59 protein-coding genes, 1 tRNA gene and 1 other RNA gene (2 of these 61 cut by a window edge) are annotated in these 55,120 nt (G+C 56.0%); 23 read left to right on the top strand and 38 right to left on the bottom strand.

Going from position 1 to position 55,120, the window contains the following annotated elements:
• Positions 1-169, bottom strand: the start of a protein-coding gene (locus Z948_RS0109585; RefSeq protein WP_025059348.1) for a class I SAM-dependent methyltransferase. Its footprint begins 824 nt before the window's first position; 169 of the gene's 993 nt are visible here — the first part of the coding sequence; it begins with the start codon at positions 167-169; its stop codon lies off the left edge, out of view.
• A 3-nt stretch (positions 170-172) separates the two neighbouring features.
• Complete coding sequence (clpS, locus tag Z948_RS0109580) at positions 173-511, bottom strand: ATP-dependent Clp protease adapter ClpS (RefSeq protein ID WP_025059347.1); 339 nt, start codon at positions 509-511, stop codon at positions 173-175.
• Positions 512-618: 107 nt separating this feature from the next.
• Here clpS and Z948_RS0109575 point away from each other — a divergent pair, with 107 nt between their 5' ends.
• The 3 genes from Z948_RS0109575 (at position 619) to Z948_RS0109565 (ending at position 3,405) form a co-directional block, all read left to right on the top strand.
• Positions 619-1,314 carry an HAD family hydrolase gene (locus tag Z948_RS0109575; protein WP_025059346.1) on the top strand — a complete coding sequence of 232 codons (696 nt, stop codon included), beginning with the start codon at positions 619-621 and terminating at the stop codon, positions 1,312-1,314.
• A gap of 13 nt (positions 1,315-1,327) precedes the next feature.
• Positions 1,328-1,651 (top strand): hypothetical protein, encoded by a 324-nt coding sequence (locus Z948_RS0109570; protein ID WP_025059345.1) that lies wholly within the window; start codon positions 1,328-1,330, stop codon positions 1,649-1,651.
• Positions 1,652-1,890: 239 nt separating this feature from the next.
• Entirely contained in the window at positions 1,891-3,405 is a 1,515-nt protein-coding gene (locus tag Z948_RS0109565) for a D-alanyl-D-alanine carboxypeptidase family protein (RefSeq protein WP_025059344.1), read from the top strand.
• A gap of 19 nt (positions 3,406-3,424) precedes the next feature.
• On the opposite strand, the gene Z948_RS0109560 is transcribed toward Z948_RS0109565, so the two are convergent.
• The 5 genes from Z948_RS0109560 to Z948_RS0109540 form a co-directional block, all read right to left on the bottom strand.
• Entirely contained in the window at positions 3,425-5,005 is a 1,581-nt protein-coding gene (locus Z948_RS0109560; RefSeq protein WP_025059343.1) for an ABC transporter ATP-binding protein, read from the bottom strand.
• The gene (locus Z948_RS0109555; RefSeq protein WP_025059342.1) at positions 5,005-6,111 is read right to left on the bottom strand and encodes an ABC transporter permease; all 1,107 of its coding nucleotides are present in this window, start codon (positions 6,109-6,111) and stop codon (positions 5,005-5,007) included. Before Z948_RS0109555 ends, Z948_RS0109560 begins: the two co-directional genes overlap by 1 nt.
• Positions 6,111-7,256: a microcin C ABC transporter permease YejB gene (locus Z948_RS0109550; RefSeq protein WP_025059341.1), complete on the bottom strand. Its 1,146-nt coding sequence runs from the start codon at positions 7,254-7,256 to the stop codon at positions 6,111-6,113. Before Z948_RS0109550 ends, Z948_RS0109555 begins: the two co-directional genes overlap by 1 nt.
• Before the next feature lie 3 nt (positions 7,257-7,259).
• Positions 7,260-9,191, bottom strand: a complete 1,932-nt coding sequence (locus Z948_RS0109545) for an extracellular solute-binding protein (protein ID WP_025059340.1) — start codon at positions 9,189-9,191, stop codon at positions 7,260-7,262.
• Between the two features lie 172 nt (positions 9,192-9,363).
• On the bottom strand, positions 9,364-9,867 hold the full coding sequence (locus Z948_RS0109540; protein ID WP_025059339.1) for a c-type cytochrome: 504 nt from the start codon (positions 9,865-9,867) through the stop codon (positions 9,364-9,366).
• 129 nt (positions 9,868-9,996) lie between these two features.
• Between Z948_RS0109540 and Z948_RS0109535 the strand changes: the two genes are divergently transcribed.
• Positions 9,997-10,854, top strand: a complete 858-nt coding sequence (locus tag Z948_RS0109535; protein ID WP_025059338.1) for a prephenate dehydratase — start codon at positions 9,997-9,999, stop codon at positions 10,852-10,854.
• A gap of 4 nt (positions 10,855-10,858) precedes the next feature.
• On the opposite strand, the gene Z948_RS0109530 is transcribed toward Z948_RS0109535, so the two are convergent.
• Together Z948_RS0109530 and nudC are read right to left on the bottom strand one after the other, a co-directional pair.
• Positions 10,859-11,323: an SRPBCC family protein gene (locus Z948_RS0109530; RefSeq protein WP_025059337.1), complete on the bottom strand. Its 465-nt coding sequence runs from the start codon at positions 11,321-11,323 to the stop codon at positions 10,859-10,861.
• A gap of 106 nt (positions 11,324-11,429) precedes the next feature.
• A complete protein-coding gene (nudC, locus tag Z948_RS0109525; protein WP_025059336.1) occupies positions 11,430-12,398 on the bottom strand; it encodes an NAD(+) diphosphatase in 969 nt (322 codons plus the stop codon).
• 177 nt (positions 12,399-12,575) lie between these two features.
• On the opposite strand from nudC, the gene ffs reads away from it, so the two are divergent.
• An RNA gene (gene ffs / locus Z948_RS18740) (signal recognition particle sRNA small type) lies at positions 12,576-12,673 on the top strand.
• 34 nt (positions 12,674-12,707) lie between these two features.
• Here ffs and ypfJ read toward each other — a convergent pair.
• Positions 12,708-13,547, bottom strand: a complete 840-nt coding sequence (gene ypfJ, locus Z948_RS0109515; protein ID WP_025059334.1) for a KPN_02809 family neutral zinc metallopeptidase — start codon at positions 13,545-13,547, stop codon at positions 12,708-12,710.
• Positions 13,548-13,812: 265 nt separating this feature from the next.
• On the opposite strand from ypfJ, the gene Z948_RS0109510 reads away from it, so the two are divergent.
• The 3 genes from Z948_RS0109510 to recR all read left to right on the top strand — a co-directional run bounded on the left by Z948_RS0109510 (position 13,813) and on the right by recR (position 16,623).
• Positions 13,813-15,573 carry a DNA polymerase III subunit gamma/tau gene (locus Z948_RS0109510; protein ID WP_025059333.1) on the top strand — a complete coding sequence of 587 codons (1,761 nt, stop codon included), beginning with the start codon at positions 13,813-13,815 and terminating at the stop codon, positions 15,571-15,573.
• Between the two features lie 64 nt (positions 15,574-15,637).
• Positions 15,638-15,982, top strand: coding sequence for a YbaB/EbfC family nucleoid-associated protein (locus Z948_RS0109505; RefSeq protein WP_025059332.1), 345 nt, complete (start codon positions 15,638-15,640; stop codon positions 15,980-15,982).
• Between the two features lie 47 nt (positions 15,983-16,029).
• Complete coding sequence (gene recR, locus Z948_RS0109500) at positions 16,030-16,623, top strand: recombination mediator RecR (protein ID WP_025059331.1); 594 nt, start codon at positions 16,030-16,032, stop codon at positions 16,621-16,623.
• Positions 16,624-16,694: 71 nt separating this feature from the next.
• Here recR and Z948_RS0109495 read toward each other — a convergent pair whose 3' ends face one another.
• Positions 16,695-17,456, bottom strand: a complete 762-nt coding sequence (locus tag Z948_RS0109495; RefSeq protein WP_025059330.1) for a DUF1013 domain-containing protein — start codon at positions 17,454-17,456, stop codon at positions 16,695-16,697.
• 127 nt (positions 17,457-17,583) lie between these two features.
• Here Z948_RS0109495 and Z948_RS0109490 point away from each other — a divergent pair, with 127 nt between their 5' ends.
• Complete coding sequence (locus tag Z948_RS0109490; RefSeq protein ID WP_025059329.1) at positions 17,584-18,222, top strand: ribonuclease T2 family protein; 639 nt, start codon at positions 17,584-17,586, stop codon at positions 18,220-18,222.
• A gap of 48 nt (positions 18,223-18,270) precedes the next feature.
• On the opposite strand, the gene Z948_RS0109485 is transcribed toward Z948_RS0109490, so the two are convergent.
• Positions 18,271-19,257 (bottom strand): NAD(P)H-quinone oxidoreductase, encoded by a 987-nt coding sequence (locus tag Z948_RS0109485; RefSeq protein ID WP_025059328.1) that lies wholly within the window; start codon positions 19,255-19,257, stop codon positions 18,271-18,273.
• A gap of 136 nt (positions 19,258-19,393) precedes the next feature.
• Here Z948_RS0109485 and Z948_RS0109480 point away from each other — a divergent pair, with 136 nt between their 5' ends.
• Both Z948_RS0109480 and Z948_RS0109475 read left to right on the top strand, forming a co-directional pair.
• A complete protein-coding gene (locus Z948_RS0109480) occupies positions 19,394-20,593 on the top strand; it encodes an AMP-binding protein (protein WP_025059327.1) in 1,200 nt (399 codons plus the stop codon).
• Positions 20,590-21,690 (top strand): thiolase family protein, encoded by a 1,101-nt coding sequence (locus Z948_RS0109475; RefSeq protein ID WP_025059326.1) that lies wholly within the window; start codon positions 20,590-20,592, stop codon positions 21,688-21,690. Before Z948_RS0109480 ends, Z948_RS0109475 begins: the two co-directional genes overlap by 4 nt.
• Here the strand turns inward: Z948_RS0109475 and Z948_RS0109470 are convergent.
• From Z948_RS0109470 to Z948_RS0109455, 4 genes are all read right to left on the bottom strand, one after another.
• Positions 21,679-22,224, bottom strand: coding sequence for a biotin transporter BioY (locus Z948_RS0109470; protein ID WP_025059325.1), 546 nt, complete (start codon positions 22,222-22,224; stop codon positions 21,679-21,681). The genes Z948_RS0109475 and Z948_RS0109470 overlap by 12 nt on opposite strands.
• Entirely contained in the window at positions 22,224-22,841 is a 618-nt protein-coding gene (locus Z948_RS0109465) for an energy-coupling factor transporter transmembrane component T family protein (RefSeq protein WP_025059324.1), read from the bottom strand. The genes Z948_RS0109470 and Z948_RS0109465 overlap by 1 nt, the downstream gene beginning before the upstream one ends.
• Complete coding sequence (locus Z948_RS0109460; protein WP_025059323.1) at positions 22,816-23,547, bottom strand: energy-coupling factor ABC transporter ATP-binding protein; 732 nt, start codon at positions 23,545-23,547, stop codon at positions 22,816-22,818. The genes Z948_RS0109465 and Z948_RS0109460 overlap by 26 nt, the downstream gene beginning before the upstream one ends.
• 69 nt (positions 23,548-23,616) lie before the next feature.
• Positions 23,617-24,309, bottom strand: coding sequence for a COQ9 family protein (locus Z948_RS0109455; protein WP_025059322.1), 693 nt, complete (start codon positions 24,307-24,309; stop codon positions 23,617-23,619).
• Between the two features lie 107 nt (positions 24,310-24,416).
• On the opposite strand from Z948_RS0109455, the gene rpsU reads away from it, so the two are divergent.
• Together rpsU and Z948_RS17990 are read left to right on the top strand one after the other, a co-directional pair.
• Positions 24,417-24,623 (top strand): 30S ribosomal protein S21, encoded by a 207-nt coding sequence (rpsU, locus tag Z948_RS0109450; protein WP_007118112.1) that lies wholly within the window; start codon positions 24,417-24,419, stop codon positions 24,621-24,623.
• A 240-nt stretch (positions 24,624-24,863) separates the two neighbouring features.
• Complete coding sequence (locus Z948_RS17990; RefSeq protein ID WP_025059321.1) at positions 24,864-25,817, top strand: Hint domain-containing protein; 954 nt, start codon at positions 24,864-24,866, stop codon at positions 25,815-25,817.
• A gap of 16 nt (positions 25,818-25,833) precedes the next feature.
• On the opposite strand, the gene Z948_RS0109440 is transcribed toward Z948_RS17990, so the two are convergent.
• Positions 25,834-26,289 (bottom strand): Lrp/AsnC family transcriptional regulator, encoded by a 456-nt coding sequence (locus Z948_RS0109440; protein WP_025059320.1) that lies wholly within the window; start codon positions 26,287-26,289, stop codon positions 25,834-25,836.
• Positions 26,290-26,425: 136 nt separating this feature from the next.
• Between Z948_RS0109440 and ald the strand changes: the two genes are divergently transcribed.
• On the top strand, positions 26,426-27,544 hold the full coding sequence (gene ald, locus Z948_RS0109435; RefSeq protein WP_025059319.1) for an alanine dehydrogenase: 1,119 nt from the start codon (positions 26,426-26,428) through the stop codon (positions 27,542-27,544).
• A gap of 54 nt (positions 27,545-27,598) precedes the next feature.
• On the opposite strand, the gene mscL is transcribed toward ald, so the two are convergent.
• The 8 genes from mscL to pyk all read right to left on the bottom strand — a co-directional run bounded on the left by mscL (position 27,599) and on the right by pyk (position 35,039).
• Complete coding sequence (mscL, locus tag Z948_RS0109430) at positions 27,599-27,967, bottom strand: large-conductance mechanosensitive channel protein MscL (protein ID WP_025059318.1); 369 nt, start codon at positions 27,965-27,967, stop codon at positions 27,599-27,601.
• Between the two features lie 196 nt (positions 27,968-28,163).
• The gene (locus Z948_RS0109425) at positions 28,164-28,607 is read right to left on the bottom strand and encodes a YtoQ family protein (protein WP_025059317.1); all 444 of its coding nucleotides are present in this window, start codon (positions 28,605-28,607) and stop codon (positions 28,164-28,166) included.
• Between the two features lie 16 nt (positions 28,608-28,623).
• Positions 28,624-31,023: a phenylalanine--tRNA ligase subunit beta gene (gene pheT, locus Z948_RS0109420; RefSeq protein WP_025059316.1), complete on the bottom strand. Its 2,400-nt coding sequence runs from the start codon at positions 31,021-31,023 to the stop codon at positions 28,624-28,626.
• Positions 31,024-31,319: 296 nt separating this feature from the next.
• Positions 31,320-32,393 (bottom strand): phenylalanine--tRNA ligase subunit alpha, encoded by a 1,074-nt coding sequence (pheS, locus tag Z948_RS0109410; protein ID WP_025059314.1) that lies wholly within the window; start codon positions 32,391-32,393, stop codon positions 31,320-31,322.
• A 230-nt stretch (positions 32,394-32,623) separates the two neighbouring features.
• Positions 32,624-32,989, bottom strand: coding sequence for a 50S ribosomal protein L20 (gene rplT, locus Z948_RS0109405; RefSeq protein WP_025059313.1), 366 nt, complete (start codon positions 32,987-32,989; stop codon positions 32,624-32,626).
• Positions 32,990-33,004: 15 nt separating this feature from the next.
• Positions 33,005-33,205 (bottom strand): 50S ribosomal protein L35, encoded by a 201-nt coding sequence (rpmI, locus tag Z948_RS0109400; RefSeq protein ID WP_025059312.1) that lies wholly within the window; start codon positions 33,203-33,205, stop codon positions 33,005-33,007.
• A 130-nt stretch (positions 33,206-33,335) separates the two neighbouring features.
• Positions 33,336-33,560, bottom strand: coding sequence for a hypothetical protein (locus Z948_RS0109395; RefSeq protein ID WP_025059311.1), 225 nt, complete (start codon positions 33,558-33,560; stop codon positions 33,336-33,338).
• 33 nt (positions 33,561-33,593) lie between these two features.
• Positions 33,594-35,039: a pyruvate kinase gene (pyk, locus tag Z948_RS0109390; protein WP_025059310.1), complete on the bottom strand. Its 1,446-nt coding sequence runs from the start codon at positions 35,037-35,039 to the stop codon at positions 33,594-33,596.
• Between the two features lie 178 nt (positions 35,040-35,217).
• Between pyk and Z948_RS0109385 the strand changes: the two genes are divergently transcribed.
• Positions 35,218-35,535, top strand: a complete 318-nt coding sequence (locus Z948_RS0109385; protein WP_025059309.1) for a DUF1244 domain-containing protein — start codon at positions 35,218-35,220, stop codon at positions 35,533-35,535.
• A 17-nt stretch (positions 35,536-35,552) separates the two neighbouring features.
• On the opposite strand, the gene Z948_RS0109380 is transcribed toward Z948_RS0109385, so the two are convergent.
• Complete coding sequence (locus tag Z948_RS0109380; RefSeq protein WP_025059308.1) at positions 35,553-36,128, bottom strand: hypothetical protein; 576 nt, start codon at positions 36,126-36,128, stop codon at positions 35,553-35,555.
• A gap of 74 nt (positions 36,129-36,202) precedes the next feature.
• Here Z948_RS0109380 and Z948_RS0109375 point away from each other — a divergent pair, with 74 nt between their 5' ends.
• Positions 36,203-36,661 (top strand): MarR family winged helix-turn-helix transcriptional regulator, encoded by a 459-nt coding sequence (locus Z948_RS0109375; protein WP_025059307.1) that lies wholly within the window; start codon positions 36,203-36,205, stop codon positions 36,659-36,661.
• Between the two features lie 107 nt (positions 36,662-36,768).
• Here Z948_RS0109375 and Z948_RS0109370 read toward each other — a convergent pair whose 3' ends face one another.
• From Z948_RS0109370 to dgcN, 3 genes are all read right to left on the bottom strand, one after another.
• Complete coding sequence (locus Z948_RS0109370) at positions 36,769-37,629, bottom strand: D-amino-acid transaminase (RefSeq protein WP_025059306.1); 861 nt, start codon at positions 37,627-37,629, stop codon at positions 36,769-36,771.
• A 4-nt stretch (positions 37,630-37,633) separates the two neighbouring features.
• Positions 37,634-38,599, bottom strand: coding sequence for an N-acetyl-D-Glu racemase DgcA (gene dgcA, locus Z948_RS0109365; protein WP_025059305.1), 966 nt, complete (start codon positions 38,597-38,599; stop codon positions 37,634-37,636).
• A gap of 86 nt (positions 38,600-38,685) precedes the next feature.
• Positions 38,686-39,687, bottom strand: a complete 1,002-nt coding sequence (gene dgcN, locus Z948_RS0109360; RefSeq protein ID WP_025059304.1) for an N-acetyltransferase DgcN — start codon at positions 39,685-39,687, stop codon at positions 38,686-38,688.
• Positions 39,688-39,932: 245 nt separating this feature from the next.
• On the opposite strand from dgcN, the gene Z948_RS0109355 reads away from it, so the two are divergent.
• Positions 39,933-40,889, top strand: a complete 957-nt coding sequence (locus Z948_RS0109355) for an L-malyl-CoA/beta-methylmalyl-CoA lyase (protein WP_025059303.1) — start codon at positions 39,933-39,935, stop codon at positions 40,887-40,889.
• A 50-nt stretch (positions 40,890-40,939) separates the two neighbouring features.
• Here Z948_RS0109355 and Z948_RS0109350 read toward each other — a convergent pair whose 3' ends face one another.
• Positions 40,940-41,392, bottom strand: coding sequence for an Lrp/AsnC family transcriptional regulator (locus Z948_RS0109350; RefSeq protein WP_025059302.1), 453 nt, complete (start codon positions 41,390-41,392; stop codon positions 40,940-40,942).
• Between the two features lie 73 nt (positions 41,393-41,465).
• Between Z948_RS0109350 and Z948_RS0109345 the strand changes: the two genes are divergently transcribed.
• The 3 genes from Z948_RS0109345 to Z948_RS0109330 all read left to right on the top strand — a co-directional run bounded on the left by Z948_RS0109345 (position 41,466) and on the right by Z948_RS0109330 (position 43,676).
• Positions 41,466-42,059, top strand: coding sequence for a LysE family translocator (locus tag Z948_RS0109345; protein WP_025059301.1), 594 nt, complete (start codon positions 41,466-41,468; stop codon positions 42,057-42,059).
• Between the two features lie 169 nt (positions 42,060-42,228).
• On the top strand, positions 42,229-43,191 hold the full coding sequence (locus Z948_RS0109335) for an acetyl-CoA carboxylase carboxyltransferase subunit alpha (RefSeq protein ID WP_025059300.1): 963 nt from the start codon (positions 42,229-42,231) through the stop codon (positions 43,189-43,191).
• 2 nt (positions 43,192-43,193) lie between these two features.
• Positions 43,194-43,676: a protein-tyrosine phosphatase family protein gene (locus Z948_RS0109330; protein WP_425427126.1), complete on the top strand. Its 483-nt coding sequence runs from the start codon at positions 43,194-43,196 to the stop codon at positions 43,674-43,676.
• Here Z948_RS0109330 and Z948_RS0109325 read toward each other — a convergent pair.
• The 3 genes from Z948_RS0109325 to Z948_RS0109315 all read right to left on the bottom strand — a co-directional run bounded on the left by Z948_RS0109325 (position 43,660) and on the right by Z948_RS0109315 (position 45,654).
• On the bottom strand, positions 43,660-44,094 hold the full coding sequence (locus Z948_RS0109325; protein WP_025059298.1) for a GNAT family N-acetyltransferase: 435 nt from the start codon (positions 44,092-44,094) through the stop codon (positions 43,660-43,662). The genes Z948_RS0109330 and Z948_RS0109325 overlap by 17 nt on opposite strands.
• 181 nt (positions 44,095-44,275) lie before the next feature.
• A complete protein-coding gene (locus tag Z948_RS0109320; protein ID WP_025059297.1) occupies positions 44,276-44,926 on the bottom strand; it encodes a GntR family transcriptional regulator in 651 nt (216 codons plus the stop codon).
• Positions 44,927-44,967: 41 nt separating this feature from the next.
• A complete protein-coding gene (locus Z948_RS0109315; protein WP_025059296.1) occupies positions 44,968-45,654 on the bottom strand; it encodes a M48 family metallopeptidase in 687 nt (228 codons plus the stop codon).
• A gap of 111 nt (positions 45,655-45,765) precedes the next feature.
• Here Z948_RS0109315 and Z948_RS0109310 point away from each other — a divergent pair, with 111 nt between their 5' ends.
• Both Z948_RS0109310 and Z948_RS0109305 read left to right on the top strand, forming a co-directional pair.
• Complete coding sequence (locus Z948_RS0109310) at positions 45,766-46,095, top strand: TIGR02300 family protein (RefSeq protein WP_025059295.1); 330 nt, start codon at positions 45,766-45,768, stop codon at positions 46,093-46,095.
• A gap of 130 nt (positions 46,096-46,225) precedes the next feature.
• A tRNA-Ala gene (locus tag Z948_RS0109305) sits at positions 46,226-46,301 on the top strand.
• A 137-nt stretch (positions 46,302-46,438) separates the two neighbouring features.
• On the opposite strand, the gene Z948_RS0109300 is transcribed toward Z948_RS0109305, so the two are convergent.
• The 5 genes from Z948_RS0109300 to Z948_RS0109280 all read right to left on the bottom strand — a co-directional run bounded on the left by Z948_RS0109300 (position 46,439) and on the right by Z948_RS0109280 (position 54,734).
• Entirely contained in the window at positions 46,439-47,698 is a 1,260-nt protein-coding gene (locus Z948_RS0109300; RefSeq protein ID WP_025059294.1) for a glycerate kinase type-2 family protein, read from the bottom strand.
• Positions 47,695-49,191, bottom strand: a complete 1,497-nt coding sequence (locus tag Z948_RS0109295) for a malonate--CoA ligase (protein WP_025059293.1) — start codon at positions 49,189-49,191, stop codon at positions 47,695-47,697. The genes Z948_RS0109300 and Z948_RS0109295 overlap by 4 nt, the downstream gene beginning before the upstream one ends.
• 45 nt (positions 49,192-49,236) lie before the next feature.
• Positions 49,237-52,536 (bottom strand): error-prone DNA polymerase, encoded by a 3,300-nt coding sequence (locus tag Z948_RS0109290; protein ID WP_025059292.1) that lies wholly within the window; start codon positions 52,534-52,536, stop codon positions 49,237-49,239.
• A 64-nt stretch (positions 52,537-52,600) separates the two neighbouring features.
• Positions 52,601-54,136 (bottom strand): Y-family DNA polymerase, encoded by a 1,536-nt coding sequence (locus tag Z948_RS0109285; protein WP_037951430.1) that lies wholly within the window; start codon positions 54,134-54,136, stop codon positions 52,601-52,603.
• The gene (locus tag Z948_RS0109280; RefSeq protein WP_037951555.1) at positions 54,036-54,734 is read right to left on the bottom strand and encodes an ImuA family protein; all 699 of its coding nucleotides are present in this window, start codon (positions 54,732-54,734) and stop codon (positions 54,036-54,038) included. The genes Z948_RS0109285 and Z948_RS0109280 overlap by 101 nt, the downstream gene beginning before the upstream one ends.
• 202 nt (positions 54,735-54,936) lie before the next feature.
• Between Z948_RS0109280 and Z948_RS0109275 the strand changes: the two genes are divergently transcribed.
• Positions 54,937-55,120 carry the 5' end (the start) of a DEAD/DEAH box helicase gene (locus Z948_RS0109275; RefSeq protein ID WP_025059289.1) on the top strand. It continues 1,922 nt past the right edge of the window, so 184 of the gene's 2,106 nt are visible here — the first part of the coding sequence; it begins with the start codon at positions 54,937-54,939; its stop codon lies off the right edge, out of view.

Here is a 55,120-nt window from a genome sequence, read left to right as displayed (position 1 = left end):
CCTGCCAAGCTGCGTTAGCTGGATAGAAATCTTGGATAATTTCGGCACGGTCTTTTGGAATCCCGTCCAGATCGGCATCCGCAGGGGGGCCAAACACGGCAATCAAACCCTCGGCAGGCCATTCAAGGCCGCCACCATCCAGTGCCAGCGGCAATCGCGAATCGAGCATCGCTTATTCTTCTTTTTCCATAGTGCACTGTAACGGGTGCTGATTGCGGCGCGCAAAATCCATGACTTGGGCCACTTTTGTCTCGGCAATCTCGTGGCTAAAGACGCCAACAACGGCCAGACCTTTTTTGTGAACGGTCAGCATGATTTCAAACGCTTGTGCATGGTTGAGGCCAAAAAAGCGTTCCAAAACATGCACTACGAATTCCATCGGCGTGAAATCATCGTTCAGCAACATCACCTTATACATCGGCGGCCGCTTTGTTTTGGGCTTCTCTTTGGTCAGCAGTTCGGTATCGTCACCGTCTTGCGGGTCTGCCATTGTGATCGGGTCAAGGTGCATTGCTGCTCCTGCGATAATTGCGTGTTCATCGGGGTGTTGCCCCGTCTATATAACGTTCACGCCCCTTTAGAAAAGAGGCGCATTCCAGAAAGGGAAACCTAGGCGATATGACGAGCATTTTGACCACCATTGGTTTCGACGCGGATGACACTCTTTGGCACAATGAACGTTTCTTTGCCCTTACTCAGGATCATTTTGCCGATCTTTTGGCAGATTTCACCGAGAGAGAGACCCTGATGGCCCGACTGCTTGACGCTGAGCGGCGCAATTTGCCCCATTACGGGTTCGGTATCAAAGGGTTCACGCTTTCTATGATCGAAACCGCGATTGAAGTGACGGACGGCCGCGTCCCTGCTGCGGTCATCACCCAATTGCTGGATGCGGGGCGCGATATGCTTAGCCATCCTGTTGAGCTGCTGCCCCACGCCGCCGACACCATCGACGCGCTGCGTCACAGTCACAAAGTATTGGTTGTGACAAAAGGTGACCTGTTGGATCAGGAACGAAAGCTGGCTCAATCCGGCCTACGCGACCTGTTTGACGGCATCGAGATTGTTTCGGCAAAGACGGCCGACACCTACACGCGTATCTTTAACCAACACGGCACCGGACCAGATCAAGGGCTGATGATCGGGAACTCGATGGCGTCAGATGTCATCCCCATGATCCAAGCAGGGGGTTGGGGCGTTTACGTGCCCCACGGTCTGACTTGGGCGATCGAACATGCCACCGCGCCCGATCACCCCAAATTCCACGAAATCAAAGATCTCGGCGCCTTGCCCGACCTTTTGCAATCCCTTTGAAACGGAGATTTTCATGCCACAAGCAGACTTTTCATATTCTTCCCAGCTGACCCTCGATGCTTCGGCTATTCTGGCAACGATCGAGACTGTTGTTAGCGCGATCGATTCAGGCGCAGGGCAATGCAAGGGGCGCGCGCATCCGATCAAGGACACACATCATACCCATGCCCTGTTGCGATTGCGGATGCTTAACAAACCGCACCGCGATGATGCCTTTATGCAGGCTCTTTTGGCTGAGTTACAAACCGCACTTACCCCCCTCATCCCCTCCCCTTGCATTCTGGGGATCGAGCTTGGCTTTCTTGAGCCGCACTATGCCTCAACCACATTGGATTGAATCGGCGTTTTGAAATGGGGCGAAACCCGCCCAAATGCTGCCACATTCCCGCCACATTGGCGGGTGTTGTGGTTTAACGCTTTGCTGCCCCTATATCTGCTATGCCGCAGCGCAGAATATGTCCTAAATCCGTGAAAAATATGGGTTATCAGAGGCACCAATTTGTGCTAGATTTTAGCTAACAAACAATAAGGTCACTCGAAAAATCGAGGGCCAGAGGCAAAATTAGGCAGGTTACCATGAAGGTTCGGCGCGTGCAGCCGGCTCGTTTAGGGCTATTCGTTTTAGCGGCAATTTGGATGCTTGTGCTCGTTCCGATGAGCGCGATGGCAGCCCCCTATGCCGCCTATGTCATTGATGCGCGGACTGGCAAAGTTCTGCATGCGCGCAATGCCAACACGCGCCTGCACCCTGCCTCCCTCACCAAGATGATGACGCTTTATATCGCGTTTCAGGCCATCGAACGCGGCGAGATTTCATTGGACACCAAAGTCCGCATTTCCAAAAATGCCGCTGCCGAGCCGCCCAGCAAATTGGGTCTAAAGACGGGTCAACGTATTGCCTTGCGTTACCTCATCCGTGGCGCAGCGGTGAAATCAGCCAATGACGCGGCGACAGCCATCGGCGAAGCGATCTCGGGCTCCGAGGCGCGATTTGCCCGCCGTATGAACCGCACGGCCAAACAGTTGGGCATGACCCGTACAACATTCAAAAACGCCCATGGCCTGACCGAAGCAGGGCACCAATCAACCGCGCACGATATGACAATCATGGGCCGTCACCTGCTGTATGATTACCCGCAGTATTATAACCTCTTTTCGCGGATCACCGCAGATGCTGGCGTTCGTAAGGTAAACCATACGAACCGCCGCTTCCTGAACTCATACAAAGGAGCGGACGGGATCAAAACGGGGTACACACGCGCGGCTGGCTTTAACCTAACCGCCTCTGCCGAGCGCGGAAACGAGCGGATCATCGTGACCGTTTTTGGTGGCAAATCCACCACATCCCGTAACGCGAAAGTTGCCGAGTTGATGGACCTTGGGTTCCGCCGCGCGCCATCACGTGCCCGCCTGCGCAAGCCAGCGCTGCCCGATTACATCGCCGAGGGCAAACCACAGCAAGACACCCCTGCGGATAAACCTGCGGCAGGTGCAAAAGGTAAAACAATTCGTCTCATCCGCGCGGTAAAAACCTCTCCGCGGCCCAAACTACGACCTGGATCTAACGCTCCGGTGCTTGTTGCTGATACCCCAAGCGATGGCGGCATCAGCGATGTCCTAAGCTCTGCAATTGCCGACGCAGTAGCGGAAGCCGTCAAAACGCCTCCGAAACAACGGGTAAGACTGGAACCCGACGCACAGGTCACAACCCAGCCCAACGTTGTTTTAGCAGCCGCAACAACCACTGTCAGGCCGGCCCTAAGGCCAAAAGGTCTGGTCGTGATCGGCGCACAACCAAAAGCCAAGAAACCAGCGGCCCCGCAGGAAGTTGTAACACGGGTTTCGACCTCGGGTGGGCGTCATTGGGGTGTAAACGTCGGGCGTTTTGGTAGCCGCTATGCCGCTGAAAAAGTACTAATCAAAACGGCCCTTGCAGAAATGGCGACATTGGATGGCTCCCTGCGCAAGGTCATTCGCAAACCACAGGGGTTTGACGCGAATTTCCTCGGGATGACCCGCGAAACCGCCGATCTTGCCTGTCAGCGCCTAAAGGCACGCAATGTCAGCTGCCTTATGATCGGACCTGGCTAACGCGGCTGCCGCTATCTTTTTAGGTAGCGGCCTGCAACAGGCTGCGGGTGTATTCCGTTTGGGGGTTATCATACAGCGCATCTACGTCGCCATATTCCACCACATCGCCACGTTTCATCACCAGCACACGATGAGACATCGCCCGAACGACCTTTAGGTCGTGGCTGATGAATAGATAGGCCAGCCCGTATTTCACCTGTAGATCGCGCAGCAGATCAACGATTTGCACCTGTACGGTCATATCCAGCGCACTGGTCGGTTCATCCAACACCAACAGACGCGGACGCAGCACCATGGCACGCGCAATCGCGATGCGCTGGCGTTGGCCACCGGAAAATTCATGTGGGTAGCGATCCATCGTAGCTGGGTCTAGGCCGACCTCGATCATCACGTCATGGACCAGCTCACGTTTGTTGCGCTCTGGATCGATGTTGTGGATCCCCAGCCCTTCGGCGATGATCTGCATGCAGGTCATACGTGGTGACAGGCTGCCAAAGGGGTCTTGGAACACGATCTGCATGTCTTTGCGCAAATGCCGCAACTCTTTCGTAGACCATTTACGCACATCATTGCCCATAAAGGTGATCCCCCCCTCAGAGGCGATCAACCGCATCATTGCCAAGGCAAGCGTGGTCTTACCCGAGCCGCTTTCGCCGACAATCCCGATCGTCTCCCCTGCCCTCACGCTGAGCGTGGCGTCATTGACAGCCTTCACGTGGCCCACCGTGCGGCGCATCAGGCCTTTTTGGATCGGGAACCAGATTTTCAGATTCTCTGTTGCGGCAATTTCTTCTGCATCTTCTTTCAGAGGTGCAGGGCTACCTGTTGGTTCGGCGCCAAGCAGCTTTTTGGTATAGTCATGTTGGGGATTGTCGAAAATCTCGGCTGTGCGCCCCTGCTCAACAATCTCACCCTGTTTCATCACGCAGACACGATCCGCGATTTTGCGCACAACGCCCAAATCATGGGTGATGAACAACAGGCCCATGCCTTCGCTTTCTTTCAACTCGTGCAGCAGATCAAGGATTTGGGCCTGAATGGTAACGTCTAGCGCGGTTGTAGGTTCATCCGCGATCAGCACGTCGGGTTTGTTCGCCAGCGCCATCGCGATCATCACGCGCTGGCGCTGCCCGCCAGATAGCTGGTGCGGGTAAGAGCCGAGCCTGCTTTCGGCGTCATTGATGCCGACCTTCACCAACAGCTCCAGAATACGTTCCTTGAGCGCATCGCCGGTTAGCCCCTGATGCAGGGCCAACGATTCAGCCAGCTGTTTATCGATTGTGTGCAGCGGGTTCAGTGATGTCATCGGCTCTTGGAAGATAAAGCTGATGTCATTGCCGCGCACCTTGCGCAGCAGCGCTTCATCCGCGCCGATCATCTGCTGGCCTTCATAGGTGACCGACCCTTCGACATGGGCGGTATCCCCCAGCAGGCTAACGGTGCTGAGGGCCGAGACCGATTTGCCCGAGCCACTTTCCCCCACCAGTGCTACGGTCTCGCCGCGCTCTAGGTGAAAGGAGACACCGCGAACGGCTGGCGTCAGCTTGCCATCCTGTCGGAAGGAAACAGTCAGATCTTTTACATCCAAAAGCGGAGCCATCAGGAGAACGTCTTTCTGGGATCAAACGCGTCGCGGATCCCTTCAAAAATAAACACAAGCAGCGACAGCATGATTGCAAAGGTAAAGAAGGCCGTGAACGCCAGCCAAGGGGCCTGAAGGTTCTGTTTCGCCTGCAAGGTCAGTTCACCCAGTGACGGCGCAGAGGACGGCAGGCCAAAGCCTAGGAAATCGAGAACAGCCAGAGACGAAATCGTACCTGTGATCAAAAACGGCAGCATGGTCAGCGTCGCAACCATCGCGTTTGGCAACATGTGACGGAACATGATGGTCACGTTCCCCACGCCAAGGGCGCGGGCAGCGCGGACGTATTCAAGATTGCGCGCACGCAAGAATTCAGCGCGAACAACCCCGACAAGGGCCGTCCAACTAAATAGTACCAGCAAGAACACCAGCAGCCAGAAACTGCGCCCTAAAATCGCGAACATGATGATGATGACATAAAGCGAGGGCGTTGAGGTCCAGATTTCGATGATCCGTTGAAAGATCAAATCAACCCAACCGCCAAAGAACCCCTGCACGGCACCAGCAGCGATACCAATAATCGTAGACAGGCCCGTCACAACCAAAGTGAAGCCAATCGACAGGCGGAAACCATGGATCACACGTGCCAGCACATCGCGTTTGGTGCCGTCAGTCCCTAGCAGGTTCTCGCCATTGGGCGGCAGCGGAGCAGCCCCGGGGCGATCAACGGCAGTATCATAGCTGTAGGGGATCGGCGGCCAGATCGCCCAGCCTTTTTCGATCGGCTCTCCCTCAATCACCCCGTCTTGGGCATCTTCGATATAGCCTTCGGGATCGTCAAAACACAGCTCGGAACCGCCTGTTGCGATGAGGCATTTCACCTCTGGGTCGCGATAGGCCGCTTCGGTCTGGAAATCTCCGCCAAAGGCTGTCTCGGGGTAGAATTTGAAGATCGGGGCGAAATATTCACCGCGGTAGTTCACCACGATGGGTTTGTCGTTCGCCAAAAACTCAGCGAATAGCGACAGGGTGAAAACAACCGCAAAAATCCACAGCGACCAGAAGGCGCGGCGATTGCGGGTAAAATTGCGCCAGCGGCGCTGGTTGAGCGCAGACAGAGACATCAGCCTTCCCTCTTCTCAAAATCAATACGCGGATCAACCAGCACATACATCAGGTCCGAGATGATCCCGACCAGCAGCCCGATCAGCCCAAAGATGAACAGCGTGCCGAACACAATCGGATAGTCACGTGCGACAGCCGCCTCAAACCCCAGACGCCCAAGGCCGTCGAGAGAAAAGATCGTCTCGATGATCAGGCTAGAGCCGAAAAACACGCCGATGAATACCGCAGGAAAGCCTGCAATCACGATCAGCATGGCGTTGCGGAACACGTGGCCATACAGAACCTTGCGCTCTGACAGGCCCTTGGCGCGGGCGGTCATGACGTAGTGCTTTTTGATCTCGTCCAGAAAACTGTTTTTGGTCAGCAACGTCAGGGTCGCAAAGGCAGAAATGGTCGAGGCCAAAACAGGCAGTGTGATGTGCCAGAAATAGTCTTTGACCTTGCCCCATGCGCTAAGCTGATCAAAGTTATCCGATGTCAGGCCACGCAGGGGGAACAGTTCGTAACAGGTGGGGTTCAGGGCCGCGCCACCGGGCCACATATCGGCCAAACCCGGAATGCGGAAACAGTTGGCTGGCACAAAAAGAACCAACAACAGGATCGCAAACAGGAAACCAGGGATCGCATAGGCGGCAATGATCGCGCCAGATGTCCACGTATCAAACCGTGAACCGTCCCGAACCGCCTTTTTGATACCTAAGGGAATCGAGATAAGATAAGCGATCAGCGTGGACCACAGGCCCAAGGTGATAGAGACAGGCAGTTTTTCCTTGATCAAATCAACAACAGAAATGGATCGAAAGTAACTCTCGCCGAAATCAAAGGTGATATAACTGCCAAGCATGCGAAAGAAACGCTCAACGGGCGGTTTGTCAAAGCCGAACTCTTTCTCGAGTTCCTCGATGAATTCTGGCGGGAGACCGCGCGCGCCGACGTAATTGTCCGATCCACCCAGATCGACTGTATCCGTGTCGGAACCTGAACCCGCAAAGCCGCCAAAGACGTCGCCGCCGCCTTGGATACGGGCAATCGCCTGCTCAACCGGACCACCGGGCACAAATTGCACCAGTGCAAAATTGACCAGCATGATCCCGAACAGGGTCACGGGGATCAGCAACAATCGTCTTAGAATATAGGCGCCCATGGATTACCTCAGCACGCCTGCTGCGCGCAATTTTTCTGCTTTTTCTGCGTCGTACCACCAGAAATCCAGATAGCCCAGCGCATAGGCGGGTTGGTTTTCAGGGTGGCCGTATTGATCATAATAAGCGGTCCAATACACATCATTGTACCAGACTGGAATCATTATGAATTCATGGCGCAAAGCGCGATCCAGCGCCATCATCGCGGCCTCTTCTTCTTCGCGTGTTTCCGCCAATAAAGAGGCCTCAATAATGGCGTCTACCATTGGGCTGGCTAGGCCTGCTGGGTTAAACAAGGAATAGCTTGCCGCCTCGGACCCATATCGCTGGGACAACCCTGTGCCCGTGCCAAGGAACGGCGCGTAAGCATCATAGACCATATCATAGTCGCGGTCCCGCTCGCGCGAGGTGTACTGCGAAGCATCCACTTTCTCCAGAACGGCCTCGATGCCGAGGCTTTCTAGGTTAGACATAAAGTTCTCGACAACCGCCGCCAAGGTTGCCGACCCCGAAGAGTTCAACAAGAAGGTCAGGCGCAACGGCTCACCCGCCGCGTTCCGGCGTTTACCATCATCACCTACGGCCCAACCTGCAGCGTCCAGCAATTTGGACGCGGCGCGCGCATTACGGCGATCCAATAGGCGTGCCGCCCCAGAGGTATGAGGCAGGCGAACCTCTTCACTCAGCATCTCGGGGGCCACCACATCGCCTAGCTCTTGCAGAAAGGCCAGCTCGGCCCCTTCGGGAAGCCCTGTCGCCATCAAAGGCGTATCTTGGGTGAAAGAAACGCGCTGTTTGAACAAGCCGTATTGCAGCGATTCGTTGGTCCACTCAAAGTTAAAGGCAAGCGCGACCGCTTCGCGCACCTGTTTATCCTGTAGGATTTCACGGCCTAGGTTAAAGACGATCCCAGTAGGGGTCGGCGGGGAGCCGTCTGCGATTTTCTCGGTTACGACATAGCCGTCTTTGACCTTTGGAAACTCATAGGCTGTTGCCCATTGTTTTGAGTTGCTTTCATTTCGGAAAGTATACTCGCCTGATTTAAAGGCCTCAAAGGCCGAGTTTTCATCGCCGAAATATTCTACCCGAATGCGGTCAAAGTTATTCCGGCCCACGTTAAACGGCAGGTCTCTGCCCCAATAGTCGGGGTTGCGTTTATAGACGATACGGCGATTCACGTCGACATCCTCAACCATATAGGCGCCCGAACCCGGTGAAATCTCTAGCCGGCTTTCATCCAGCCGTGCACCGGTTTCTTCGTACCACTTCTTGGACCAAGCGGGCACAAACCCGACCTGATCGATCAAGGATCGGCGCGAAATGCCTTCGGTGAAATAGAATTTCACGGTGTGGTCATCGATCACTTCGACCTTGGGGATGCGTTTACGAACAGCATCCGCATAAGACTTCAGCCCCTGATCCAGCAACAGGTTGTGCGAAAAGGCGATATCATGGGCCGTCACCGGATCGCCGTTGGAAAACTTGGCCTCTGGGCGCATGCGGAAGATGACCCAATCTTTGCCCACGGGGTATTCCACCGTTTCACACAGCAAACAGTAATATTCGGCATAAACATCAGCAGGGGCGCTTTCATTCCCGACGCCTTCACCCAGCAGGCTTTCATACATCATCGTGCTTAGAACCCCTCCGCGTCCTTTACGGGAATAGGGGTTCATCGAATCAAAAGTGCCCAAGGTCGAAATAGATATCTCGCCGCCCTTCGGGGCATCGGGGTTCACGTAGTTAAAATGTTTAAAATCCGCTGGATAGCTTAGATCACCGTAAAAAGAGTACCCGTGGCTTTTCACCATCTCACCCTGATCTTGGGCCGAGGCCCCGCCCCCCAAGAAAGAAGCTGACACCGAAAGCGTTAGGACAGACAATAGCTGTGCAAGTGGCAATCGACGTTTTGCATCGCGGACAAGGGATTTAGGCATCGTGCAGGGGCTCCTTGGGACTGGTGAAGGGTATCTACGAAAACATAGGCTAAAGCCCATGCGCCAAGATACAAGTTGCAAGTATGTGATCTAACGGAAAACTGAGCCTAAACAGCAAAAAGGCCGCCCTTTGGCGACCCTTTCTTTTTCTTCAATGCCGAGGTGTCAGCAATTAGTTCGAGAAGCTCTGAAGATACGCGATGACGTTTGCACGATCTTCTGGCTTTTTCAGACCAGCAAAGCCCATGGTTGTGCCTGGAGCCCATTCGCTGGGCTTGGTCAGGAAGCCATTCAGGTTTTCAATGGTCCATGCTTCGCCTTTACCTGCAAGACCGGAAGAGTATCCGGAAAAGCCAGCAGCGGCGCCAATGTCACGGCCAACTACGTTAAACAGGAATGGGCCAGTTGCGTTCGCGCCGTCTTCCACTTTGTGACAGGCAGTACACTTGCGGAAAACTTTTGCGCCTTTGTCGGCCGAAGCGGATGCCATCAGTTCTTCGAAAGGAATTTCGGCTTCTGCCTCTGCAGGTTCGGCACCTTCAATTTCGATTACGTAAGATTGCTCGCCGTGGGCGTGCGGGTGGTAAACACCTTCGCCGCCCCATTTGGCTAGCAACAGCACCAACCACGCGCCAATCACACCGGCAGCAACTTTAGTAAGGGTCATTGTATCCATGGCTCAGTCCATCGCTTTGAATTTTTCTATCGTTTGGAGGGCTATCTATTGCTTTCCCTCTCAGCAAGCAAGGTGTACTTACCGCGACCAATCGACCAACTACAGATGTTTTTACATAGGAGTGACGTGATGACCGCAAACAAACAGCCTCGCATCGCGTTTCAAGGCGCCTTAGGCGCCTATAGTCATGAAGCTTGTTTACAAGCTCGACCAGAAGGGATTCCTGTTCCATGTGAGACATTTGAAGGTGTTTTTCAGGCCGTTCGCGAAGATCGGGCCGATTTGGCCATGCTCCCCGTTGAAAACACCACCTATGGGCGCGTTGCAGATATTCATCGCCTTTTGCCCGACAGCGGCCTGCATATCATCGAAGAAGCCTTTGTGCGCGTTCGGATCGCCCTCATGGCCCGTCCAGGCACAAATTTAGAGCAGGTAAAGCATATTCGGGCGCATCCTGTCCTGCTCCCGCAGGCGAATAGCTATCTGAATGCGCATGGGATTACCGCAGAAGCTGCGACAGATAGCGCGGGTGCCGCCGAAGAGCTGGCCAATGGGGGACCATCCCATGATGGCGTGCTGGCCAGTGCCGTTGCCGCCGATATTCACGGGCTGACCGTGCTGGATGACGGTATCGAAGACCTAGAACACAACACCACCCGTTTTTTGCTCATGGCGCCTGATGCTGTCACAATGCGACGCGGTGAAAAGATGATGACGACATTTGTGTTCGAAGTCCGAAACATCCCCGCCGCCCTTTACAAGGCGATGGGCGGATTTGCGACCAATGGCGTCAACATGACCAAACTGGAAAGCTATATGGTCGGAGGGTCATTCACAGCAACCCAATTTTACGCCGACATCGAAGGCCACCCCGATGATCCTGCCGTCATGCGCGCGTTGGATGAGCTGGGATATTTCACCAATATGTTAGATATTCTAGGTGTTTACCCAGCGCATCCAGGACGGTGGAACAACACCGAGGCCTAAAAGCTCAGGCGCGGCTGTGCCGTTGTTCTAAGGTCTTGGCGAACTCAGCCACCCGCAACTTGTATTTCTTGGTTAGGGATGTTTTGGCCAGTTTCAGGGACTGCACCAAAAGACGTGCGGAGAGGTTTTGTGGTTTGATATCGAACACAACCATGATTCGTGTTCGGTTTTTTGAGAGGGCGACCAATTCGATGTTCAACAACGTCATCAACCCTTGGGAATGGCATTCAAAGACCATCTCTTCGGGCTTTTCAAACGTCACCATTTCGATTTCGACCTGCCGCCGTTTGCCGCGCAGGTTAAACGCGGCATTCCATCCCATCCCGACACCGGGAACGGGTTTTGTATCTGTTCGCTGAACTTCGGATCCACGGCGCATCGCCGCCCGTTCGAACATCTCAAAGTCACACAACATTTCAAAAACGGAATCAATTGGTGCTTCGACATCTTCTTTGGTCGAGAATTTCATGTACGCCTCATTATTGGTCTTTTCGCCTGTTGGCCGTATTCTAGCCCCGCGCAAGTCTCCGTCAACAGCCCGCTGAAGAGATTGTTAACGAAAAGTTAACGCGACCCTAATCGAGCGTATCTTGCAGCCAGCGTTCTATCAAAAAGTGCGCAATCGCACCTTTACGGGCGGGCATAATTTCGGGGTGCTGACCGTTTGAAATGGCCATCATCTCTTCGCGTGTGATCCAACGGGCATCTTCGATTTCAACAGGATCGATTGTGATATCCTTGCTGGTCGCATGCCCCCAGCACCCAAACATCAAAGATGCGGGAAACGGCCATGGCTGGCTGGCTAAATAGCCAACCTCACCCACCTGAACGCCAGCTTCTTCAAACACTTCGCGACGCACGGCCGCCTCTAAGGTCTCGCCTGGTTCGACGAAACCAGCCAGCAAGGAATACATCCCCTGCGGCCATCCCGGAGAGCGGCCAACAAGGACCGAGTTTCCATGCGTAATCAGCATAATCACAACCGGATCAGTTCTGGGAAAGTGGGATGCGCCACAAGACGGACAACTGCGTTGCCAGCCCCCATGGCTGAGCTGCGACTTAGCGCCACAGCATGCACAGAACCTGTGGCTTTTATGCCATTCGAACACAGCTTTTCCCGAAGCGGCAAGTTCAGCATCTCTTGGAGAAAGCCACGTCATGATGCGCCGCAGCTCGGCAAACACCATCCATTCTGGCAATGCGGGGTGGCGCTGCTCGGAGGGGTCAAGGAAGCCACCAAGGGTGGATTCATCAAGGTCACTTGGCGCCCATGCGGATATATCCACGGCAAAGGTCGGGCCACCTTCTTCGCGCCCCAAGAGGATCGGCGCTTCGGCTGCGTCTTGCAGGATCGCATGATCCATGCCCAAACGAATCAAGCCCGCTGGTCGCTCGGGCGAGATCAGGGGTTTGCCGCGCCAAAACACAATTGCACGGGCATCTGGATGTGCCGCGGCCTCTGCCAACGCCTGTGGGTTCGAGCGAATCTCGCCAGCGCGATCCAATCCGGAACCGCCGAAAGTTACCTGTTCCGCATTTTTCATCGCTTACCTCTTTTAACACTTTAGCCCATTGGCAGAACCAACATGACTACATCAAGAAGCAAGCAACACAAGGCGCAGCGGAAGAACCTTGGCCAGATAAAGCACCCAATCCCAAGATGACGTAACAGCAAAAGCTGCGGCCTTGCAGTGCGGCGCCAGATTGCCTATATCCCCTCGTGAGAGGTTGGTGCGGGCAGGCGCCTCGCCAACCTGGTCAGAGCCGGAAGGCAGCAGCCACAACGAGTCCCGCTTGGGTCGTTATCAATCTCTCACCTATTCCCCAAAATTTGCGATGGCAGCAAACGCCCCTTAAAGGCGCGCTGCCGCAAACGTATCGCATTGCCCGACGCTGCCGCTGTCATAGCCGCGGGCGAACCAGCTGGCGCGCTGTTCTGATGTGCCGTGGGTAAAGGTATGCGGTTGCGGCACCCGACCGGCCTGACGTTGCAGGTGATCATCGCCAATCTTGCGCGCCGCATTCAGCGCTTCTTCCAGATCGCCCCGCTCCATCAATCCCTGAACATTGAGAGCCCAAATCCCTGACAAGCAATCCGCCATCAGTTCAAGCCGAACAGTAAGGGCGTTCGCCTCTGTTTTAGAAGCCTTCATCCTTGCGGCATTCACTTTGGGTAGGATGCCCAGCTGGTTTTGGACATGGTGCGCAACCTCATGGGCAATCACATAGGCCGCGGCAAAATCGCCACCTGCGCCCATTTGGCGATCCAGTGCTGTAAAGAATTGCGTGTCCAGATACGCCTTATTGTCAGCGGGACAGTAAAACGGACCCGTTGCGCCGCTGGCGTCGCCGCAGGGGCTTTGCGTTACGCCGTTAAAGATGACCAAACGCGGCGGCACATATTCGCGGTTCAGCTGTTCGCGGAACACTTTGCCCCAGACAGCCTCGGTTGTTGTTAGTACCTGCGCACTGAATTCTGTCGCAGCATCATCAGCAGCTGCTGACGTGGTTGTTCCCTGTTGGACGTTCCCCCCCTGCAACAAGGAGGACACATCAATGCCCGTGAAATAGCCAATAGCCAGAACGGCCAAAACACCTGCAACGCCCAAGCTGCTTTTGCCACCCGCACGCCGCGAGCCGCTTCCGCCTCTCACTTCGACATTGCTACTTCGCCTGATCCCTCTGAGCCGCATAACATCCCCCTAGCTACATGTTTGGCCTGACCTTAGCACAAGACCTTGGCCGATGTTCAACGCCGAGCGCAACGTGAACCTTGCGCAAACTATAGCGCCCCTTCAGCAGCAGGAAGTGGGAATTACAGCTTTTGGTTGGCTTTATCGCCCAAGGTCTTCCAACATTATTGCGCTCTCAGCCCATCTGCATCACCTCAGGCCGTTGCCCCCAAGCCCCCCAAGCCCTACCTTAGATGAATACCCGAATCCCACTGTCAGGATGTTCATGTCAGACGCTACCGCCTACCGCGTGCTTGCCCGCAAATACCGCCCTGAAACTTTTGCCGATCTGGTCGGACAAGAGGCGATGGTGCGTACCCTAAAGAATGCGTTTGAGGCGGATCGTATCGCGCAGGCCTTTATCATGACGGGTATTCGCGGAACGGGTAAAACCACCACCGCGCGGATCATCGCCAAGGGGATGAATTGCATCGGTGCCGATGGCACCTCTGGCCCGACAACCGAACCTTGCGGTGTTTGCGAACATTGCACGGCGATCATGGAAGGCCGCCATGTTGACGTGATCGAGATGGATGCGGCATCCAACACCGGCGTAGCCAACATCCGCGAAATCATCGACAGCGTTCACTATCGCGCGGCCTCGGCCCGCTACAAAGTATACATCATCGATGAAGTTCACATGCTGTCCACTGGCGCGTTCAACGCGCTTTTGAAGACCTTGGAAGAGCCGCCAGAGCACGTGAAATTCATCTTTGCGACCACTGAAATCCGCAAGGTTCCTGTGACGGTCCTATCCCGCTGCCAGCGATTTGATTTGCGCCGGATCGAACCCGAGGTGATGATTGCCCTGCTGCGCAAAATCGCCACTGGCGAAAGCGCGGAGATCGCGGATGACGCGCTTGCGCTTATCACACGTGCTGCCGAAGGCTCCGCACGCGATGCAACATCTCTGTTGGATCAGGCGATCAGCCATGGCGCGGGTGAAACAACCGCGCTTCAGGTTCGTGCGATGCTGGGCCTCGCCGACCGCGCAAGGGTGCTAGACCTGCTCGACATGATTTTGCGTGGCGACGCCGCCGCGGCGCTTACCGAAATCGGTGCGCAATACGCCGAGGGCGCCGACCCGATGGCCGTTCTGCGCGATCTGGCCGAGATCACTCATTGGATCAGCGTGGTGAAAATCACCCCTGACGCGGCCGAAGACCCCACTATCTCTCCCGAAGAGCGGGACCGCGGCCGTATGATGGCCGATGCCCTGCCGATCCGCATCCTGACACGGCTTTGGCAGATGTTGCTAAAAGCGCTAGAAGAAGTCGGCAGCGCGCCCAACGCCATGATGGCAGCCGAGATGGCGATCATCCGATTGACCCATGTTGCCGATCTGCCCTCACCGGATGAATTGGTTCGCAGCCTTCAAAACACCCCCGTTCCCGCCCCATCCCCCGCAACAGGCGCGCCTTCTATGCCAGTCTCTGGCGGTGGAGGAGGTGGTGGTGGCCAAGCGATGCAGCCCGCACAACCGCAAATGACATCCGCCCCAAATGGCGCAGGCCAGACCACCGCATTGGCGCGTGATCCTGCCACCGCTTTGGCCCATTACCCCAGCTTTGAGCATGTCCTTGAACTGATCCGGCACAACCGCGATGTGAAGCTGCTGGTTGAGGTCGAAACCTCACTGCAATTAGCCGCCTATCAGCCAGGGCGGATTGAATTTGTGCCGACCGAAACTGCGCCCCGTGATCTGGCGCAACGGCTGGGAGCAAAGCTGCAATTGTGGACCGGTAACCGCTGGGCGGTCACGGTTGTGAACTCTGGCGGCGCGCCGACGATCGCGTCCATCCGCGACGCAAAGGAAAACGCGCAACGCGATGCGGCAAAATCCCACCCGCTGATGCAAGCGGTTGTCGCGCAGTTTCCACAGGCAAAAATCACGGCCATCCGAACAGCCGAAGACATCGCCGCCGCCGCCGTAGAAGAGGCCCTGCCCGAAGTCGAAGATGAATGGGACCCCTTCGAGGATAGCTAACGCGACCTTGTTCCCAGCACGCAAAGCAAACATATACCTACCAGATAGAATACAGGAGAACACAATGTTCAAAGGATTAGGCGGTCTCGGCGATATGGCCGGCATGATGAAAAAAGCCCAAGAGATGCAGGGCAAAATGGCCGAGATGCAGGAAGAGATGCATAACATCATGGTTGAAGGTGAAGCAGGCGCAGGTCTGGTTAAGGCAACTTGTACCGCTAAGGGTGAGTTGAAGGCGCTGGATATCGACCCGTCGATCTTTAACGGTGATGACAAGGAAGTTGTCGAGGATCTGATCCTTGCCGCGATCAAAGATGCACAAGGCAAAGCCAGCGATCGCGCCCAATCCGAGATGGCGAAACTAACCGAAGGCATGGGCCTGCCTGCCGGTATGAAACTGCCATTCTGATCTAGAGACACCGTGCGCGTCAGCCCCCAAAACCACAGGTCTGAAACATGAACTCGACCCGTGATATTGATGCTTTGATCGATCTGATGGCCAAGCTGCCCGGGCTTGGTCCTCGCTCGGCGCGGCGCGCGGTTTTGCACCTGATCCGCAAACGGGCGCTGCTGCTATCGCCTTTGGCGGATCAGATGCAGCAGGTCGCGGCAACGGCGCGCGAATGTCTGAACTGCGGCAATGTGGGCACCGCCGATATCTGCGACATCTGCGAAAGCGAAAAGCGCGCCAATGGCGAGCTATGCGTTGTCGAAGATGTTGCCGACCTATGGGCGATGGAGCGGTCGGGCGTGTTCAAAGGGCGCTATCACGTTTTGGGCGGCACCCTTTCCGCGCTGGACGCTATTGGCCCTCAAGAATTGCGCATCCCCCGCCTTTTGGACCGCGTTCAAAGCGAAGGGGTGAGCGAAGTGATCCTAGCGCTAAACGCCACCATTGATGGACAGACAACAGCCCATTACATCGCTGACCAGCTAGAGGGGCAGGTGCAGCTGACCTCCCTCGCCCAAGGTGTGCCTATTGGCGGAGAGCTGGATTACCTTGATGACGGGACAATCACAGCCGCGATGCGCGCGCGCAAACAGCTGTAATACGGTTATGCCTAAAACGAAAAAGGGCGCCTATCGCTAGACGCCCTTCTTTGAAAATTTGATGCTGCGACTTACTTTGTGTCGTCTTCGTCCACATCACCATCAGGCAAGTTAAAGAAGCTGTCCGCATCCGCGAAATCACCATCGGTTTTCGCTGCGTCTTCGTCCTCTTCCACATCCGTAGACAGGGAAAATGTCTCGAGACCTTCGATCGCAGACGGGATTTTAGGCTCTGCATCCATACCAAGGCTCTGCTCGGTGCTCACCAGCTTGCGGCGTTCATCGTCAGACATAACACCACCTTCGGCGGCTTTCTTGGCAGCGGCTTTTTGAACCATCGCATCCAGCTCGGACTGTTTACACAGGCCCAGCGCAACAGGGTCGATTGGCTGAATGTTTGAGATGTTCCAGTGCGTGCGTTCACGGATCGCCTGAATGGTCGGCTTGGTCGTGCCGACCAGCTTGCTGACCTGTGCGTCAGACAGTTCGGGGTGGAATTTAACCAACCACAAAATCGACGCTGGACGGTCCTGACGTTTGGACAGGGGCGTATAGCGTGGGCCGCGGCGTTTTTCTTCGCCCTGAGCAGCGGCGAGGAACTTGAGCGACAGCTTGTGCAACGGGCTTGCCTGCGCTTTGTCGATCTCTTCCTGCGTCAGCTGGTTGTTTGTGATCGGGTCAAAACCCTTCACGCCAGTCGCAACATCGCCATCGGCAATGCCCTGCACTTCCAGCTCGTGCATCCCGACGAAATCCGCGATCTGCTTAAAGCTGATTGTTGTGTTATCCACCAGCCAAACAGCGGTGGCTTTCGCCATAATAGGTTTGCCCATGTCTATCTCCTTTAAACGGACCTTCCCCGTCGCCTGAAAGAGGCTGTCCCGGAGGCCGGAACCGTTTCCAATTTGGGGGAACTTGTGGCTTATATAGATAAAGACCACCCATAAGGAAAGACCCCAGATGCGCCGCTTTTTTCTGATCTGCTTGCTGTCATTGGCAGCCCTCCCTGCTTTTGCCAAAGGCGAACGCGCCGGAGAGTTCGATTATTACGTTGTCGCGCTGAGCTGGTCGGCGAATTGGTGCGCACTAGAGGGCGACACGCGCAACTCGCCACAGTGTGATGATTCTGAAGACCACGGATGGATTCTGCACGGGCTTTGGCCACAGTTTCATCAGGGCTACCCATCGTATTGCCAAACCGCCAAACGCCCACCATCCCGCGGGATGACAGCAGATATGGCCGATATCATGGGAACAGGTGGCCTTGCTTGGCACCAGTGGAACAAACACGGCAGCTGCACAGATCTGAGCGCGTCGGATTATTACGATCTGTCGCGGCGCGCCTATGGCGCAATCACCCGCCCTGCGATTTTTCGCAAGCTGGATCGCACGGTGAAGCTGCCCGCCTCGGTCGTCGAAGATGCCTTTATCAAAGACAATCCAAACCTCACCCGCGACAGCATCACAATCACCTGCCGCCAAGGGTACATCCAAGAGGCCCGTATCTGCATGTCTCGGGATCTGGAGCCTGTTCCATGCGGGCGTGACGTGATCAAAGATTGCACTTTAAAGGATGCGGTATTTACGCCGCTGCGATAGCGGGGTGGCTTACAGGGCGACGGTACTGCTGCCCTGTAAAGTTATTGCTTAACCGCTAACTTTTAGAACGATCTTGCCGATGTGGCCGCTGCCTTCCATCCGCGTATGCGCGGCGGCGGCGTCCTCAAACGCAAACTCGCTATCCATCACGGGTGCGACGCTGCCTGCGTCTAACAAAGGCCAGACTGCCTCGCGCAACTCGGTTGCGATCCGCGCCTTGGCCAAATCAGACTGAGGGCGCAATGTGGAGCCCGTCATTGTCAGCCTGCGCGCCATAAGCGGGGCGAAATTAATCTCGGCCTTTGGCCCGCCCAAGAACGCGATTTGCACCAACCGCCCATCCAAGTCCAGCGATTTGAGGTTACGGGCGATATAATCACCGCCAACCATGTCCAAAATCAGATCGGCGCCGCCTTCGGCTTTCATCACCTCGACGAAATCCTCTTCGCGATAGTTGATGGCACGTTCCGCACCCAGCTTGACGCAAGCCGCGCATTTATCCGCGCTGCCAGCCGTCACAAAAACGCGCGCACCAAAGGCATTCGCCAGCTGGATTGCTGTTGTCCCAATGCCAGATGAACCCCCATGGATCAAAATCTTTTCACCTGCTTTCAGGCCACCGCGCATGAAGACATTAGACCATACGGTAAAGAATGTTTCGGGAAGGCACGCCGCTTCCTTCAGGCTCAGACCTGTTGGGACAGGCAGGCAATGGGCAGCTGGAGTGGCGACATATTCAGCATAGCCACCACCAGGCAAAAGGGCGCAGACCTTGTCGCCCAAGGCCAGCCCTGAAACACCATCACCAATGGCAACCACTTCGCCGGAGGCCTCTAGCCCGGGCAAATCGCTGGCGGTTGGCGGCGGCGCATAGGCCCCTGCCCGCTGCAACGCATCAGGACGGTTCACCCCAGCCCAAGCAACCTTGATCACCACATCACCGTGACCCGCCTCTGGCATCGGGCGCTCGGTTACTTTCAGCACATCAGGACCACCCGCTTGGGTGATTTCAACGGCACGCATCATCTGAGACATCGCTTGCTCCTTTAATTCAATTTCTTGCCAGCAACATAAACCCGCCCCAAGGGGAGTACACCCCCATATGACAGCCTGTAGCCACCCCCAGCCGAGTTTGATAAAGCAGCCCAACACCGTTCAAAAGGATCACCCCATGTCCGCGCAGCGTTTCAAATGGCACCCCGATGCGCGTGCGTTTTTCACGGACCTCGCATTCATTCCCGAAAAACGAACTGCCCAAGCATCCATTGCCGCCCAACCCGTTTCTCTAGCGCTTCAGGGGCTGGCAGATACATTGGGGTCAGATACCGGATTTTGCCTGAGTGATTTTGCCAATCTAGACCTGTCCACCCTAAGCTCTTCCCAATTCGCAACGCTCACTGGCGGCACCTCTGGGCAACCAAAGGTGATCGCCCGTACGCAAGAGTCGTGGATCAAAAGTTTTCACGCTAACGCCAAGCTTTTTAAATACTCGGCCAAGGATAGTATTGCTGTGCTTGGCAGCCTTAGCCATTCCCTCGCGCTATATGGCGTTCTGGAGGGGCTGCATTTGGGGCATGATGTTCACGCCCTATCCGAGTTGTCGGCACTACAGCAATCAGAGCACCTTTTGCGCCATCACTGCAGCATCTTATACGCCACGCCGACACAGCTTCGTTTGCTCCCCTCGAGTGCAAGGCTTCCCGATATACGTCTGATTTTATGTGGTGGCGGGACGTTAAGCGATGCCGTGCGCCACCATGTGAACACGATCTGCCCAGATGCCGACCTGCTGGTGTTTTACGGCGCGGCTGAGAGTAGCTTTATCACTTTGAGCGATCACACTACGCCCTTTGGATCGGTTGGCCGTGCCTACCCCGACGTAGAGATCGAAATACGCGATCCGCAACCTGATGGCACAGGTACCATTTGGGTGCGCAGCCCCTATTTGTTTGACGGGTATCTAAGGGGCAACAGCCCGACCACTATGGAAAACGGCGGATGGATCACCGTGGGGGAGCGCGGCGTATTAGACGAAAACGGCAATCTATTTTTGCGGGGGCGCGTTAGCCGAATGGTGAAAATCGCCGACCAAAGTGTTTTCCCAGATGAGTTGGAAACCCAATTTGCCAATATCGCAGGAATGCCAACCTGTGCCGTTATCCCACGCCCAGATGTGCTGCGCGGTCATCACTTGATCGCTGTGATGGAAGGTGCGGAAAATACGGCCTTGCGTGACAGGCTATTCGACTACTGCAAAGCCGAAAATCTGATCGTCCCGCGACAAGTGGTTTTCCTTGCCTCGCTTCCCCTGCTGCCCTCTGGCAAACCCGACTTGCCGCAGATCGAAACACTGATCGGAGCCCTTGAATGACCGCACGGATCATAGCCGCAAAACGCAGTGCCGTTGTTCCAAGAGGCGGAGCATTTGCTGCTCTCACCCTTGATCAGCTTGCAGCGCCAGTGATTACTGCTGCTCTCACCGAAATGGGCATTACAGCTGACCAAGTGGATGAGGTGATCGTTTCAAACGCAATTGGCGGCGGTGGCAACCCAGCACGGCTGATCGCGCTGGCCGCTGGCCTGCCAGAATCTGTGGCTGGCCTCAGCATTGATCGCCAATGTGCAGGCGGGTTGGATGCGTTGCTATTAGCCAAAGCGATGATCGAAAGCGGCGCTGCCGACATTGTTGTCGCCGGCGGTGTCGAAAGCTATTCGCGCAGACCGACGCGCATGAAAACCTTTCCCGATGGTCGCCCAGATGAACCCTATGACCAGCCCCCCTTCACGCCTTGGCCCGACCGCGACCCTGACATGTCAGAGGCGGCAGATGATTTGGGAAAACTCTATGGGATCACGAGAGAGGCCCAAGACACTTGGGCAATCTCCAGCCATGAGAAAGCCTTGGCCGCCCCCCCACATCCCAAGGAAATTGTTTCGATCAAGAATCAAGACAAAGACCCCTTTGCGCGCAGAATGTCTGGTAAACTCGCCCAACGAGCAAAGGTGATTACGGGGGATATCACAGCAGCCAATACCGCCGTTGCTGCAGATGGAGCTGCCTTTTGCATCGTTGTATCTGAACGCATCAGCCGAGAACTGGATTTTCAAGGGATCGCCATTTGGGGGGGCGCGTCAAAGGGCGACCGCCCCGAGCTTCCCGGTATTGCGCCTTTGGCTGCAATCAAAGCGGTGCAGGCCCAAACGGGGATAAAGCCTCAGGACATCAACCGTGCAGAGATTATGGAGGCCTTTGCCGTTCAGGCAATTGCCTGTGTTCAAAGTGCGGACATTGATCCGTCGATCGTGAATGTCGGGGGGGGCGCATTGGCGCGTGGGCATCCCATTGGTGCGTCAGGCGCAATCAATGCTGTCCGGCTATTTCATGAGCTAAAGCAAACCGGCGGAAAGGGGCTTGCCGCGATTGCCGCTGCGGGCGGCATCGCGACAGCCGTGTTTTTAGGCGCGTGAAAGCACGCTGTTTGGGCGCGCACGATACAGCGCGGCAGTGATAAGACCCGCAAGAACCGCCTTGATCAAGTCACCAGGAATAAAGATCTTGACCAACAAGGCCGCCTCTGGAGCGGTTTTATCCAAGACAATCGCCAGACCTGCGATGCCAAAGACATAAAGCACAACCACCCCGCCGATGACCGCCGCGATACCCGCAGCAACACCAACGTTCAGCGTGCTGAGGCGCTCCATCACATAGCCCGTCGCGAATGCGGCGATTGGGAAACCAATCAGGAAACCTGCAGTTGGTGATGTAAACAGACCCAACCCACCGCGGCCACCGGACAACAAAGGCAGGCCAACAGCAACCAAGGCAACAAATAGTAGGGCTGCAAGGAACCCGCGCCGTGAACCCAAAACCGTGCCGCATAGCATGATGCCAAGGCTCTGCGCAGTGATCGGCACACCAAAGGCCAGGGTAAGTTGCGGGATCAAACCCAGCGCTGCAATCAATGCCGCAAACAGGGCAACCAGCGTTACAGTACGTTCCATTAGTGTCGTTCCTTATCCGTATCAAAACCCCCACGCGCGCGCAGGGCGTCCGCCACATGGTCAGCGTCATCTAACGCCAGCACCATGAACGGCACAATTACTCTCCAGCCAGCACGGCGCCGCGCACGCGCCCGCCAAGCGAGGGTAAGTGCAGCGCCTTTTTCGGCTAGGACGGGGGTAAAGCGGATCACCATCGCGGCTGCAAGCTCAATCGCACGAAAATTCAGGCCCATGCGGGAAAAAGGGCGAAGTATTCGCCTGAATACATCCATCATCGCCTCAAGGCTGGTGGTCATCGTCACGAGGTTTGCCAATGCCACAGCGGTCAACATCCGCAAGGTAATGACGGCGCCAAGATAGGCGGCTGAGGTAGCCACATGCCAAACAAGGACCAGCACCACAAAAGGCCAAAGCGGAAGAAGGCGGCGCAGCCCAAAACGCAAAAAAACCTGCCCCGGTAGACTATAGAGAAGCAGGGTCGTCGCGGCCGCTGCCATTTGCACCCAGAGGTAGGGCGCAGAAAACAACCCAACTGATGCTACACACAACCCGAGCAATTTGGCCCCTGCTGGCCAGCCGTGGGCGCGGGTTTTAACCGGAGAGGTCAGCGAAATCATCACGTTCTCCCAGTTTCCGCATAGCCATTTCAAAGGCGCTTGCCACCTCGCCAGCCGAGCCTTGCATTTCGACTTTTCCAGCTTCGATCCAGATCGCATGGTCATAAGACAGAATAGTCTGTGGATCATGGGTGATATGAACCAAAGCTGTCTCTAGCTTGGATAGTGCGCGCTCCAGATGCATCGAGGTGGGAATATCCAGCCCTGCAAACGGTTCATCCAGAATGATGACCTTGGGGCCCATTGCAAGGATCGCCATCAAGCAGACCAGCTGCTTTTGACCTTGTGACAGTTGGTGGATCGCTGCATCAAGCCATGAGGCTTTGCCGAAACCCTCAAGCGTCTGCGAAACCCGATCTGCGACCTCGGCCTTACCCAAACCCATCTGTTTAAGACCAAAGGCCAGCTCTTCGCCCACGGTTGGGAAAATGATCTGATGGTCTGGGTTTTGAAACAGGATGCCAACGGCCCCCAGTGCGCCACGCCTGTCGCGCGCCACATCCACACCCGCAATCCGCACCGCTCCGCCGTTTGGAACCTGCAACCCCGCCATCACACGTGCCAGCGTTGTTTTGCCAGAACCATTGCGCCCCATAACTGCAATGCGTTGCGCATCAGATTGCAAGGACACGCCGCGCAACAGCTGCTTGCCATCAATCTCAAGATCAACGGAATCCAATTCAATAAGGGTGAGCGGTTTAGACATGGGGCAGACCCTGTTGCGGAAAATCAAACACGATCTAACAGGCTGACGCTCACTCGAACAGGTGAAACCTCAGGAGCGGTCCCAGCGCCCTGGCAGACCCGATTGCGGCGCACGTTGAGGTGCTTTTACGTGGCTCATCAACCATGTTGGGCCAGCAACGAGTTTGCTCAGCAACGGGCTGTCCTTTACTTGGGCCTTCAGCTTTTCAATCTGCATGACGTTTTCAATCCGGCGATCCAAAAACGCCCATGTGTCAGCGTGCCCGTCGCTGTCATCCCCAAGCCAATACAGAATCGTAGCGGAATAAACACCGCTAAGCGTTGCGCGTTTGGAATACCAATTCACATCATCCGAGGTATCACCCAACGCATTCCAAATCGCATCCGCAGTCCCCCAGATCGCCTTGGCGCCATCTGCCGCGTACATCGGCAGTGCAAACAATGTAGTCCCCCGACGCACGAGCTCTTTGTCGTCTATCGCTTCCAAACGGAATTGAACGGCGGCTGCCACACGTTCGCGAAACTTCATCCCTTCCAGATCCGCCTCGGCCAGTTTCGCCAGCATCTGCGCATCGCCCTGTTCGTGATACAGAATCGCCAGATCAACAGCACCACGCGGACAGACGCTTTGCGCGACCGTTTTCTCCACTCCCGAATCGCTTATTGCAGCCGCGAAAGTCTCGGCCGACCAGCCATCGAAAGGCACATGCGCCAACGCAGCTTGAAGCAAAAGATCTTTTGGTGCGCTTTGGGGTTCTGTCACGGTGACTCTCCTAAGGTCGAAACACTGGACAACTTAGCACAGCTTTGCTATAGGGCCAATTCCTGCAAATCCTTGCAACTTCAAACTAGAAAGGTGGTGAAAACCACATGCAGGTTAGTGTTCGCGATAATAACGTCGATCAAGCGCTGCGCGCCCTGAAGAAAAAACTTCAGCGCGAGGGTGTGTTTCGTGAAATGAAGCTTAAGCAGCATTTCGAGAAACCTTCCGAGAAAAAAGCACGCGAGAAAGCCGAAGCGATCCGCCGTGCCCGTAAACTGGCACGTAAGAAAGCACAGCGCGAAGGTATGATGTAAATCAACCCTTCCAAGCTTTGAGATAATTACCCCGCAGCGTCAGCGCTGCGGGGTTTTTTATTCGCTATTCGCGCCGCCGAACGGATGGCTGCGGTGCGCCTTGCCCACGATTCATCTTATCTAAGCGTATTTCGACTATTCCAGCACCCTAAGATCATCGCTGGCGTTTAATTTGCGCGCCGCTTGGTCAAAATTAGGTTGCTAGGAACTGACATGCCAAGTGGTACATACACTTATACAATGTTCACGATTTCAGGCAGCGGGAACAGCACGTTTACGGTGACCGGAAGCTTCACTGTGACGGTATTTGATTCCGATGATAATTTGGGGGTTGGCGATGACCAAATCTTTGGCGGTGGCGCAACAGAGACTGGTGCAGCTGCGGTCATTCAATCGCTCAGTGCTGGTGCACCTTCTGGATGGAATATTGGTGATACCTTCTATTTTGGCGGTTCTAGGGGGATCGAATCTGGATCGGGGACCGATGACTATCTGATTCCAAAGGTAGCTGGTACTTGGCAGATTTCGACCGCTCTCTATAGTTTGCCTGGCGCATCTATTCCTTTGGTTGTGGGTGAAACCTACACCCGCCTTGGCGATACGGGGAACGTAGATGCCGAGGTGGTGCCTTGCTTTACAACTGGTACAAAAATCAAAACCCTGTTTGGGGAAATCTGCATCGAGAACCTTGAAATAGGCGATCGTGTTTTAACATTGGATTGCGGCTACCAACCCGTGCGCTGGGTCGGCTGCAAAACGGTTCTTGTTTCCCAAAAATCCGCTCCGATCTGTTTTTTTGCAGGTTCGATCGGCAATGAGGAAAAGCTGCTCGTCTCTCCCAACCACCGCATGTTGATACGCGCCTCCAAAGCGGAAATGATGTTTGGCGCATCTGAGGTACTGATCGCTGCTAAATACCTGACGATGATGAAAGGCGTCAGCAAAGTGCGGCCCAAAACCGTTACCTATGTCCATGTCCTGTTCGACCAACACCAGATCATCCATGCAAACGGCGCCCTAAGCGAAAGTTTTCATCCCGGCCCTGTTGCTTTGGCTGCATTAGAAAGTGAAACGCGCCAAGAAGTATTGGAAATCTTTCCTGAACTCGCCAACAGAAGCTATCGAAGAAACCCGACTGTTCGAATGTGTCTCAGGCCACATGAGATCAAGGCGCTTCAGCCCGCCCTTTGCTAACCAAAACTCTTGAAGATCAGACTGGCAAAGCCGTCGTCTTGAAAACTGTCCTCAGCGCAAAACTGGACTGCATCTGCCCCACCCCCGGTAACCGCGCTAGGTATTGGCGATGTATACGGGCGAAATCTTCGGTGTCTTCAGCAACGACCTTCAAAAGATAATCTGCCGTTCCCGCCATCAAGTGGCATTCCAGCACATCGGGGATTCTGGCAACAGATTTTTCAAACGCCTCTAAAACCTCGTCTGCTTGTCCCTGTAGTGTAATCTCGACGAACACTGTTGTAGGGACGCCAACCTTTCTGGCGTCCAATAGCGCGACATAGTCACGGATATAGCCCTCAGCCTCCAACCGCTGCACACGTCGGTGGCAGGCCGAGGGCGAAAGATTCACCTGCTCTGACAATTCTGCATTGGACATCCGTCCGCGTTTCTGCAGAGCCACCAATAGCTTTTCATCAATAGCATCCAGCATTTGACGCGATACCTTTGCGTAGTTTTCGATTTCTGCACAATATTATCCCCAAAACCCTACATTATGCGACAGAAAATCGATCAAAAATGCAACAATTCAGGCGCATCCTTTTTGGTATCGGAGGAGGAGACACAATATGAAAATCGGTTGCCCAAAAGAGATCAAACCACAGGAGTTTCGTGTCGGCATGACACCGAACGCCGCTTTTGAAGCTGTAAAACACGGTCACCAAGTCATCATAGAAACCAGTGCTGGATCGGGAGCTGGCTTTGACGATGCGGCCTATATCGCGGCTGGTGCCACGATCATGGGTACAGCGGCCGAGGTTTTTGCCGCAGCGGACATGATTGTAAAGGTCAAGGAACCCCAAGCTGGCGAGCGTAAAATGCTGCGTGAAGGCCAGCTGTTGTTCACCTACCTACACCTCGCGCCTGATCCCGAGCAAACCAAAGACCTGATGGAATCTGGCGCAACCTGTATCGCTTATGAAACCGTCACCGACAGCGCGGGTGGGCTGCCCCTGCTCGCGCCCATGTCAGAGGTTGCAGGGCGCCTCGCGCCACAAGTTGGCGCATGGACATTGCAAAAAGCCAACGGCGGCCGTGGTGTTTTGATGGGTGGCGTGCCGGGTGTTGGGCCTGCAAAAGTCGTTGTCATCGGTGGCGGTGTTGTAGGAACACATGCCGCGCGCGTTGCATCGGGTATGGGCGCAGACGTCACCGTGCTGGACCGTTCTCTGTCGCGGATGCGCTACCTTGATGACGTCTTTGGCCGTGAGTTCAAAACCAGCTTTGCCTCAGCGGGCAACACGATTGAGCTGGCCCGCGAAGCAGACCTGATCATCGGTGCCGTCCTGATCCCTGGTGCTGCCGCCCCAAAATTGATCAGCCGTGAACAGCTGTCCGAATTGAAACCAGGTGCGGCAATTGTCGATGTAGCAATCGACCAAGGCGGTTGTTTTGAAACCTCACGTGCAACCACACACCAAGACCCGATTTACAATGTAGACGGGATCATGCACTACTGCGTTGCCAATATGCCAGGTGCCGTGGCGCGGACATCTACAATCGCTTTGGGCAATGCGACCATGCCATTCATGTTAGCACTAGCTGACAAGGGGTGGAAACAGGCCTGCGCCGATGATGAGCACCTCCTTGCAGGGCTGAATGTTCATGCAGGTCAGCTCACCTATTTCGCCGTCGGAAAGGCGTTGGGCATTGATGTCTTGTCGCCTCAACTCGCGCTGAAGGCCTAAACGAAAAAGGCCCGCCAAATCTGGCGGGCCTCACTCATCCAATTTGTCGGACGATTACTTCTTCAAAGCAGCCAAGATATCTGCAAGCAGCTCTTCTTGCGTTGGGCCCGCTGGCGCTGCTGGTGCTTCTTCTTCAGCTTTCTTCAGTTTGTTCAACGAACGCACCAACATGAAGACCACAAATGCGATGATCAAGAAGTTAATGATCGCCATGATGAAGTTACCATAGGTGAATGTCGCTTCGCCAACGGATGCTGACAAGCCAGAGAAGTCTACGCCGCCCATAAAGATGCCAATCAGCGGGTTGATCATATCTTCGACCAAGCTGCCTACAATCGCGGTGAACGCTGCACCGATGATGATACCAACGGCCATGTCCATGACGTTGCCCTTGGCGATGAAATCTTTGAATTCTTTAATCATTAGTTTGTCCCTTGTTGTGTTGCCGGCACACGGCTTTCCCACCCGTCACGCCGTTGGGCAAACACTAACACAAAGGCTTTCCTAGATCAGCGTAAATCTAAGGGGAAAAGACACCTATTTCCGCCAAAGGCACAAGATATTCAAAATCAATAGGTTAGCCAATGAGGTTTTGATATCGGCCTAGCGACGCAAAACTTTAGGGTAGTTCTGACGTCAAAACATACCGCAAAATTTCCACGACCTGAGACGGCTCTGATGCGACTGCCAAAGCCGCAGCATCAACTTCCTTCAAGGCATGGGCATGGTCGGGGCCATGAAGGATAATCAGCGACTTACCCAGTGCCGCAGCATACCCCGCATCAAAGGCTGCGTTCCATTGTTTGTATTGCTCACCAAAACGGACAACAACGACGTCTGCATCTTCGATGCCCTTACGGGTTCGGATCGCATTAATTTGGGCGCCCTTGCGGTCATGCCAGAACTTATCGGCTTCTGCCCCCAAAATCGCCACGCCGCAATCATCGCTTGCAGCGTGGTTTGTAACAGGAGCAGAAAACGCGACATCTAGCCCCTGCGCACCGGTTGTGATTTGCTCACGCCAGTCGGTGTGGATTTCACCAGAGAGATAGACCTTTAGCATTTTCTTGTCCTTTATCTTATCCGCGCAGAACGCCGCCGGTCGCCTTGGTGATTTTCTCGATCACCTTGGCCCCTACCGCTTCGATATCCGCATCTTTCAGCGTTTTGTCAGTCGGCTGCAAACGCACCGTCAGTGCGAGTGATTTTTTGCCCTCACCCAGACTGCCCCCGATGAATTCATCGAACACACGTACATCTTGGATCAGCGCCTTATCTGCACCCATCGCGGCATTGACCAGTGTCAGCGCCTCAACATCGGCATCCACAACAAAGGCAAAGTCACGTTCAACCGCCTGCAAATCGCTAACCTTCAACGCTGGACGCGTCGCGCCTGATTTGCGCTTTAGCGGCACTTCACCTGGCCAGATGGTAAAGGCCATCGCTGGCCCTTTCACGCCCATTTCGGTGAGAACTTTTGGATGTACTTCACCAAAGATACCCAGAACCTTTTTCGGACCAAGGCAGATTTTGCCATGACGGCCAGGGTGCCACCAATCAGCGGCGCCGCGCAGGATTTGCACTTTGGCGGGCGCGCCGATAGCGGCCAAGATCGCCTCGGCGTCCGCTTTTACGTCGAACACATCGACATCACGCGCAGCGCCTAACACGTCTTTTGGACCTGTGCGGCCAACCAATAGGCCAGACACCAGCATGTGCTGCTCACCCGGTTCGCCGCCGTGGAAAGCAGGGCCAACTTCGAACAGCGCCATATCAGCGAAACCACGTGCCTGATTGCGCGCAGCTGCCTGAAGCAAGCCCGGCAACAAGGCAGGGCGCATATGGCTCATGTCATTGCTGATCGGGTTTTCTAGACGCGTCTCATCTGTGCCGCCACCGAACAGCGCAGCAGACGGTTGGTCGATAAAGCTATAGGTCACACATTCGTGGTACCCTAGTGCCGCCGCCGTTCTGCGTGCTGCAACTTCGCGGCGCTGTGTGGGCGACATGATCGGGCGCGGCACGCCCGTCGTCAGACGCGGCAATGGCACACCTTCGAGTTTGGTCAGGGAGGCAATCCGCGCAACCTCTTCGACAAGGTCAGCCTCACCCTGAACATCTGGTCGCCAGCTGGGCACATGGGCCATGTCACCCTCTAGACGGAACCCAAGCGCGGTCAACGATTGGCGCTGTGTTGCTTCGGGGATATCCATCCCAACCAATGAAATCACGCGCTTTGCGTTCAACCGATAGGCGCGGGAGGTATCAGGAATCTTACCTGCCACCACAACTTCCGAGGCCTCACCGCCCGCATGATCAAGGATCATCTGTGTGGCGTGGTCGATGCCTTTTGGCGTCCACTCAGGGTCGATGCCGCGTTCAAAACGATAGCGCGCGTCCGAGTTAATCTTGAGCGCGCGGCCCGTATAGGCAGTGCGCACCGTGTCAAAATATGCCGCCTCGAGAAACACGTTTACGGTTTCTTCGGTCACACCAGAAGGCAAGCCACCCATAACGCCACCGATGCTTTCAACACCTTCAGCGTCCGAGATCAGCGTCATATCAGCGGCGAATGTATATTCTTTCTCATCCAGACCCACCAAGGTCTCACCACCCTTGGCGCGGTGAACGCGCAGCATGTTGCCTGCAATTTTGTCCGCATCAAACACGTGCAACGGGCGGTTGCGGTCGTAGGTGAAAAAGTTGGTCACATCGACCAAAAAGCTGATCGGGCGCAGGCCAATGGCGCGCAGCGCATCCTGTAGCCATGCAGGCGATGGGCCGTTTTTCACACCGCGAATAACGCGGCCATAGAAAACTGGGCATTGGTCCAGCGTGTCTTCGTCGATGGTGACGGTGACAGGGCACGGGAAGGTCCCTTCAACTGGGTCAACATCACGCGCCTTGAGCGTCCCCAAACCACGCGCAGCCAGATCACGTGCAATACCACGCACACCCAGCGCATCGGGGCGGTTTGGCGTGATGGCAATTTCGATTACCGGATCAACCTTGGAGGGATCATTCTCGGCCAGCCAATCAACAAAGCTATCGCCAACATTGCCCGATGGCAGCTCGATAATGCCGTCATGCTCTTCAGACAGCTCCAGCTCGCGCTCGGAGGCCATCATGCCAAAGCTTTCGATGCCGCGGATTTTGCCAACGCCGATGGTGGTATCAATGCCGGGGACGTAAACGCCGGGCTTGGCGATCACAACGGTGATGCCTTCACGCGCATTCGGCGCGCCACAGATGATCTGTTGCAGGCCCTCATCCGTCTCAACCTGACACACACGCAGACGATCTGCATCAGGGTGCTTTTCAGCGGATTTCACAAAACCCAAGGTAAAGTCACGCAAGCGCGCGCCGCGATCCTCGACGCCTTCCACCTCCAGACCAAGGTCGGTCAGGGCATAGGTGATCTCATCCACGGAAGCCGTGGTATCAAGGTGCTCTTTGAGCCAAGAGAGTGTGAATTTCATTTTTTCGTTTCCTGCTGCCCAACGGATATGAGCGTTTTCGTTTTAAGAGCGCCTGCGGTACGGTCAGTGTGGATTTCCGCCACGCGCTTCTTCTCTTTTGAGGCGAACAATAGCCCCGGTATGCAAAGCCAGCCAAGCGGCCAAAGGAAATAGGCCCAATTGCCTACAAACATCGGCAAAATTGTCAAAACCGCGCCAGCAATCCAAAGACCCGCTTCCCACCTTGCCGGATGGTTCTTGGTCAATCTTGCCCACCAATCAAGATAGGCTGCAAATGCGACGCCGATCTGGTACATTTAGCGTGACAAACCACCATGCAAATTCGGCTGATCCAAGCTGGCGAAACCATAGTGGCGCAGCCACCGCAGATCGCTATCAAAGAACGCGCGCAGATCGGGGATGCCGTATTTCAGCATCGCGATGCGGTCGATCCCCATGCCAAAGGCAAAGCCCTGCCAGACGTCGGGGTCGATCCCGCCAGCGGCCAGCACTTTGGGGTGAACCATGCCACTGCCGAGGACTTCCATCCATCCGTCGCCCTCGCCGATGCGTAGCTGGCCATCGACCCATGAACATTGGATATCCACCTCTGCCGAAGGCTCGGTGAAGGGGAAGTGGGACGCGCGGAAGCGGGTTTTGATGCCGTCAATTTCAAAGAACGCCGAGAAGAATTCCTCAAGCGTCCATTTCAGGTTCGCCATTGAGATATCTTTGTCGATCGCCAAACCTTCGACCTGATGGAACATCGGCGTGTGGGTTTGGTCATAGTCCGCGCGGTATACACCACCCGGGCAGATGATACGCAGCGGCGCGCCCTCGGCCTCCATCGTGCGGATCTGAACGGGGCTGGTGTGGGTACGCAGAACATGCGGCGGGCGCTCGTCGCCTTCAGCACGGGACATATAAAAGGTGTCCATTTCGGCCCGTGCAGGGTGATGACCCGGAATGTTCAGCGCGTCAAAGTTGTACCAATCCGTATCAATGCGCGGCCCCTCAGCAACGGAAAAGCCAAGCTCGGCGAAGATCGCCGTCAGCTCTTCGGTAACCTGTGAAACAGGGTGCAGCGTGCCAGCCGGGCGTTCGCGTGATGGCAGCGTGACGTCCAGCCATTCGGTGCGCAGACGTTCATTCAGCGCGGCATCACCTAGGGCTGCCTTTTTGGCGGCCAAGGCGCTGTTGATCTCATCCTTCAGCGCGTTCAGCGCGGGGCCTGCGACCTGACGCTCTTCGGGGGTCATTTTACCCAATTCGCGCATCTTGAGCGCGACTTCGCCTTTCTTACCAACAGCGGCCAAACGGATATCTTCCAATCCCGCTTCATCGCCTGCATCTGCAATCTGGCTGAGGTATTTTTGCTTGAGATCGTCCATGTCACACGCGTCCTTTAGAATATGCAATCCTGCTAGCAGAAACCTGCGCAAACGCAACCCATGCAGCGGGATGCGAGCCCCTCCAACAGAGCAAACCAGAGTGATCCATTATGTTAAAGAGCGGCCCTTCTCTGCCGACTTAACCAAAGCGGAAGGAACTCAGTATCCGAAAACAGAAAAAAGCCGCCCCAAAAGGAGCGGCTTTTCTAATTCATAGGCTCTTTAGGGGCTTAGGCCGCCAGAGACGCCTGTGCTTGCTTAACGATCGCAGCAAATGCTTCGGGTTCGTTTACAGCCAGATCAGCAAGAACCTTACGGTCTACTTCGATACCTGCAAGGTTCAGGCCATTGATGAAACGCGAGTATGTCAGCGCTTCGTCGTGCATGCGAACAGCCGCGTTGATACGCTGGATCCACAATGCGCGGAAGTTGCGCTTGCGATTCTTGCGGTCACGGGTTGCGTATTGGTTGGCCTTATCGACGGCCTGACGCGCGACCTTAAAGGTGCTCTTGCGGCGGCCATAGTAACCTTTGGCTGCCTTAACGACCTTGCGGTGACGTGCGTGGGTGACTGTACCACCTTTTGTACGGGACATATCAGCTCTCCTTTATCAGCGGTCGTAGGGCATGAAGCCCTTGATGATCTTTGCATCTGGCTCGGACAATGCTGTCGTGCCGCGTGCGTTACGGATGAATTTCTTGCTCCGTTTGATCATGCCGTGCTGTTTACCAGCCTGGCTACCGATGACCTTGCCGGTCGCCGAGATCTTAAAGCGCTTTTTTGCGCTCGATTTCGTCTTCATCTTGGGCATTTCCGTCTCCTATCGTCTACGGTTTACGCGCGACTCGGCATGCCACTTGAGGCCGGACGCGCAGGAATGAAGCTGGGCTATAGGATGCGCCGCTAAATAACGCAATAGGGTAATGCGCCAGACAGGCAGGTTATGGCATATAGCGCGCAAAAACATTCACAAAGACGTCTGGGATCTGCTCCATATTGTATCCGCCCGGCTTGCCCTGGATCGCAAAGACGATAAGCCCCCCCGCGATGAGAATCGTAATCGCCGACGCACGGGGGGCACGCTTGTCGGAGATAGCCGACAAAATAGAAGGGACCGACAATGCCGCAATGATAAGCCCGAGAACCAGTGCCAAGTCCGTGTCCATTGTGATGCCTCCTTAACTCACGTTAATGTGACATTACTCTGGATCAGATGCGAAAATCAAACGTTCATCACAGGGGGCCACACGAAGGATATTCGTACTTCCCGGAACGTTAAACGGAACACCCGCAGTAACGACGACAAAATCATCAGACGTGGCAAACCCCTCTTCGCGAGCAACCTTTGCAGCGCTGACAACCGCCATTTTGAATCGATCCAATTCATCCGTCAACGAACAGGTTACGCCCCAGCTAAGAGCAAGGCGCCGTGCGGTTCCCACCAGTGGCGTCAGCGCGATGATCGGCACACGTGGTCGTTCGCGGGCGGTTAGCAAGGCAGTTGTCCCTGAATGGGTGAAACAGCAAATTGCTTTTACATCCGTTGTTTCGGCAATCTCACGCGCGGCGGCGACCATCGCATCTGCAATGCCCGAACGCGACGCCGTACGACTCGCTTCGATGATTTGGGTATAGGTTGGATCTTGCTCCACCTCGACAGCAACATTGTTCATCGTGGTCACTGCCTCAATCGGATAGCCCCCTGCAGCGGATTCAGCAGACAACATCACAGCATCCGCGCCCTCATAAATCGCAGTTGCAACATCCGAAACCTCAGCGCGGGTTGGCATCGGGCTTTCGATCATTGATTCCAGCATCTGCGTTGCCACGATGACGGGCTTGCCCACCGCACGGCTGCGCCGCACAAGTCGTTTTTGGATAGGCGGCACCGCAGAAACAGGAAGCTCGACCCCAAGATCCCCGCGCGCGACCATGATGCCGTCACTTACCGCGAGGATATCATCAAAACGTTCAACAGCTGATGGCTTTTCGATTTTTGACAGAATGGCAGCCCTGCCCTTTGCCAATGCCCGCGCCTGATCCACATCTTCGGGGCGCTGCACAAAGCTAAGCGCAAGCCAATCCACACCCAACTCGCAAACAAACTCAAGATCGGCGAGGTCCTTTTCGCTGAGCGCGGCCAACGGCAACACCACATCGGGCACATTCACGCCTTTACGGTTGGAGATCGTTCCGCCTGTAATGACCTCGCAATCCGCATAGTCATCCCCACAGGCCGTCACGCGCAGCCGGATTTTCCCGTCGTTCACCAACAGAGATGCCCCCTCTTTCAGGGCTGAAAAGATTTCTGGATGCGGCAGGCAAACCCGCTGAAGATCACCAGGAGCTTCGTCCAAATCCAGACGAAAGGCCGCCCCCTCAACCAGCTCTTCGCTTTCGTTGGCAAACACGCCAACCCTCAGCTTGGGCCCTTGAAGGTCGGCGAGGATACCAATGGTTGAGCCAAGCTCTTTTTCTACGGCACGGATCATCGCGTGTTTCGCACGAATTTCTTCATGGCTGCCGTGGCTCATATTCAGGCGAAAAACATCGGCGCCAGCCTTGTGCAGGTTTCCGATCATCTCAACCGAATCCGAGGCCGGCCCCAAGGTTGCCAAAATTTTTACATTGCGTTGACGTTTCATATTGGCTCTCCGTTGCCTCTGAGGCAGAAATTGTTAGCGATCACATTTAGGGTACTTAAAGTCATTTTTCGCGCGCAACGCAACTTGAACCCGAAAACAGTTTCAATCCCGTGACAATCACAGAACTTGACCTGACGACGCGGCAGCGCCATCAAGTAACGCATCTAAAGGAGCAGCCATGACCGAATACAGCCAACAAGAAATCGAATTTCAGGCCGCCGCATTCCGCCGCCTTCAAAAGCATCTGATGGAAGATCGTACAGACGTTCAAAACATCGACATGATGAACTTGACCGGTTTCTGCCGCAACTGCCTGTCGCGCTGGTATCAAGAGGCCGCCGCGGAACAGGGTGTTGAAATTGGCAAATCAGAAGCACGCGAATTGTTTTACGGCATGACCATGGACGCATGGAAAGAAAACTACCAAACCGATGCGACGGGCGCTCAGCAAGAGGCGTTCAAAACCGCCTTTGCCGAAAACGTTGGCAAAGAATAGCGCCACGCCGTATCCCGTTACCCGATCTTTGGGGCGCGGAACACGCGCCCCGTTACAGCACATATGATGCTGAGCAAAATCAAAAGCATGCCTAGGGTAATCAGCGCGAATTTTACGGTCGCGAAACCTGAATAGGGCAGCGCCAGCCAATCTGCAAAACCTGTAGGATTAGCAAGCATCACAAATGAAATGCCGTTTTCAACGGCATCACAAAGCGCCCCGAAAAATACCGCCATCCCCGCAAACAAACCCAGCTTGCGCCCCCAGCTGCCTTCCCTGCTGGCCCGCGCGACCAATGTGCCAATCGTTAGCCCCATGCACATCATCGCCAGAATAAACCCGAAATCGATCAACTGCGTTTGAAAGTAGACGCCCAACGTCCCTGTCTCGATCATTTCGCTATAGTAACCTTTGATCGTTTCTCCGCTAAAACTGGTTTGCCCTGTCATATAATCAACAGGGTGCAGAGACGCGGCATAGCTGGCGTCCAGCCGCGCTTTTACCCACTGAAATCCAGCGAAGGAAACGCCCGCCGCAGCGATATGCGCGATCAAAGGCAGGGTCGTCAGGCGGTTAAAAGTATTAGCAATCATTTTCGAATCTCCATTTGCATTCCTTGGAATATATGTACATTCTCAAGAATACAAATCAACCCCGAAAGTTCTTCATGTCAAAATTAACCGGCCCACAGATCGCGGAATGCTCAACTTGGCTGTCGATTGTCAGCAAATTATTCGGCACACGTATGAGCATCCTGCTAGAGCCGCACGGCCTGACACAGGGGCAGTTCAGCATCCTGAACCATCTCACACGGCAAAGGTTAGAGGGGGGCAGCCGCATATCGGAAATTGCGGCAGCGGTAGAGGTCGAGCAGCCAGCCGTTACAAAAACAATCGCCAAGTTTCGGAATATGGGTCTGGTCGAAATCGTTGGTAGCCCAACCGACAAACGGGCCAAGCTGGTATCACCAACACCTGCGGCGGGTCAGTTGCTGGGTGAAATATATCGCGATATGGGCCCCGACCTATTTCAGGTCTTTGGCAGCCTAGCGGATGGAGACGTTGACGAGCTGACCAAGATGCTCAAACAGCTGGGTCGATGGCTGGATCAAAACAGGCTTGGATAGCCCTCCCCCAAAAAGGAGAATGCCCACGCAACCCGCCGCAATTTGCGACGCATCACGTGGGCTTTGATTTTTATCGGTCCGTCGTAACGGGCCGTGCGTTCAAACAATCAGATCGCCGCTTTGCGCATTTCATCCAGATAGATTTCACGCAGTCTCAGCGCAATCGTTCCTGGCACGCCTTCGCCTAGCGCAACGCCATCAATCTCAACAACCGGCATCACAAATCCACTGGCCGAAGTGGTAAAGGCTTCATCCGCTTCCTTTGCCTCATCAATGGTAAAGGAGCGCTCTTCCACTTCCATCTGCGCTTCACGGGCAAAACGCAGAACAGCCGCGCGGGTGATCCCGTGCAGGATGTCATTGCTAAGCTGGCGAGTGATGATTTTATTGCCTTTGACGATATAGGCGTTGTTGGATGTGCCTTCGGTCACGAAACCGTCTTCGACCAGCCACGCATCGTCACAACCTGCCTTTTTCGCCATCATCTTGCCCATTGACGGGTAAAGCAGCTGAACCGTTTTAATGTCACGACGGCCCCAGCGAATATCTTCGATGCTGATGATCTTTGCGCCCTTCTTTGCCGCTGGGCTATCGGCCAAACCAGGTTTGTTTTGCGTGAACAGAACAATAGTAGGGGCTGTCGTTTCTGGATCAGGGAAGACAAAATCGCGATCACCGTCCGACCCGCGCGTGATTTGCAGATAGATCAGGCCTTCGTTGATTTCGTTCACGCGCACCAATTCGCGGTGCACTTCCAACAGATCTTCCTTGGTGATCGGGCTGCGCATATCGAGTTCGCTCATCGAGCGCTCAAGACGCACAGCGTGGCCGTCAAAGTCGATCAGCTTGCCATCCAGCACGGATGTAACCTCATAAACCCCGTCGGCCATTAGAAAACCGCGATCAAAGATCGAAATCGTTGCTTCATTCTCTGGCAGGTATTCGCCGTTCACATAAACTGTACGCATGGTGTTATCCCCAAAGCTCTGGGCGTGGCGGGTGAACGCCAGCCTTATCAAATGTTAGTGCTGCCTCGCGGTCTTCGGCCAAGAGAAGCGGACCGTCAAGGTCTACAATCTTGGCGCCTTGTGCAACCAGCATCGCAGGCGCCATCGCCAAAGACGATCCAACCATGCAACCAACCATCACTTCGTATCCCTCGGCCAACGCCGCATCGCGCAGTGCCAAAGCCTCGGTTAGGCCACCGGTTTTATCCAGTTTGATGTTCACCACATCATATTTACCCTTCAAAGCTGCAAGGCTTTTGCGGTCATGGCAGCTTTCGTCGGCGCAAACAGGAACGGGACGCTCCATGCCGATCAGCGCATCGTCATCGCCCGCAGGCAGGGGTTGTTCGACCAAAGCGACACCAAGACGCACCAGATGGGGCGCCAGATCGGCGTAAACTTCGGCCGACCACCCCTCATTCGCATCAACGATAATGGTGCTATCAGGCGCACCTGCACGCACGGCCTCTAGCCGTGGCATATCGTCTGGCGTGCCGAGTTTGATTTTCAGCAACGGGCGGAACGCATTTTCTGCGGCCTGCGCCTGCATCTTTTCTGGGGTATCCAATGAAAGCGTATAGGCCGTGATTTCTGGCCCCAACGGCGCAAGCCCTGCAAGCTCCCACGCGGGTTTACCGCTTTTCTTGGCTTCCAAATCCCATAGCGCACAATCAACAGCATTGCGCGCGGCACCTGCTGGCAACAGATCATAAAGCGCCTCACGGGTCAGCGTGCCGCTTAACCCTTCAATCTCGGCTGTGACGCTTTCTAATGTTTCGCCATAGCGGGCATAGGGAACACATTCACCCATGCCAGTCACACCATCCTCGGTAATCCGAACGGTTAGTACCTTTGCTTCGGTCCGCGACCCACGCGAGATCGTAAACACCTGAGCCAGACGGAATACATCTGGCGTCACCTCAATTTGCATCTTCTTTCCTCACGTATGATGCAAAGGACACCGCAGCATCCTTTGCATTTCTGACGCGACCCTTTGGGTCACGTTTGCACAGCACCTTAAAGAGCGGCCAGTGCTTCGGCCAGACGTTCGGCACCGTGGCGGAAAGGATCAACCGCTGGCAGGCCCATTTCGGCTTCGACTTTATCCAGATAGCTGCGTGCCTCTTCCTCCGACATGTGCTGGGTGTTCACCGAGATGCCGACAACCTTACAGTCGGGGTTCGCAACCTTGGCCAAGGTCAGCGCAACATCACGGATCGCCGCCATGTCTGGCACTTTATAGTCAGGCAGGCCGCGCATGTGTTCGCGCGTTGGCTCGTGCGAGATGATCAGCGCATCTGGCTGGCCACCGTGGATCAGCGCCATGGTCACACCAGAATAGCTAACGTGGAACAGGCTGCCCTGCCCTTCGATCACATCCCAGTGGTCTGGGTCATTGTCTGGCGTGAGGTATTCAACGGAACCAGCCATAAAATCGGCGACAACCGCGTCCAGCGGCACACCGTCGCCTGTAATCAGGATACCTGTCTGGCCTGTCGCACGGAATGTGCTTTTCATGCCGCGCTCACGCATCGCAACGTCCAGCGCCAATGCCGTGTACATTTTACCAACCGAGCAATCGGTGCCTACAGCCAGAACACGTTTACCTGTACGCTTTACGCCCGTGGCAATCGGATACTCTACTGTTGGGATGCGAACATCGTGCAAAATACGGCCATGCTTTTTCGCAGCAGCAACCAGATCAGCCTCATCGTTCAGCAGATTGTGCAGGCCCGACGCCAGATCATAACCCATCGCAAGCGCCTCGATCAGGGCTTCTTTCCACATCTGGGAAATCTGACCACCACGGTTTGCCACACCAATCACCAGCGTCTTTGCGCCCGCTTCCAGACCTTCGGCCAAAGTCATATCCGACAGACCAACATCGGCCTTACACCCCTCAAGGCGGAACTGACCCACAGCGTTCTCAGGGCGCCAGTCTTTGATGCCTTGCGCAACTTTTGCGGCCAGTTGGTCAGGCGCATCGCCGAGAAACAGAAGATAGGGTGTTTTGATCATGGGTTGATTCTCCGCAAGGGTATGAGTTTCGCGCAGAATGCGACAAATCTGGCGCAAATCCATTTCATTTCCCCCACCACACCCAATCCAGACGCACAAATTTCCTAAAATTCTACACCCAGACGCATAAATCTTGTGTCACACGTTATGCTGCAGCTGCAAATCGCCCTTGCAGACAGTCGAGCAATTTTATAACTCGAAAGAGCAAGTTTTCGACATTTTATGTCTCAGAAGGATTAGCTGACATGAGCTTTCGCCTACAACCAACCCCGCCATCCCGTCCAAACCGCTGCCAGCTGTTCGGACCAGGCTCTAACACCAAACTCTTTGCCAAGATGGCTGCATCTGCAGCAGACGTGATCAACCTTGATCTGGAAGACAGCGTTGCACCTAGCGACAAAGACATGGCCCGCGCCAACATCATCGAGGCGATCAATACCGTGGATTGGGGCACAAAAACCCTTTCCGTTCGCATCAACAGCCTCGACACCCCTTACTGGTACCGCGATGTCGTTGACCTGCTCGAACAAGCGTCCGAGCGCCTTGACCAGATCATGATCCCCAAAGTGGGCTGCGCCGAAGACGTCTATGCCGTTGACGCATTGGTCAGCGCGATTGAAGCCGCCAAGGGCCGCACCAAGCGCGTCGCCTTTGAAGTTATCATCGAAAGCGCTGCGGGCATCGCCCATGTTGAAGAAATCGCAGCCTCCTCCCCGCGCCTAGAGGCGATGAGCCTAGGTGCGGCGGATTTCGCAGCTTCGATGGGTATGCAGACCACAGGCATCGGCGGAACGCAGGAAAACTATTACATGCTGCGCGAAGGCGAGAAGTACTGGTCCGACCCGTGGCATTGGGCACAAACAGCTATCGTTGCTGCCTGCCGCACGCACGGCATCTTGCCAGTTGATGGCCCGTTCGGTGACTTTTCCGACGATGATGGCTACCGCGCGCAGGCGCGCCGTTCGGCAACGTTGGGCATGGTTGGAAAATGGGCTATCCACCCCAAACAGATCGCCACAGCGAACGAGGTGTTCACGCCATCCGAAGAGGCCGTCACCGAAGCGCGCGAGATCCTTGCCGCAATGGAAACGGCCAAGGCAAACGGCGAAGGCGCAACAGTTTACAAAGGCCGTCTGGTCGACATCGCATCCATCAAACAGGCCGAGGTAATCGTGCGCCAGTCTGAAATGATTGCCGGTTAATCGCCCTCAAAACCTTATTAAACGGCTCGCCTTTGGCGGGCCGTTTTCGTTTAGGCGCGTGCGTCTTTCGGTGACCCCATCACCACATACGATGTGATCTTTGCCACCTGCGGCAAAGCACCCAAATGGTCACTGTGAAAGCGTTTATAGGCAGGTAAATCCGCGCATTCCACGCGCAAAAGATATTCAATTGTGCCCGTTATGTTATGGCATTCACGCACCTCTGGCGCCAAAGAGACCGATCGCTCAAATGCTTCCTGCGATGCCTTGCTGTGATCACTGAGCCCCACACCGATATAGACAACAAACCCCGCGCCCAGCGCATTTCGGTCTAACACCGCGCGGTAGCCTTTTATGACGCCCCGCTTCTCTAATTCCTGAACACGGCGCAGACATGCAGAGGGAGACAGGCTCACCCGCTCAGCCAACTCGAGGTTGCTGATGCGGCCATCGCGCTCAAGCTCGCGCAATATTTCTTCAGATTTTTGATCAATGGGCTGCATATGTTGCTCGATACAGTGAATTTGATCAAAGTTTGCAATTTCATTCGGCATTATTCAATGCAAACCTTGCGGCATGACATTTGAAACACTCACCGCCCTCGCCATCTTCGCTTTTGTAAGCTCTGCCACACCTGGCCCGAACAACCTGATGCTCATGGCGTCAGGCGCTAACTTTGGGTTTTTACGAACGATTCCGCATATGCTTGGCATTTCGATCGGGTTTATGGTCATGCTGTTTTCTGTCGGCGCGGGTTTGGTGCAGATTTTTGATCGTTACCCCGTGATCTACGACATCCTGAAAGTCGGCAGCGTGATTTACATGCTGTGGCTCGCGTGGAAAATCGCACACGCAGCCCCAGTCACCAAAAACGCCGAAGCAGGTGCGCCGATGACCTTCCTTCAGGCTGCTGCTTTTCAATGGGTGAATCCCAAAGCATGGGCAATGGCCCTCACGGCGATCACTGTTTATGTGGGGGATGCAGCGATGATTTGGCTTGGCGTGGGTGCGTTGATGTTCGCCATCGTCAACCTACCCTCGGTTTCGATGTGGACAATCGCAGGCCAACAATTGCAACGGTTCCTAACCAATCCGCGCAGGTTAAGGGCGTATAACTGGACCATGGCCGCGCTGCTGATCGCGTCTCTCTACCCTGTTTTGCAAACCTGACACGCTCTGGCATGCTTTATTTCGGTAACAAACCGCGCAGGACCATTGCCGCGAAAAACCACTTCACACAGTCACGCCAAATCAAGAACAGCTGCCCTCCCGAAGACCACGCGTTGCAAACCGACGCATACACCGCCATATAAGCCCTATAACCAGTGCGGAGCATGCAATGACCCAGTATATGGACTTCGAAAAGCCCCTAGCCGAAATCGAGGGCAAGGCCGAAGAACTGCGCGCAATGGCGCGCCGCGACCCAGAAACAGACGTAACCGAAGAGGCCAAGGCACTGGATGCCAAAGCCGACAAGATGCTTGAGGATCTGTACAAGAACCTTACCCCTTGGCGTAAATGTCAGGTTGCCCGCCATCCGGATCGCCCCCACTGCAAAGACTATATCGACGCCTTATTCACTGAATACACGCCCCTAGCTGGCGACCGAAACTTTGCGGATGATCACGCGGTCATGGGCGGCCTTGCCCGTTTTAACGACCAGCCAGTCATGGTGATCGGCCATGAAAAAGGCGACGATACGACCTCGCGCATCGAGCGGAACTTTGGCATGGCCCGCCCCGAAGGGTACCGCAAGGCCGTGCGCTTGATGGAAATGGCCCATCGTTTTGGTCTGCCCGTCATCACGTTGGTCGACACCCCTGGCGCCTACCCTGGCAAAGGTGCCGAAGAGCGCGGCCAATCCGAAGCTATCGCCCGTTCAACCCAGAAATGCCTGGAAATTGGCGTACCACTGGTAAGTGTGATCATCGGCGAAGGTGGTTCAGGTGGTGCGGTTGCATTTGCAACAGCGAACCGTGTCGCGATGTTGGAGCACTCGGTTTATTCCGTCATCACGCCCGAAGGCTGCGCCGCGATCCTGTGGAAAGACGCCGAGAAAATGCGCGAAGCCGCCGAGGCCCTGCGCCTAACGGCCCAAGACCTGAAACAGCTTGGTGTTGCGGATCGTATTATCCCCGAGCCTAAAGGTGGCGCGCACCGTGACGCGCAAGCGACGATCGCATCGGTCTCCTCGGCCATTGCGGAAATGCTCAAATCGCTTGAAGGCAAGGAGCCAAAAGCACTGATCAAAGACCGCCGTGAAAAATACCTAGACCTAGGCGACAGAGGATTGGCAGCCTAAACGTGCTCTATCCGATAGCTACATTTCCAAGGGGCGCGCTATCCATTATGGCGCGCCCCTTGGCGATTCATCGTGACCTTCAGGCCATCCAGCGATCAGGCGTGAATACTGTCGTTTCGCTGCTCGAACCGACCGAGGCTGAGAATGTCGGATTGGCCAAACAGGGTGAAACCTGCGCCGAACTTGGCCTTGCGTTTATCAATCACCCCATCCGTGACATGCATCTGCCCCAGCCAAACAGCTTTGCGGCCCTAGCAGGGGGTCTTGCCAGCCGGATGCGCAACGGAGAACATGTTGCCGTCCACTGCTTTGCTAGCATCGGGCGATCCGGCATGCTGAGCTGCGCCATCTTGGGGCATTTTGGCTATGGTCCTGATACTGCGATTGAACATGTAAGTAAAATGCGCGGCGTTCCAGTGCCCGACACCACGGAACAGGCTGCTTTCATCCGCGAAATTTTGGAAAAGCCTACCACCGCATCCTAAATCGCGGCCCCGCTACGGGAGACTCGTCAAATCCGATTGCGCGATAGGTGTCTTGCGCGATCAAGTTATCTGGATGCGTTCCGACAGACAGATACCGCGCCTCTTGCCCTTTGGCATATTCAATTGCCGCATTAATCAAGGCCCGCCCAACCCCGCGCCCGCGGGCTGATTCTTTGACGAAAATATGATGTATCTCTATGCCGCGCACGCCGAATTGCAGTTGTGCCAATGGGATCAGGGCAACATAGCCCTGCCCCTTGGCAACCAACACCCGCAGCCACGGGTTTGGACCAAAGGCATCGCGCCGCAGGTCTGCTGCTGTTATCAAAGCTTCGTCACCATGATAGGCCGCGATCCCGCGTATCATTTGCAAAACATCGGGAATATCTGCTTCAGTTATGGGGTGAATTTCAGTCATCATCTGTCTCCGAAAACCAACCGCCCAAACAAAACCACGCGCATAGGCGGCGGCACGATGGGAATTGGAAAAAGGGGATCGTCCGCGCGCTAGGTCAGGCGGCGGTAATAAGATGTGCTTTGTTCAAACTTGTTCATCATAGGCAAATGAATGCTCTGGCATTGGGTCTGAGTCAAGCTGTCTAGCTCGCCAGCATGCGCAACCCCTGCGTCACATCCGAGCGCACAGCAAGGCGCAGACCCGGCTCATCTCCTGCGCGCAGTGCTGCGATGATTAAACGGTGAAATTGCGGCGGCTCGGTTCGGCGTAATCGACCATACAGCGCCCGCATGGTCGGTCCCATTTGCAACCAAACGGTTTCCGCCATCGCCAACATGGCTGGGGCTTGGGCACGCAAATACAACGTCCGGTGAAATTCCAGATTGGTGCGGATATAGCTGACAGCATCACGGTGGGCGACGGCCTCGCCCACTTTGGCATTGATATTTTGCAACCGCTCAATCAGCGCCAAATGCGCGCGCGGTAGGGCCCGCGATGCCAGCTCGACCTCGATCAACGCACGCAGCGCAGCCAGTTCCTCGATGCGTTCATTGCTGAGCGCCGGTGTGGAAATCCTGCCAGAGTTAGACATGCTCAGCGCGCCTTCGGCCACCAAACGGCGCACAGATTCGCGTGCTGGTGTCATTGAAACGTCAAACTCTTTCCCGATGCCCCGCAGGGTCAGCGCCTGCCCTGGTGCCAGATCGCCATGCATGATGCGCGAACGTAATTGGCGATAGACTCGGTCATGGGCTAACGGGGCCGGATCAATAGGGCGTGCTGTAAGGGTCATGGGGTTTTGTGATCACAAACGACCACAAGGTCAAGCGTAACCTAGAATTTGTACCGGTGCAGGGTGCTGCCATGCTTGCGCAGCCATCCCCGCGGCGCAGCGTAATCCCCGTAAATACGGGTGACCTCAGCCCAAAAAGCGGGCGAGTGATTCATCTCGGCCAAATGTGCAACCTCATGGGCAGCGACATAATCCAACACCTCAGGCGGGGCCATGATGAGGCGCCAAGAATACATCAGCCCCCCGTCAGAGGTGCACGACCCCCACCGCGAACGCGTATCCCGCAGTGACAACCGCGAATAGTCGCGCCCCAGCCGAGCAGCATAATCATCGCTGGCCCCCGCCAACCGATCCCGCGCCAATTCCTTTAGATGCGCCGAAAGCCGTTTGCCCATACGTTCGGCCGGACCAGGCACAAAGATACCATCGGGTGTGATCTGAACCCGTCGTCCTGAGCCAGACAAGACCGGATACATCTTGCCGCCCAAAGGCATTTCTGCCCCCTCGGTCACCTGAACATCCTCACCACGGGCATTCAGGTGCTTGCGAATCCATGCTTCTTTACTGCGCGCAAAATCCAGCGCTTCGCGTTCGGCCAGCCGTTTGGGCATGGTTAATGTCACCCGCCCATCCAGCTGGCTAATGCGCAACGAGATGCGTTTAGCCTGCGCAGATCGCCTCAGGATAAGAGGTATTGGTGGATTTCCAGGCAGGTGCGGATCAGACATAGGGTGCTCTTGGTATCAGGCCTTATAGGCTTTGGGCTGGACAGCACCCTTTGCATATGGCAATTGCGCTGAATCATCTAGACTCAACACCGAGTAACAAAGGGGAAATCCATGCCCAAAGAAGAATGGGGAACCAAGCGCCTCTGCCCCACCACGGGCAAGCGTTTCTACGATCTGAACAAAACGCCTGTCATTAGCCCATACAGCGGCGAAGAGGTTGAAGTTGATCAAGCCAAATCACGCATGATCGCAGCGGACGCCGCGGATGCGGCAACCACAAAAGCCAAAGTCGCCGAGGTGAAAGACGAGGACGATCTGGTTGTTGACGACGACGTTGACGTAGATCTGGACGACGATCTGCTGGACGACGACGAAGACGACGCAGATACAGTTCCGCTCGAAGAAATCGCGGACGTAGCGACAAACGACGACGACAACTAATTTGCCGCGGCGGGTGGTGCGTTTTTCGCTTGATCCCGCCGCTGCTTGTGCCTAGTACACAGGCCATTGACCCTAACCGGTCAAACCTCAGGTCCCTACAACGGGATACCACTGCACGCTTGCGTGTTTTGGGGCATTAGCTCAGCTGGGAGAGCGCCTGCATGGCATGCAGGAGGTCAGCGGTTCGATCCCGCTATGCTCCACCAATTCCCTCCTTTAGAGAAACACCAAACCATTTGCTGGGCGAAACGGACGAGCCGCATTGCGATCCATCCGCGCAGGTATAATTGCAATCCTCGGGCAAAAAGCGCCTTACCGCGTCTAACAGGATGTTTGCGCGGGTTTAAACCTCGATCAGGATCGCCCGAAAATCGTTCACGTTAGTCCCTGTTGGCCCCGGAACAAAGAGATTGCCAACGGCATCAAAAGCCCCCCATGCATCGTTGCGCCGCAACGCCTCTGCTGGATCAACACCCGCGCGGCGCATCTGTTCGGCACTAGCCCCGTCAGCAAAGGCGCCCGCGTTATCTTCGGACCCATCTATGCCGTCAGTATCTGCAGCCAAAGCCGTGATTGCCCCCTGCCCTTCAATGGCCTGAGCAAAGGCAAGCAAGAAGGCAGAATTGCGCCCGCCGCGCCCGTCTTTGTGCCGCAGTGTTACGGTCGTTTCCCCACCAGATAGGATCACAACGGGTGCGCGAAAGGGGCGGCCCTGCGCCACGACTTCACGCGCAATGGCGGCGTGCATCTGGCCGATCACCTCTGCTTCACCCTCAATGGCGTCAGAGAGGATTACAGCAGGAACACCAGCCGCTTGCGCTGCCTCTGCGGCGGCCTCTAGTGAGAGGCGCGCAGAGGCGATGATACGCACCTCGTGACCATCAAACACAGGATCATTGGGTTTAGGGGCTGGTGACAGCCCTGCCAGAACAGCCGCAGGCAGATCTAGATCGCGGGATTTGATCAAGGCCAACACATCCTCAAGCGAAACATCGTCAGGTACCGTCGGCCCAGAGGCAACCTGCGCAGGGTCATCCCCCGGTACATCTGATACGATCAGGCTAACTACCTTTGCAGGATGCGCAGCGGCGGCTAGGCGCCCACCTTTGATCCCGCTGGCGTGTTTACGGATCGCATTCATCACCCCAATCGGCGCACCTGAGGCCAATAGCGCCTCGTTTAACGCCTGCTCATCCTCCAGCGTCAGCCCCTCTGGCGGGCAAGGCAACAGAGCCGATCCCCCCCCACAGATCAGGGCCACGACCAGATCGTCAGGGCCAAGCCCTGAAACCGCATTAAACATCGCCTTGGTTGCAGCCATCCCAGCAGCATCAGGCACGGGATGGGACGCCTCCATCACACGGATGGAGGTTGTAGGGCAGCTATAGCCATAGCGCGTCACGACGACGCCTTCGATCGGCCCGTCCCACAAATCCTCAAAGGCCGCAGCCAATTGCGCTGCCCCCTTGCCCGCACCGACGACAATTGTTCGCCCTTTTGGGCGCTTTGGCAGATAGGGTTTAAGTGCAGCACGCGCATCTGCTGCTGTGACCGCCGCGTCAAAAAGCGTTGTCAGAAAAGCTTGTTTCACTGGATCAATCATGCGCCGTACTCAGCTCTTAGGGTTACCTTTTGTACCTTACCCATCGTGTTTCGCGGCAGCGCATCCACCACACGGTATTCGCGAGGTTGCTTGAACCGTGCCAAGGCCGTTTCCGCTGTCGATTTGACCGCATCAAGGTCAATTTCCATGCCAGCCTGCGGTACAAGAACGGCAAGCGGAACCTCACCCAAATCATCATGTGGAATGCCTATTACGGCGCTTTCCAGAACGCCTGCCTGCTCGTCGAGAACCAGCTCCAGCTCTTTGGGGTAGATGTTATAGCCCCCCGAAATAATCAGATCCTTGCCGCGCCCAACAATCGTGACGTATCCGGCATCATCCTGCACGCCCAGATCGCCAGTGATAAAGAACCCGTCTTCGCGCAGTTCCTCTTTGGTTTTTTCGGGCATGTTCCAATAACCTTGGAAAACATTGGGGCCGCGCACCTCGACCACACCTGTTTCACCGCGTGGCAGCTCGGTTCCGTTGGCGTCCGATACGCGCAACTCTACATCAGGCAATGGCAGGCCTACGGTCCCTGCGCGGCGTTCCCCGTCGTAGGGGTTTGAGGTATTCATATTCGTTTCGGTCATCCCGTAGCGTTCCAAAATCCGGTGGCCTGTGCGCTGTTCAAACGCCACATGCGTATCGGCCAGCAAAGGTGCCGATCCCGAGATGAACAGCCGCATGTTTTTGCTCAATTCAGCATCAAACCGCGGATCATCCAGCAGACGAGTATAGAATGTCGGCACGCCCATCATCGAGGTTGCCTGCGGCATCCATTCGATCAGCTGGTCGATATCCAGCTTTGGTATAAACACCATTGATCCCCCCGCCATCAACATCACATTGGTTGCAACAAACAGCCCATGCGTGTGGAAAATCGGCAGGGCGTGTAACAGGACATCTTTGTTTGTGAACTGCCAAAGGTCAGTCAATGTCGCGGCGTTTCTGATCAGGTTCTTCTGGCTCAGCATGGCGCCCTTTGATCGGCCCGTCGTTCCTGACGTATACAAGAACGCGGCTAGATCATCCTCGGAACGGGCAACGGTTTCGAAATTCGCGCTCTGCTGATCCGCGCGGTCGCTCAGACTGCCACCATTGGCATCCAGCGTAGCAAACGCCGCGCCTGCCGCCTGAGCAACGGGCGCTAGCTCATCAGTTCGCGCTGGATCGCCAACCAATAGGGTCGCGCCGCTATCCTCTACGAAATACGAAAGCTCTGCTGCGGTATAGGCCGTATTCAGCGGCAAAAAGATCGCCCCCATCTGTGCACACCCCGCATAAAGGGCAAGCATGTCAGTGCATTTCCCAACCTGCACCGCAACCCGATCACCCGTTTTCACACCGTATCCCACCAAAGCATGCGCCAGTTGCGCAGCGCGGCAAACAAAGCTGCCATGCGTGATAACGCCCCCCTCAGGCAGGTGCAGAAACGGTGTATCCTTGCCCGTATAGGGGCCAAACATTGTATCATAGAGCGGGTTTTTCATGGGTATACCTTTGTCCTGTCGCAATCACCTTAGCGCGAGAATTCATCAGTGAAAATCACGAGATTTCGGAATCACACGCACATCACGCGGATGCTTGCGCCCTCCAGCGGCACAGGCAGGCCGCGTGGGAGCATCAGCCCCCTTTTCCTCCCTATCATCGGCCAAAGCATCCAACCGCTCTGTCCGGTTTTCCAATCGGTCCGCAACGACATGGATCACCCGCCCGTCGGTCTGAACCCGCCCATGCACCACTAGCAGGCGCGCTGTCATGATCAAGGCCCGAGAATGCTCAAACAGCTTGGGCCAGATCACAAGGTTCGCGACCCCGTCCTCATCCTCTAGCGTGATAAAACACACGCCCTTTGCGCTGCCTGGTTTCTGACGGACCAACACCAACCCTGCCAACGACACCCGCGCCCCATGCGCCATGTGAATGAGGCTGTGCGAACTCGCGAACCCCTGCTGTCGCAGACTTGCGCGGAAAAACCGCATCGGGTGCGCCTTTAGCGACAGGCGTAGGGTCTGGTAATCCGCCACCACATGCTCTGCCTGTGCCATCGCGGGCAAGGCGACCTCTGGCTCCGCCCCTTCACCTGCTGCCGCCACATGGTCAAATATCGGTAGCGAGGGCGCATCCCGCAGCCCTTGCGCCTGCCACAACGCCTGTCGGCGGTCGATACCACAAGAGCGGAACGCATCAGCGGCGGCCAGTTTGCCAATCACACCTCGGTCCAGCTTGGCGCGTTCTTTCAGGTCTGCCACATCTGAAAACGGATCGCCCCGTGCTGCCATCAGTCGCGCAGCGGCATCGCGGCGCATACCGTCGACCTGACGCAACCCCAGTCGCAAAGCAAACCCATCAGCGCAGGGTTCCAGCGTGCAATCCCAATCAGAATAATTCACATCGACCGCGCGCACCTCGACCCCATGTTCACGGGCATCGCGCACAATCTGGGCTGGCGCATAAAACCCCATGGGCTGGCTGTTCAACAGCCCACAGGCAAAGGCCGCAGGATAGTGGCATTTCATCCAGCTAGAGACATAGACCAGCTTGGCAAAACTGGCGGCGTGGCTTTCGGGAAATCCGTAATCGCCGAACCCTTTGATCTGATTAAAGCACCTTTGCGCGAACGCCTCGGCGTATCCGCGTGCTGTCATGCGGCCCACCATCTTGGCCTGCAACGTCTCGATTGTCCCGCGCGAGCGAAACGTCGCCATCGCCTTGCGCAGCTCGTTCGCCTCTTTGGCTGAAAACCGCGCCGCATCAATGGCGATCTTCATCGCTTGTTCCTGAAAAATCGGCACCCCCAATGTGCGCCCCAAAATCCTGAGCAATTCATCCTGTGGATACTCAGACCCCGGCGCGGGATAGCTCACCCCCTCGATCCCCTGACGGCGGCGCAGATAGGGATGCACCATATCGCCTTGAATGGGGCCGGGCCGGACAATCGCAACTTGGATTACCAAATCATAGAAACGGCGTGGGCGCAGTTTAGGCAGCATCGCCATTTGCGCGCGGCTTTCCACCTGAAACACCCCCAAGCTGTCGCCAGCACAGAGCATGTCATAAGTGTCTTCATCATCGCTAGGGATGCTGGCCAGATCATGCTGAATACCATAATGCGCGCCGAGCAAATCAAACACTTTGGCGATGCAACTCAGCATCCCCAGCGCAAGAATATCCACCTTAAAGATGCCCAGCGCGTCGATGTCATCCTTGTCCCATTCGATAAACGAACGTTCAGGCATGGCGCCGTTGCCGATGGGGACCATCTCGGTCAGGGGGCGTTCCGTCAGGATAAACCCGCCGACGTGCTGGGACAAATGCCGTGGCATCCCCGTCATCTGCCCTGCCAGCAAAAGCACACGGCGCAAATACGGATCGGTAAGGTCCATGCCGACCTCTTCGGCGTGATCTTCGTCTATCGGTTTGCCAGAAGCCCCCCACACCGTGCCCGCCAGCTTGCTTGTCACATCCTCGCTGAGGCCCATCGCTTTGCCAACCTCGCGAATGGCGCTGCGGGCGCGGTAGTGGATGACCGTAGCGCATAGCCCTGCTCGGTCCCGTCCGTATTTTGTATACATGTATTGGATGACTTCCTCACGGCGTTCGTGTTCGAAATCCACGTCAATGTCGGGCGGCTCGTCCCGTTCCTCGCTGAGAAATCGTTCGAATAATAAGTCGTGCTCTTCGGGGTCCACCGCCGTGATCCCCAGACAAAAGCACACCGCAGAATTCGCCGCCGATCCGCGCCCCTGACACAGGATAGGCGGGCTGGCCTCGTGACGGGCAAAGCGCACGATGTCATTGATCGTCAGGAAATAGCGCGCGATCTTTTTGGAACGGATAAGGGCGAACTCCTTTTCGATAATCGCCTTAACCCGCTCGGTCACCCCATCGGGATAGCGCCATGCAGCCCCCTGCCATGTCAGGTGCTCCAGCTCCTCCATCGCGCTACGCCCCTGCGGAACGATCTCATGGGGGTATTCATATTTCAGATCATCCAAACTGAACAAACAGGCATCCGCCACCCTGCGCGTGGCCGCAATGGCATGGGGCCAAGGCGCAAACAGGCGGCACATCTCATCCGGAGATTTAAGGTGCCGCTCGGCATTGGCCTCCAACAAAAAGCCAGCAGTAGAAATCGTTTTACCATGACGGATACAGGTCATCACATCCTGCAAAGGGCGGCGTGAGGGCGTGTGATACAGCACGTCATTACTCGCCAGTATTTCCAGCCCATGCGCACGCGCGATCTGATCCAAACGGTTGATCCGCGCCACATCATCACCACGGTACAAAAACGTAGCCCCGACATGCTGCAAGGTTGGTAAAGCGTCACACAACCTCGGCAGCCCCGCCTCAAACACATCAAGGTTCTCGGGCGGCATCACAATCAGCTGCACAGCATCGCTATGGGCTGCCACCATCTCAAGCGTCAGATGTGTTTCCCCCTTCAACTGCCACTCGCCCTGAACATCGGCCATCTTCCCCTTGGACAGTAACGTCGACAACCGTGCATAGGCCGCGCGATCACGGGGGTAGGCCAGCAGCTCGGTTCCGCACAACAACACCAGCCTCGCACCGATCAGGGGTCGCAGCTTGGCCGTCTTTGCCTCAACGTGAACACGCACGACACCAGCCAGCGTGTTGTGATCCGCCACACCCAACGCATGATACCCCAACGTATTCGCAGTAGCCGTCAGGTCCACCGCATCCGACGCCGCACGCAGAAAAGAAAAGCACGTGGCGAGGCCCAGCTCCACATAGGGGCTGGGATCATTCGGATGAAATGGATCATCCTCGTCCATCGAACGCCGCTTATGCCCGTCTTGCTGTGGCATCTCGTAACAGCCTCACCCTTATGGGATGGCGGGAGGGGTGTCGCCTATGGGCGCACGTCTCCTGTCATCCAAAGGTGCCATGCATAAACCAACGCGGATCACCGCCACGCGCATCTCCGACAACCCCATCCCGAAACAACCAGAACCGCCTGCCATCTGTCACCTCTACTTTGTAATAATCCCGCAGGCGCGTGCCTGCCCTGTCCCGCCACCACTCGGGCGCAATCCGTTCCGGCCCCTCAAAGCGCGCCATCAAAAACGCAACGCGCCGCCACCGGAACCGTGCGGGCGGCCCCTCTGGCACGGCATACAGAACAGCAATTTCTTCTGGCGGATCAAACAGACGCAGCGGTCGCTCGCGCAGCACCTCCACCACAGCGTCCCTCTCTCCTGCCAGCACCGAAACCTGAGCTTCAACACGCTCTGGTTTGTGGCTTTCAACCCACGCGGCCCATGTCACTTTGGACGGGCCCAACTTAGCCGTCATACGGTCCAGTAATGCAGCCACATCCGCGCTTGCATCCCGTGCTCCGTCCAACCGATCCTGATGCAGCGACAGCGGCTCGGCCCGTAGCGCCTCCAGCGTCAATAGGTCAAACCCAAAGCCAGGGTCGATGCCTTCCAGCTTACCCGCAACCAGCCGCACAAAATGGGCGGGATCACGGCTGGCGCTTGCGGTCGAGACATCGCGGAACCGCCACTCCCCATCCACACGGTAAATCGTCAGGCGCAAACGCCGCGCACCCAGCTCGGCAGCAGCCAGCTGAGCGGCCAAATCTTCGGCCAACCCATCCAGCCACGGCACCGGATCAATCACTGGTTCAGCCAGTCGCGCCTGCGCACGCCACACTTGCAAATCTGGTGGCGCATTCAACGGATCCGCACTGCGGCCTAAGGCGCGGTCCAGCAACACCAGCGGGTTGTGATCCTCTGCTACGGTTGAGAACCGCCTCATCAGCCCCGCGCGCGGCACTGCCTCTAACGCGCCGATGGTTTTAAGCCCTAGCCGATCCAGCAAGCGCACCGTGCCATTTGGCACCCGCAACGCTGCCACAGATAACGGCGCCAAATGCGCGGTCACGTCTTGCACACCACAAATCACACCCTGCGCGCCAAACCGAGCCAGCATTTGCGCAGCGCCTCGGGTCGGCGCCAAAGCCAACCGCGCCCGCAGCCCCTGCATGGCAAATCGCGTGTGCATGTCCCGCAGCATCTGCGCCTCTCCGCCAAACAGATGCGCCGCACCGCGCACGTCCATCACGATCCCGTCGTCTTCGGCCACCGTCCACGGGCACCACCGCCGCGCCCACATCGCCAACCTGTCCAATAACGCGCGGTCTCCGTCAGGGTCCGCCTGTTCGACATGCAAATCGCGGTGGATCGCCTGCACATCCACCACACGTGCGCCGATCAGAATTCCACGCGCAGCGCCCGCCGCGTTCACCGCATGAATGACCGGCCCATGGCTGCCCTGCAGCGACAACACCACTGGCAAAGCATCATCCGGCAGCGTGCGCTGCTGCGCTGTGATCCGTTTCCATCGGTCCATCGCCAGATCGGGAAAGAAAACGGAGACGACCCTCGCGCCTGCGTCCTTCATCCGACACCACCCATGTGCCCGGGCTGCGCCCACGGGCGCGAAACAGCTCGGCCTCCCACAAGGGCGAGCCAGGTGCAGCTGCATTGTAGGGGTGAGTCGCTGAGGGCAATGCCCCCACGCGCCAGCGCTCGCGCGCCGCGCTCAGCCCTTCGGCCACGCCCGAACGGATCAACCACACCGGCACGCCCGATGCCTCGCTGCGCATCGCAAGGCGTTTGGTCGCGGTAAAGTCCAACACAGGCGGCGCGCCGTGCACCTCGCCTACAACAGCCGATAGCCCAGCACAGGCCGCCCCCTCCTCCATCGCCCAAAGAACGTCGCGCGCATGGCTGACCTCGACCCGCAGCAGCTTGACCCCCTTCAGCGCAGGACCGTACACGCGCCCGTTCTCCAACCGCGAAGCGCGGTCTTGCACCCACAACACTGGCGCCTTGCCGCGCGGTAAACACGCCAAGACAAATGCCGTCGCTGCCGCATCGAAAGGCTGCGCCGCCAGCACGTCTTTCAACACCGCTTGCGCAGCATCGGGGGCAGGCACATCGACCACGCCGCGCCTGTCGCCCAACCGCACGACCTGCCCCAAAGAAGAATCTCTCATCACACATCCCTCCAGTTTGTTCTCTTTTTGTTCTACATGAAACCCCTCCAATTTGCACCCCCCATTTCCCCTACAAGAGTGCGCAATTTCCCGCCGTCATGCACAAGGTGCAGCACTGCCCCACTCAAATCGCCAGTATACAAACGCCGCGCAACACAGTAGGGGCAGGTCTACTCCATCTTTATCCGCTCAGGAAAATCCCTTGATTCAAACGATCGCAGACGCTCTGGCCGCCCAAGGCTATGAAACCATGACCCCTGTACAGGACGCCGTAGTTGCGCCTGAACTCGACGGCAAAGACCTGCTGGTTTCCGCCCAAACAGGGTCCGGTAAAACCGTGGCATTTGGCCTTGCCATTGCTCCCACATTGCTGGGCGAGGAGACAC

The organism is Sulfitobacter donghicola DSW-25 = KCTC 12864 = JCM 14565, from assembly GCF_000622405.1.
Lineage (GTDB): Bacteria > Pseudomonadota > Alphaproteobacteria > Rhodobacterales > Rhodobacteraceae > Sulfitobacter > Sulfitobacter donghicola.
The sequence above is the reverse complement of the archived record's forward strand: the minus strand, read 5'-3'. Positions and strand labels throughout refer to the sequence as shown.

Bases quoted from the DNA above. Each gene is read 5' to 3' on its own strand.
- Z948_RS0109560 (WP_025059343.1), bottom strand. From the start codon at position 5,005: ATGGCTCCGCTTTTGGATGTAAAAGATCTGACTGTTTCCTTCCGACAG.
- clpS (WP_025059347.1), bottom strand. From the start codon at position 511: ATGCACCTTGACCCGATCACAATGGCAGACCCGCAAGACGGTGACGAT.
- mscL (WP_025059318.1), bottom strand. From the start codon at position 27,967: ATGATTAAAGAATTCAAAGATTTCATCGCCAAGGGCAACGTCATGGAC.
- Z948_RS0109565 (WP_025059344.1), top strand. From the start codon at position 1,891: ATGAAGGTTCGGCGCGTGCAGCCGGCTCGTTTAGGGCTATTCGTTTTA.
- Z948_RS0109370 (WP_025059306.1), bottom strand. From the start codon at position 37,629: ATGCGTACAGTTTATGTGAACGGCGAATACCTGCCAGAGAATGAAGCA.
- ypfJ (WP_025059334.1), bottom strand. From the start codon at position 13,547: ATGCGGCTCAGAGGGATCAGGCGAAGTAGCAATGTCGAAGTGAGAGGC.
- Z948_RS0109505 (WP_025059332.1), top strand. From the start codon at position 15,638: ATGTTCAAAGGATTAGGCGGTCTCGGCGATATGGCCGGCATGATGAAA.
- Z948_RS0109470 (WP_025059325.1), bottom strand. From the start codon at position 22,224: ATGGAACGTACTGTAACGCTGGTTGCCCTGTTTGCGGCATTGATTGCA.
- dgcA (WP_025059305.1), bottom strand. From the start codon at position 38,599: ATGCAAATTGAGGTGACGCCAGATGTATTCCGTCTGGCTCAGGTGTTT.
- Z948_RS0109535 (WP_025059338.1), top strand. From the start codon at position 9,997: ATGACCGCAAACAAACAGCCTCGCATCGCGTTTCAAGGCGCCTTAGGC.
- Z948_RS0109570 (WP_025059345.1), top strand. From the start codon at position 1,328: ATGCCACAAGCAGACTTTTCATATTCTTCCCAGCTGACCCTCGATGCT.
- Z948_RS0109395 (WP_025059311.1), bottom strand. From the start codon at position 33,560: ATGGACACGGACTTGGCACTGGTTCTCGGGCTTATCATTGCGGCATTG.
- Z948_RS0109465 (WP_025059324.1), bottom strand. From the start codon at position 22,841: ATGATTTCGCTGACCTCTCCGGTTAAAACCCGCGCCCACGGCTGGCCA.
- Z948_RS0109285 (WP_037951430.1), bottom strand. From the start codon at position 54,136: ATGAAGGACGCAGGCGCGAGGGTCGTCTCCGTTTTCTTTCCCGATCTG.
- Z948_RS0109495 (WP_025059330.1), bottom strand. From the start codon at position 17,456: ATGGGCAAACCTATTATGGCGAAAGCCACCGCTGTTTGGCTGGTGGAT.
- Z948_RS0109335 (WP_025059300.1), top strand. From the start codon at position 42,229: ATGACCCAGTATATGGACTTCGAAAAGCCCCTAGCCGAAATCGAGGGC.
- Z948_RS0109485 (WP_025059328.1), bottom strand. From the start codon at position 19,257: ATGTCTCAGATGATGCGTGCCGTTGAAATCACCCAAGCGGGTGGTCCT.
- Z948_RS0109575 (WP_025059346.1), top strand. From the start codon at position 619: ATGACGAGCATTTTGACCACCATTGGTTTCGACGCGGATGACACTCTT.
- rpsU (WP_007118112.1), top strand. From the start codon at position 24,417: ATGCAGGTTAGTGTTCGCGATAATAACGTCGATCAAGCGCTGCGCGCC.
- Z948_RS0109320 (WP_025059297.1), bottom strand. From the start codon at position 44,926: ATGACCCTTACAGCACGCCCTATTGATCCGGCCCCGTTAGCCCATGAC.
- Z948_RS0109385 (WP_025059309.1), top strand. From the start codon at position 35,218: ATGACCGAATACAGCCAACAAGAAATCGAATTTCAGGCCGCCGCATTC.
- Z948_RS0109295 (WP_025059293.1), bottom strand. From the start codon at position 49,191: ATGAAAAACCCGCTCTATGATACAATGTTTGGCCCCTATACGGGCAAG.
- Z948_RS0109510 (WP_025059333.1), top strand. From the start codon at position 13,813: ATGTCAGACGCTACCGCCTACCGCGTGCTTGCCCGCAAATACCGCCCT.
- Z948_RS0109425 (WP_025059317.1), bottom strand. From the start codon at position 28,607: ATGCTAAAGGTCTATCTCTCTGGTGAAATCCACACCGACTGGCGTGAG.
- Z948_RS0109380 (WP_025059308.1), bottom strand. From the start codon at position 36,128: ATGATTGCTAATACTTTTAACCGCCTGACGACCCTGCCTTTGATCGCG.
- Z948_RS0109550 (WP_025059341.1), bottom strand. From the start codon at position 7,256: ATGGGCGCCTATATTCTAAGACGATTGTTGCTGATCCCCGTGACCCTG.
- Z948_RS0109300 (WP_025059294.1), bottom strand. From the start codon at position 47,698: ATGATTGATCCAGTGAAACAAGCTTTTCTGACAACGCTTTTTGACGCG.
- Z948_RS0109290 (WP_025059292.1), bottom strand. From the start codon at position 52,536: ATGCCACAGCAAGACGGGCATAAGCGGCGTTCGATGGACGAGGATGAT.
- pheS (WP_025059314.1), bottom strand. From the start codon at position 32,393: ATGGACGATCTCAAGCAAAAATACCTCAGCCAGATTGCAGATGCAGGC.
- Z948_RS0109480 (WP_025059327.1), top strand. From the start codon at position 19,394: ATGTCCGCGCAGCGTTTCAAATGGCACCCCGATGCGCGTGCGTTTTTC.
- recR (WP_025059331.1), top strand. From the start codon at position 16,030: ATGAACTCGACCCGTGATATTGATGCTTTGATCGATCTGATGGCCAAG.
- Z948_RS0109315 (WP_025059296.1), bottom strand. From the start codon at position 45,654: ATGTCTGATCCGCACCTGCCTGGAAATCCACCAATACCTCTTATCCTG.
- Z948_RS0109530 (WP_025059337.1), bottom strand. From the start codon at position 11,323: ATGAAATTCTCGACCAAAGAAGATGTCGAAGCACCAATTGATTCCGTT.
- Z948_RS0109325 (WP_025059298.1), bottom strand. From the start codon at position 44,094: ATGACTGAAATTCACCCCATAACTGAAGCAGATATTCCCGATGTTTTG.
- Z948_RS0109310 (WP_025059295.1), top strand. From the start codon at position 45,766: ATGCCCAAAGAAGAATGGGGAACCAAGCGCCTCTGCCCCACCACGGGC.
- pyk (WP_025059310.1), bottom strand. From the start codon at position 35,039: ATGAAACGTCAACGCAATGTAAAAATTTTGGCAACCTTGGGGCCGGCC.
- pheT (WP_025059316.1), bottom strand. From the start codon at position 31,023: ATGAAATTCACACTCTCTTGGCTCAAAGAGCACCTTGATACCACGGCT.
- Z948_RS0109355 (WP_025059303.1), top strand. From the start codon at position 39,933: ATGAGCTTTCGCCTACAACCAACCCCGCCATCCCGTCCAAACCGCTGC.
- rpmI (WP_025059312.1), bottom strand. From the start codon at position 33,205: ATGCCCAAGATGAAGACGAAATCGAGCGCAAAAAAGCGCTTTAAGATC.
- dgcN (WP_025059304.1), bottom strand. From the start codon at position 39,687: ATGATCAAAACACCCTATCTTCTGTTTCTCGGCGATGCGCCTGACCAA.
- Z948_RS0109475 (WP_025059326.1), top strand. From the start codon at position 20,590: ATGACCGCACGGATCATAGCCGCAAAACGCAGTGCCGTTGTTCCAAGA.
- Z948_RS0109345 (WP_025059301.1), top strand. From the start codon at position 41,466: ATGACATTTGAAACACTCACCGCCCTCGCCATCTTCGCTTTTGTAAGC.
- Z948_RS0109440 (WP_025059320.1), bottom strand. From the start codon at position 26,289: ATGCTGGATGCTATTGATGAAAAGCTATTGGTGGCTCTGCAGAAACGC.
- Z948_RS0109490 (WP_025059329.1), top strand. From the start codon at position 17,584: ATGCGCCGCTTTTTTCTGATCTGCTTGCTGTCATTGGCAGCCCTCCCT.
- Z948_RS0109555 (WP_025059342.1), bottom strand. From the start codon at position 6,111: ATGTCTCTGTCTGCGCTCAACCAGCGCCGCTGGCGCAATTTTACCCGC.
- nudC (WP_025059336.1), bottom strand. From the start codon at position 12,398: ATGAAAAATGCGGAACAGGTAACTTTCGGCGGTTCCGGATTGGATCGC.
- rplT (WP_025059313.1), bottom strand. From the start codon at position 32,989: ATGTCCCGTACAAAAGGTGGTACAGTCACCCACGCACGTCACCGCAAG.
- Z948_RS17990 (WP_025059321.1), top strand. From the start codon at position 24,864: ATGTTCACGATTTCAGGCAGCGGGAACAGCACGTTTACGGTGACCGGA.
- Z948_RS0109460 (WP_025059323.1), bottom strand. From the start codon at position 23,547: ATGTCTAAACCGCTCACCCTTATTGAATTGGATTCCGTTGATCTTGAG.
- ald (WP_025059319.1), top strand. From the start codon at position 26,426: ATGAAAATCGGTTGCCCAAAAGAGATCAAACCACAGGAGTTTCGTGTC.
- Z948_RS0109375 (WP_025059307.1), top strand. From the start codon at position 36,203: ATGTCAAAATTAACCGGCCCACAGATCGCGGAATGCTCAACTTGGCTG.
- Z948_RS0109545 (WP_025059340.1), bottom strand. From the start codon at position 9,191: ATGCCTAAATCCCTTGTCCGCGATGCAAAACGTCGATTGCCACTTGCA.
- Z948_RS0109350 (WP_025059302.1), bottom strand. From the start codon at position 41,392: ATGCAGCCCATTGATCAAAAATCTGAAGAAATATTGCGCGAGCTTGAG.
- Z948_RS0109280 (WP_037951555.1), bottom strand. From the start codon at position 54,734: ATGAGAGATTCTTCTTTGGGGCAGGTCGTGCGGTTGGGCGACAGGCGC.
- Z948_RS0109540 (WP_025059339.1), bottom strand. From the start codon at position 9,867: ATGGATACAATGACCCTTACTAAAGTTGCTGCCGGTGTGATTGGCGCG.